Origin of the sequence: Vibrio bathopelagicus (genome assembly GCF_014879975.1) — a bacterium.
Lineage (GTDB): Bacteria > Pseudomonadota > Gammaproteobacteria > Enterobacterales > Vibrionaceae > Vibrio > Vibrio bathopelagicus.
Map to the genome: position 1 here is coordinate 749731 of NZ_CP062500.1, position 57671 is coordinate 807401.

The 57671-nt window shown below is 44.7% G+C and carries 46 protein-coding genes, 2 pseudogenes and 1 riboswitch (2 of these 49 only partly in view); of the genes and pseudogenes, 29 read left to right on the plus strand and 19 right to left on the minus strand.

Annotation, left to right across the window (positions count from 1 at the left end):
• Positions 1-971, plus strand: partial view of a molecular chaperone DnaJ gene (gene dnaJ, locus IHV80_RS03350; protein WP_192890050.1) — the 3' portion only. Its footprint begins 178 nt before the window's first position; 971 of the gene's 1149 nt are visible here — the last part of the coding sequence; the start codon falls outside the window, past its left edge; it ends in the stop codon at positions 969-971.
• A gap of 217 nt (positions 972-1188) precedes the next feature.
• Here dnaJ and IHV80_RS03355 read toward each other — a convergent pair whose 3' ends face one another.
• On the minus strand, positions 1189-1620 hold the full coding sequence (locus tag IHV80_RS03355) for a type IV pilin protein (RefSeq protein WP_192890051.1): 432 nt from the start codon (positions 1618-1620) through the stop codon (positions 1189-1191).
• A 102-nt stretch (positions 1621-1722) separates the two neighbouring features.
• Here IHV80_RS03355 and IHV80_RS03360 point away from each other — a divergent pair, with 102 nt between their 5' ends.
• The 7 genes and pseudogenes from IHV80_RS03360 to tadA all read left to right on the plus strand — a co-directional run bounded on the left by IHV80_RS03360 (position 1723) and on the right by tadA (position 8636).
• A complete protein-coding gene (locus IHV80_RS03360) occupies positions 1723-2229 on the plus strand; it encodes a GspH/FimT family pseudopilin (RefSeq protein WP_192890052.1) in 507 nt (168 codons plus the stop codon).
• On the plus strand, positions 2210-2845 hold the full coding sequence (locus IHV80_RS03365) for a PilW family protein (RefSeq protein ID WP_192890053.1): 636 nt from the start codon (positions 2210-2212) through the stop codon (positions 2843-2845). The genes IHV80_RS03360 and IHV80_RS03365 overlap by 20 nt, the downstream gene beginning before the upstream one ends.
• Positions 2842-4182, plus strand: coding sequence for a hypothetical protein (locus tag IHV80_RS03370; RefSeq protein ID WP_192890054.1), 1341 nt, complete (start codon positions 2842-2844; stop codon positions 4180-4182). Before IHV80_RS03365 ends, IHV80_RS03370 begins: the two co-directional genes overlap by 4 nt.
• The gene (locus IHV80_RS03375) at positions 4172-4621 is read left to right on the plus strand and encodes a prepilin-type N-terminal cleavage/methylation domain-containing protein (RefSeq protein WP_192890055.1); all 450 of its coding nucleotides are present in this window, start codon (positions 4172-4174) and stop codon (positions 4619-4621) included. The genes IHV80_RS03370 and IHV80_RS03375 overlap by 11 nt, the downstream gene beginning before the upstream one ends.
• A 297-nt stretch (positions 4622-4918) precedes the next feature.
• Complete coding sequence (locus tag IHV80_RS03380) at positions 4919-6481, plus strand: AbgT family transporter (RefSeq protein ID WP_192890056.1); 1563 nt, start codon at positions 4919-4921, stop codon at positions 6479-6481.
• 191 nt (positions 6482-6672) lie between these two features.
• Positions 6673-7962 carry a hemolysin family protein gene (locus IHV80_RS03385; protein ID WP_192890057.1) on the plus strand — a complete coding sequence of 430 codons (1290 nt, stop codon included), beginning with the start codon at positions 6673-6675 and terminating at the stop codon, positions 7960-7962.
• A gap of 63 nt (positions 7963-8025) precedes the next feature.
• Positions 8026-8636, plus strand: a pseudogene (gene tadA, locus IHV80_RS03390) (tRNA adenosine(34) deaminase TadA).
• 66 nt (positions 8637-8702) lie between these two features.
• Here the strand turns inward: tadA and IHV80_RS25305 are convergent.
• A complete protein-coding gene (locus tag IHV80_RS25305) occupies positions 8703-8837 on the minus strand; it encodes a hypothetical protein (RefSeq protein ID WP_264158403.1) in 135 nt (44 codons plus the stop codon).
• A 285-nt stretch (positions 8838-9122) separates the two neighbouring features.
• Positions 9123-10691: a membrane-bound lytic murein transglycosylase MltF gene (gene mltF, locus IHV80_RS03395; protein WP_192890059.1), complete on the minus strand. Its 1569-nt coding sequence runs from the start codon at positions 10689-10691 to the stop codon at positions 9123-9125.
• Between the two features lie 329 nt (positions 10692-11020).
• On the opposite strand from mltF, the gene purL reads away from it, so the two are divergent.
• The gene (gene purL, locus IHV80_RS03400) at positions 11021-14947 is read left to right on the plus strand and encodes a phosphoribosylformylglycinamidine synthase (RefSeq protein ID WP_192890060.1); all 3927 of its coding nucleotides are present in this window, start codon (positions 11021-11023) and stop codon (positions 14945-14947) included.
• 251 nt (positions 14948-15198) lie between these two features.
• Positions 15199-15732, plus strand: a complete 534-nt coding sequence (locus IHV80_RS03405; protein WP_192890061.1) for a DUF3332 domain-containing protein — start codon at positions 15199-15201, stop codon at positions 15730-15732.
• A 97-nt stretch (positions 15733-15829) separates the two neighbouring features.
• Here IHV80_RS03405 and dapD read toward each other — a convergent pair whose 3' ends face one another.
• The gene (gene dapD / locus IHV80_RS03410; RefSeq protein WP_192890062.1) at positions 15830-16861 is read right to left on the minus strand and encodes a 2,3,4,5-tetrahydropyridine-2,6-dicarboxylate N-succinyltransferase; all 1032 of its coding nucleotides are present in this window, start codon (positions 16859-16861) and stop codon (positions 15830-15832) included.
• 504 nt (positions 16862-17365) lie between these two features.
• Between dapD and ushA the strand changes: the two genes are divergently transcribed.
• Positions 17366-19066 (plus strand): bifunctional UDP-sugar hydrolase/5'-nucleotidase UshA, encoded by a 1701-nt coding sequence (gene ushA / locus IHV80_RS03415; RefSeq protein WP_192890063.1) that lies wholly within the window; start codon positions 17366-17368, stop codon positions 19064-19066.
• Between the two features lie 84 nt (positions 19067-19150).
• Here ushA and IHV80_RS03420 read toward each other — a convergent pair whose 3' ends face one another.
• From IHV80_RS03420 to IHV80_RS03440, 5 genes are all read right to left on the minus strand, one after another.
• Entirely contained in the window at positions 19151-19792 is a 642-nt protein-coding gene (locus IHV80_RS03420) for a MarC family protein (RefSeq protein WP_192890064.1), read from the minus strand.
• Positions 19793-20021: 229 nt separating this feature from the next.
• A complete protein-coding gene (locus IHV80_RS03425; RefSeq protein WP_192890065.1) occupies positions 20022-21011 on the minus strand; it encodes a GGGtGRT protein in 990 nt (329 codons plus the stop codon).
• A 24-nt stretch (positions 21012-21035) separates the two neighbouring features.
• Positions 21036-21728, minus strand: coding sequence for an iron-sulfur cluster assembly scaffold protein (locus IHV80_RS03430; RefSeq protein ID WP_192890066.1), 693 nt, complete (start codon positions 21726-21728; stop codon positions 21036-21038).
• A gap of 194 nt (positions 21729-21922) precedes the next feature.
• Positions 21923-22007, minus strand: a riboswitch (Fluoride riboswitch).
• Between the two features lie 155 nt (positions 22008-22162).
• Complete coding sequence (locus IHV80_RS03435) at positions 22163-22456, minus strand: YebG family protein (RefSeq protein WP_004735185.1); 294 nt, start codon at positions 22454-22456, stop codon at positions 22163-22165.
• Positions 22457-22544: 88 nt separating this feature from the next.
• On the minus strand, positions 22545-23441 hold the full coding sequence (locus IHV80_RS03440; protein WP_192890067.1) for a LysR family transcriptional regulator: 897 nt from the start codon (positions 23439-23441) through the stop codon (positions 22545-22547).
• Positions 23442-23603: 162 nt separating this feature from the next.
• Here IHV80_RS03440 and IHV80_RS03445 point away from each other — a divergent pair.
• The 4 genes and pseudogenes from IHV80_RS03445 to recD all read left to right on the plus strand — a co-directional run bounded on the left by IHV80_RS03445 (position 23604) and on the right by recD (position 34506).
• Positions 23604-24613: pseudogene (locus IHV80_RS03445) on the plus strand (TDT family transporter).
• Positions 24614-24740: 127 nt separating this feature from the next.
• Positions 24741-28217: an exodeoxyribonuclease V subunit gamma gene (recC, locus tag IHV80_RS03450; protein ID WP_192890068.1), complete on the plus strand. Its 3477-nt coding sequence runs from the start codon at positions 24741-24743 to the stop codon at positions 28215-28217.
• 392 nt (positions 28218-28609) lie between these two features.
• The gene (gene recB, locus IHV80_RS03455; RefSeq protein ID WP_192890069.1) at positions 28610-32299 is read left to right on the plus strand and encodes an exodeoxyribonuclease V subunit beta; all 3690 of its coding nucleotides are present in this window, start codon (positions 28610-28612) and stop codon (positions 32297-32299) included.
• On the plus strand, positions 32299-34506 hold the full coding sequence (gene recD / locus IHV80_RS03460; RefSeq protein WP_192890070.1) for an exodeoxyribonuclease V subunit alpha: 2208 nt from the start codon (positions 32299-32301) through the stop codon (positions 34504-34506). Before recB ends, recD begins: the two co-directional genes overlap by 1 nt.
• 101 nt (positions 34507-34607) lie before the next feature.
• Here the strand turns inward: recD and IHV80_RS03465 are convergent, their stop codons facing one another.
• Both IHV80_RS03465 and argA read right to left on the minus strand, forming a co-directional pair.
• Positions 34608-34799, minus strand: coding sequence for a hypothetical protein (locus tag IHV80_RS03465; protein WP_008223046.1), 192 nt, complete (start codon positions 34797-34799; stop codon positions 34608-34610).
• 282 nt (positions 34800-35081) lie between these two features.
• A complete protein-coding gene (gene argA / locus IHV80_RS03470; RefSeq protein WP_192890071.1) occupies positions 35082-36419 on the minus strand; it encodes an amino-acid N-acetyltransferase in 1338 nt (445 codons plus the stop codon).
• A gap of 162 nt (positions 36420-36581) precedes the next feature.
• Between argA and IHV80_RS03475 the strand changes: the two genes are divergently transcribed.
• From IHV80_RS03475 to csdE, 4 genes are all read left to right on the plus strand, one after another.
• The gene (locus IHV80_RS03475; RefSeq protein ID WP_192890716.1) at positions 36582-37055 is read left to right on the plus strand and encodes a DUF2850 domain-containing protein; all 474 of its coding nucleotides are present in this window, start codon (positions 36582-36584) and stop codon (positions 37053-37055) included.
• 81 nt (positions 37056-37136) lie between these two features.
• Entirely contained in the window at positions 37137-38249 is a 1113-nt protein-coding gene (gene mltA, locus IHV80_RS03480) for a murein transglycosylase A (protein ID WP_192890072.1), read from the plus strand.
• Between the two features lie 113 nt (positions 38250-38362).
• Positions 38363-39172, plus strand: a complete 810-nt coding sequence (gene tcdA / locus IHV80_RS03485; protein WP_086715986.1) for a tRNA cyclic N6-threonylcarbamoyladenosine(37) synthase TcdA — start codon at positions 38363-38365, stop codon at positions 39170-39172.
• A 60-nt stretch (positions 39173-39232) separates the two neighbouring features.
• Entirely contained in the window at positions 39233-39661 is a 429-nt protein-coding gene (gene csdE / locus IHV80_RS03490) for a cysteine desulfurase sulfur acceptor subunit CsdE (protein WP_192890073.1), read from the plus strand.
• Between the two features lie 78 nt (positions 39662-39739).
• Here csdE and csdA read toward each other — a convergent pair whose 3' ends face one another.
• From csdA to IHV80_RS03525, 7 genes are all read right to left on the minus strand, one after another.
• Entirely contained in the window at positions 39740-40951 is a 1212-nt protein-coding gene (csdA, locus tag IHV80_RS03495) for a cysteine desulfurase CsdA (protein ID WP_192890074.1), read from the minus strand.
• An 87-nt stretch (positions 40952-41038) separates the two neighbouring features.
• Positions 41039-41932, minus strand: coding sequence for a 2-dehydropantoate 2-reductase (panE, locus tag IHV80_RS03500; RefSeq protein WP_192890075.1), 894 nt, complete (start codon positions 41930-41932; stop codon positions 41039-41041).
• A 110-nt stretch (positions 41933-42042) separates the two neighbouring features.
• The gene (locus tag IHV80_RS03505) at positions 42043-42864 is read right to left on the minus strand and encodes a nucleoside-specific channel-forming Tsx family protein (protein ID WP_102437455.1); all 822 of its coding nucleotides are present in this window, start codon (positions 42862-42864) and stop codon (positions 42043-42045) included.
• Between the two features lie 761 nt (positions 42865-43625).
• A complete protein-coding gene (locus tag IHV80_RS03510) occupies positions 43626-44984 on the minus strand; it encodes an AmpG family muropeptide MFS transporter (protein WP_192890076.1) in 1359 nt (452 codons plus the stop codon).
• Between the two features lie 54 nt (positions 44985-45038).
• The gene (locus IHV80_RS03515) at positions 45039-45587 is read right to left on the minus strand and encodes a peptidylprolyl isomerase (protein ID WP_192890077.1); all 549 of its coding nucleotides are present in this window, start codon (positions 45585-45587) and stop codon (positions 45039-45041) included.
• Positions 45587-46156, minus strand: a complete 570-nt coding sequence (locus IHV80_RS03520) for a YajG family lipoprotein (RefSeq protein WP_192890078.1) — start codon at positions 46154-46156, stop codon at positions 45587-45589. The genes IHV80_RS03515 and IHV80_RS03520 overlap by 1 nt, the downstream gene beginning before the upstream one ends.
• Before the next feature lie 67 nt (positions 46157-46223).
• The gene (locus IHV80_RS03525) at positions 46224-47375 is read right to left on the minus strand and encodes a methyltransferase (protein ID WP_192890079.1); all 1152 of its coding nucleotides are present in this window, start codon (positions 47373-47375) and stop codon (positions 46224-46226) included.
• 175 nt (positions 47376-47550) lie between these two features.
• Between IHV80_RS03525 and bolA the strand changes: the two genes are divergently transcribed.
• The 9 genes from bolA (at position 47551) to nqrM (ending at position 55669) form a co-directional block, all read left to right on the plus strand.
• Positions 47551-47859 (plus strand): transcriptional regulator BolA, encoded by a 309-nt coding sequence (bolA, locus tag IHV80_RS03530; RefSeq protein WP_017064186.1) that lies wholly within the window; start codon positions 47551-47553, stop codon positions 47857-47859.
• A 521-nt stretch (positions 47860-48380) separates the two neighbouring features.
• A complete protein-coding gene (locus tag IHV80_RS03535; RefSeq protein ID WP_102267172.1) occupies positions 48381-49721 on the plus strand; it encodes a Na(+)-translocating NADH-quinone reductase subunit A in 1341 nt (446 codons plus the stop codon).
• Between the two features lie 5 nt (positions 49722-49726).
• On the plus strand, positions 49727-50971 hold the full coding sequence (locus IHV80_RS03540) for an NADH:ubiquinone reductase (Na(+)-transporting) subunit B (RefSeq protein WP_192890080.1): 1245 nt from the start codon (positions 49727-49729) through the stop codon (positions 50969-50971).
• Positions 50961-51728, plus strand: a complete 768-nt coding sequence (locus IHV80_RS03545) for a Na(+)-translocating NADH-quinone reductase subunit C (protein WP_192890081.1) — start codon at positions 50961-50963, stop codon at positions 51726-51728. The genes IHV80_RS03540 and IHV80_RS03545 overlap by 11 nt, the downstream gene beginning before the upstream one ends.
• Positions 51728-52360 carry an NADH:ubiquinone reductase (Na(+)-transporting) subunit D gene (locus IHV80_RS03550; RefSeq protein WP_004735210.1) on the plus strand — a complete coding sequence of 211 codons (633 nt, stop codon included), beginning with the start codon at positions 51728-51730 and terminating at the stop codon, positions 52358-52360. Before IHV80_RS03545 ends, IHV80_RS03550 begins: the two co-directional genes overlap by 1 nt.
• Positions 52361-52367: 7 nt before the next feature.
• The gene (gene nqrE, locus IHV80_RS03555) at positions 52368-52964 is read left to right on the plus strand and encodes an NADH:ubiquinone reductase (Na(+)-transporting) subunit E (protein WP_004735211.1); all 597 of its coding nucleotides are present in this window, start codon (positions 52368-52370) and stop codon (positions 52962-52964) included.
• A gap of 29 nt (positions 52965-52993) precedes the next feature.
• Positions 52994-54220 (plus strand): NADH:ubiquinone reductase (Na(+)-transporting) subunit F, encoded by a 1227-nt coding sequence (gene nqrF / locus IHV80_RS03560; protein WP_004735212.1) that lies wholly within the window; start codon positions 52994-52996, stop codon positions 54218-54220.
• 173 nt (positions 54221-54393) lie between these two features.
• Positions 54394-55398 (plus strand): FAD:protein FMN transferase, encoded by a 1005-nt coding sequence (locus tag IHV80_RS03565; RefSeq protein ID WP_192890082.1) that lies wholly within the window; start codon positions 54394-54396, stop codon positions 55396-55398.
• A 16-nt stretch (positions 55399-55414) separates the two neighbouring features.
• A complete protein-coding gene (gene nqrM / locus IHV80_RS03570; RefSeq protein WP_017104444.1) occupies positions 55415-55669 on the plus strand; it encodes a (Na+)-NQR maturation NqrM in 255 nt (84 codons plus the stop codon).
• 191 nt (positions 55670-55860) lie between these two features.
• Here nqrM and IHV80_RS03575 read toward each other — a convergent pair whose 3' ends face one another.
• Entirely contained in the window at positions 55861-57090 is a 1230-nt protein-coding gene (locus IHV80_RS03575) for a GGDEF domain-containing response regulator (protein WP_192890083.1), read from the minus strand.
• A 162-nt stretch (positions 57091-57252) separates the two neighbouring features.
• Here IHV80_RS03575 and dinB point away from each other — a divergent pair, with 162 nt between their 5' ends.
• Positions 57253-57671, plus strand: the 5' end (the start) of a protein-coding gene (gene dinB / locus IHV80_RS03580) for a DNA polymerase IV (RefSeq protein ID WP_192890084.1). 661 nt of this gene lie beyond the right edge of the window; 419 of the gene's 1080 nt are visible here — the first part of the coding sequence; its start codon is at positions 57253-57255; its stop codon lies beyond the right edge, outside the window.

A 57671-nucleotide genomic window follows, 5' to 3' on the forward strand; every position in this document is an offset into this window, starting at 1 on the left:
CTCAAAAGAAAGCAGCTTACGACCAATACGGCCACGCAGCTTTTGAACAAGGTGGCATGGGTGGCGGCGGCGGTTACGGCGGCGGTGGCCAAGGTGACTTCGGCGATATCTTCGGTGATGTGTTTGGCGATATCTTTGGCGGCGGTCGTCGTGGCGGCGGTCAAGCGCGTGCACAACGTGGTTCTGATCTACGTTACAACATGGAGCTTTCTCTAGAAGAAGCTGTTCGTGGTGTTTCTAAAGAAATCGAAGTACCGACTCTTGTTGAGTGTGATACGTGTGACGGTAGCGGCGCTAAATCGGGTTCTTCTGCACAAACGTGTGGCACTTGTCATGGCCACGGCCAAGTACAAATGCGTCAAGGCTTCTTTGCAGTTCAACAAACTTGTCCTACTTGTAATGGTAAAGGCAAGATTATCAAAGACCCATGTAACTCATGTCATGGTCAAGGCCGTAAGCAGAAGACTAAGACGCTTAACGTTAAGATCCCTGCTGGTGTGGATACTGGTGATCGCATTCGTCTATCTGGCGAAGGTGAAGCGGGAGAGCAAGGCGCTCCGGCTGGTGACCTTTACGTACAAGTTCACGTAAAAGAGCACAACATCTTTGAGCGTGACGGCAACAACCTTTACTGCGAAGTGCCAGTTAGCTTCACAATGGCAGCGCTAGGCGGTGAAGTTGAAGTTCCTACACTGGATGGTCGTGTAAACCTTAAAGTACCTGAAGAGACACAAACGGGCCGTATGTTCCGTATGCGTGGCAAAGGCGTGAAAGGTGTTCGTGGCGGCGGTGTTGGTGACCTAATCGTTAAGCTAGTAGTTGAAACTCCTGTTAAGCTAAGCTCTCGTCAAAAACAACTTCTTCGTGATTTCGAAGAGACATGTTGTGGCGAAGCGGCGAGCAAGCATAAGCCAAAGTCTGAAGGTTTCTTCAGCGGCGTTAAAAACTTCTTCGATGACCTAACTAAGTAATCAGTGAACTGATTATCTAACTAGCTAATTAGGTTATTGATAGCTTAAGTTATTGATACTTTAATTTATTGATAACAGTAGAAAAGCCTGCTCATGTAGCAGGCTTTTTGTGTTTATAGATCAGAGAAAAAAGAAGACCTAAGAAGGAAGAAGATTAAAGAAGAAAGACCTAAGGTTTCGGGAGATAAGCTTTAGCGTTCTTTGGTACTTTATCTTGTCACTTCCAACACGCTTCGGGCTCCGAAACACCCGAATGGTGCAATTCCAACTTATCGGTAGTCGAGCCTAAACATTCATCATTTACCTGCTGCGAAAGCGGTTCAGCTTGAATTGAATAGGTGGTGCTACTGGCTGAAATCGCTAACGTGTATCGGCTGGTGTCGGTATCGCAAAACAAACATGTCCCTCCAGAAATAATACTATCAGCGGCCGACGCGTAGTTTCCCGTATACAGGGTCTCCATCTCTAATTGAATCTTGGTCATGTCGGCCATTGCAGTGACTCGATGCGCTTTAATTACATGGCTCGTATAACTTGGGTACGCAATTGCACCGAGTATCCCCACAACGGCAACAGCGAGCAATAATTCGATCAATGTCATCCCTCTAATACTTAAGTTGTTGTTGTTGCATATATTTCTTCGAATCATCGCGAGTAGTTTCCTTTCATATCTCTGCCTATTTTTCTCCGGTGGTAGCATCGGCGCAAGATTAAATACGGTTACGAACGGTATTACATAGGAAATTGGGAAATGACTCGCGGGTTTACTTTATTAGAGCTGTTAATCACGGTATCGGTGTTATCGATACTGATAGCCACGGCTGCCCCGAGTTTTAGTTCAGTAACGCAAACTGTGAAGATGCAGAGATTGGCTAGCGAGTTAAATGGTTTTCTTATTCAGGCTAAGTCAGAGTCAGTAAAAAGGAATCAAGATCTTTGGGTTCATTTCTCGATGGAAAAGAATGAAGTGCAATCAACTGGAGATTGGACTATTTGGTTAAAACCGACCGAAGACTTGTCAGGCGAAACCTTACTGCAGTTGTCGGGCGAACCCTTTCGTGACCTTTCTTTTTCTCATAACTACACCGGAGACCGAATCACTTTTGAGAGCGTTCGTGGAAGACCCTCTCGAGGGACTCTTTATCTAGCGCCTAATACGGTTTCAACCGATCGACTTTTGATCAAATTATCCAGCCCTCCAGGGCGAGTTAAGGTGTGCGGCGAGTCAAGTGCGCAGTATGGCTATGATGTGTGTTAAACCAATAGTGGCAGCGCCTCACAAGCAACTAGGTACATCACTGATTGAATTGATGGTGGCCTCTGTGATTGGCGTGTTCGCTATTTCGATTATTGGCAGTGTGTTTATTACGGGGCAGAGAATCGCAAAAGATAAAGGCATCGAGCTATTACTGCTACAAAATTTAACCAGCACCATGCAGGTGATGAAAGAGGATATCCAACGAGCAGGCTACGATAGCTCAAACGGCTACTCAATCAAGTTATCTGGCGCGAGTAACACCATCCAAGTGAGTGGCGGTGTGGCGGTGGGTTTTGTTTATTTCAGAGATGATCTAGCGACGGAAAAATACCGAAATATTGTTTATATCAAAGATGGTGCAGAGCTCAATATATGTGATGCAGGCAAAGATCTAGTCGAAGAGCTCATGACCTTTAATGAGGTAACCGACCAACGATGTTACTCGCTTTTTGACGAAAACATTATTGATGTTGATGAGTTCAACATTACGTCTCAGGTATTAGAGCAGAATTCGATTAAGAGCACGCTCACTAATATCAGCATTACAGCGTCAATTCCAACCGCAGGTGTTTCCAAATCGGTTTCGGTTTCCATTAAACAAAGGAACTGGCAATGATGATGTTTAGAAAGCAGCGTGGTGTGGTGACTTTATTGATTACGTCGGTGCTTTTAATTGGTACTTTAGTGGTGACGTTAGGCACGTACCGTAGTGTATTCCATCAAATTAAAGTAGCTCAAAATGAAGTGCAAGGAAGGCAAAACCACTGGCGTTCGGAAGGTGGTTTAGAGTGTACTTATTCCTATCTACGTGAGCTAGATAAAACCGTTTTAGATATCAAAGATGCGAGTGCTCGGCCTGCTGACTTTTCCGATTGGTGTTCTCCATATGACAGTGAACCCCAAATTGAGGTTTCAGACAGTGCGAGTTCCATTGCTTATATTATTGCATCTACAACTGATACACAGCTGCTGTCTAAAACCATTCGTGAGAGCTCTCAGTTAGGAAGTGGGGCGATTCAATCAACAGGGCCGATTGAGTTCATCGGTACATTGAGCCTAAAGCCTACAGTAAAAGAAGAACCGATCAGCGGTAATGAATATGAATGCGTTAGTGTTACTTTTGCCGACCTTTTTACCTACCAATACGATTCAACACATGGTGATTCAGGACAAACGCTAGGCTTAGAAGTGCTCGACCCAAGTGCCGACGGTCCGTTCTCTGGTTTTGATGGCGTGTGTGATAGCGAATATAAAACGGAGATCCCCAAAGGCAATTCAGGAAGTCGCTATTCAATCTATGCGCCAGATTCCTCTCAAGGAATGAATCCGCCTCCATTCAAAAAAGACTTTAACCCTGACCCTGAGATGAATCCGTTTTATACCTTTTTTGGTATCGCGAAAACGGATCAAAATATTGTCGACTTATCACAAGACACAGACCTTTTTAAGCACGTACAGATATTGAATGCGGCAGAGTGCGGTTCTGAAATCATGGACCATTTCACTCTAGGGCAAACCAAGGGATTGTGGGTTGAGGGAAATTGCCATATCAATTCAGCGGTTGCTGCCGCTAACAATCAATCTCAACTTCTGGTGATTCAAGATGGTGTGCTCGCGTTAAATGGTGCCATGACTTACAACGGTGTGATTTATCATTTGGTCGATTATCAAAAGAGCCATGTTAAAACTCGTATAGATGACTTCTGGGGAGCGCTTGTTACTCCCAATGTATTTGCACCTTTTATCAAAGACATCGATGACACTAGCGTCCTGAAAAAAAGTGTCGGGATTCAATTTGCTTCTGGTTTGCCTTCAGGTGGCCTTATCTTTGATTCACCACTTGGTGTGACGACGATTGTGGGGGATATGGACTTAGATTTCCGTTCAGAGTCGAATCCGAGTGATCCGCTTTCGATTTATCAATGGAAGCGAGGCTCATGGAATGACTTCTAAACAACAAGGCTTTAGTTTGATAGAGGTGCTTATCTCTTTTCTGCTCATTGGTGTTGCCTCGTTAGGGTTGGTTAAGCTGCAGGTCTACGCGGAACAAAAATCGGACTTTGCTCTCCACAGTGTGGAGGCTCTGCATTTCGCTGAAAGGCAGATGGAGTATTATCGGACTCGTGTCTCGGATGTGAGTGGGGCGGTCGGGCTAATTCCTTTTTCGGAACTTAACCAGGCGAACCATTGTCTCAACACAGCAAGCTCAGACCCCTTATCTGGTTTGTCAGGCTCTGCGTATGTGATGACTTGTGAGGTGTCCAATGCCAATGGTGCTTTGTCTGGCGCCTTAAAAAACATTACGGTCACAATTGCATGGCAAGATCGTATGAACCGAGCGCAAAACATTTACCTAGAGACAATGCTCTCCAAATACAGTGAGTTTGACTGATCCCTAAGCAAACGTTTACTGCATGCCAAGGCTCCTGCTACTCCTTTTACTGATAATTTTCACTCCTCGGACATTGTTTGCGTATAGGTTAAGTGGCTGTATATGGAATGGTGTTTTTTGTGTTTTTATATTGTTGCTGTTGTATGGTATTTTTGCAAAATATGTCTCCATTTATGGAAAATAAGGTGGAACCTTGTGCTTTTTAATGGCGACTTTAATAGAATATGTGCTGCACCAATAGGCCATGGTCCAAACTTATATTAGGCCTAAACAAACAACATCACATATGGAGTTACCATGAGTAACCAAGCCGTAAAAAAAGCACCATCGACTGAGAAGATCAGTGGGATGGACCGCTTTCTAAACTTCATTGAACGCGCCGGCAACAAAATTCCAGACCCAGCAATTCTGTTCTTCTGGGCTCTAGTTATCGTATGGGTAGCATCTGCACTTTTGTCGAATCTTTCATTCGACCTAATCAACCCTCAAACGGGTGCTGCTCTAGAAGTTAACAACCTACTTACTGGTGAAGCGCTTGCTAGCTTCCTAGCGAATATGGTAACAACATTCACAGGCTTCGCACCGTTAGGCATCGTACTTGTTGCTATGCTAGGTGTTGGCGTTGCTGACTCTTCAGGCTTCATTACGACTGGCCTTAAGAAGATGCTTAACTTCACGCCAGCTAAGCTACTAACGCCAATGCTGATCTTGGTTGCTATCGTGTCTCACACAGCAGCGGATGCAGGTTACGTTCTAGTAATTCCTCTTGGCGGTATCATCTTCCACGCTGCGGGCCGTCACCCTCTAGCAGGTATTGCAGCAGCGTTTGCTGGTGTATCAGGTGGTTTCTCAGCGAACTTCATTCCTTCAGGTATTGATCCGCTACTAGCAGGTTTCACTCAAACAGCGGCAAACGTTCTTGACCCTGCATACGTGGTTAACCCTCTAGCGAACATCTTCTTTACTGGCCTATCTTCAGTTCTAATCGTTGCTATCGGTTGGTACGTAACAGAGAAGGTTATCGAGCCTCGTCTTGTTAACACTCCTGTTGATGAAGATGCAGAACAAGCACCTGATCTAGGTACCTTCACAGCGATTGAATCTAAAGCATTCAAATTTGCTGGTTGGGCAATGGTTGCAGGTATTGGTCTGCTTATCGCAGCTTTGGTTCCTGAAAACTCAGCACTTCGTTCGCCTGAAGGTGAACTAACGGCGTTCTCAGCACCAGTAATGAAGTCTATCGTTCCTTTGATCTTCATCCTGTTTATTATTCCGGGTATCGTCTACGGCCGTGTAGCGGGTACTTTCAAGAATAGTAATGATGTTATCAAAGCAATGTCTGAGACGATGGCAACGATGGGCGCATACATTGTAATGTCGTTCTTCTGTGCTCAGTTCCTATCTGCATTCGCTCAATCAAACATCGGTACTATGCTGGCACTTTACGGTGCTGAAGGCCTGAAAGCGATGGACCTTCCTGGTGAAGCAACGGTTGTTGGTATGATTCTACTAACGGCAGCAGTTAACCTTCTTGTAGGTTCAGCTTCAGCTAAGTGGGCACTGATTGGTCCTATCCTAGTTCCTATGCTAATGGTTGTGGGTATCTCTCCAGAGCTATCTCAAGCGGCTTACCGTGTAGGCGATTCTGTGTCTAATATCATCTCTCCACTGATGGTGTTCTTCCCACTGGTTGTTGTTTACTGTCAACGTTACGTTAAGTCGACAGGTATCGGTACTCTAGCTTCTCTAATGATGCCATTCTCGATTGCTATGCTAATCGGTTGGTCAATCTTCTTGCTAGCTTACTGGGCTCTTGGTATCCCACTAGGTATCCAAGCTCCTTACACTTACACAATGTAAGATAAGTAATAAAAGCAAAAGTCAGTAAGATAAAATCATCAAAGCTCGCACCGAAATGTGCGGGCTTTTTTTTGCTATCTTTTTCTACTTTTTTTTTATCCAAAACTTTTTATATTCAAAATAAAGGCACTCAGCTTATACTCCGGATTACGGCTAATTGTTGGCCGGTAAAATTAGGAAATCCAATCCACATGAAAATTCTGCTTTTAGTAGGGTTAATTGTTTTAAATGGTCTGTTTGCCATGTCAGAGATTGCACTGGTAGCAGCAAAGAATAGTCGGCTGAAACGCTTAGCCGAAAAACATCGCTCCGCTCAGGTTGCACTTGAGCTCAAAGAAAATCCAACCCGCTTCCTTTCAACCATTCAAATCGGTATTACGGTAATCGGCCTACTCAGCGGTATTGTGGGCGAGGCGACGCTATCTGCGCCACTGGCCATTCAACTTGAGCTTTGGGGATTCGACCCAACACAAGCGAATATCTTGTCTACTGCGGTAGTCGTTGTCGGTATTACTTACTTCGCGATTGTTGTGGGAGAGTTGGTGCCAAAACGCTTTGCTCAATCCCAAGCTGAAAACATCGCCGTGTTAGTCGCGCTGCCTATCTTCTGGTTATCTAAAATCGCGACGCCGTTTGTGTTTGCGTTGTCTGCTTCAACCGAAGGTATTCTCAAGTTAATGGGACGTGGTGGCGAAGAAGACAGTGTGACTGAAGATGATATTCATGCTCTCGTGAAAGAGGGCTCTGAATCTGGTGTGATAGAGCGTGGTGAGCAAGAGATGATTCGCAATATCTTGCAGCTTGATGATCGCCTTGTGAGCTCGTTGATGACGCCACGTCGAGACGTCGATTTTCTGGATATTGACCAACCCGTTGAGCACATATTCAAAAAATTACGATCGTCAAAGCACAGTGTGTTTCCATTGTGCCAAGATCACCTCAATAAAGTGGTTGGTACGGTGTCGGCCAAAGCCTTGCTGAATCAGGCGGGCAATTTAAGTATTCAAGTGATCATGGGGCTGTCTAAGTCTCCGATATATGTTCCTGAGTCTATGAAGGCGCTGCGTTTACTTAGCTACTTTAAAGAATCGGGTACAGAAATGGCATTCATTGTCGATGAATATGGCGATGTGCAAGGGCTGGTGACTCATTACGATATTCTTGAAGCGATTGCAGGTGAGCTATCTAATAACCCGAATGACCTATGGACAGAGCAAATTGAAGACGGGTTGCTGGTGGATGGTTTAATCCCTATCAGTGAGCTCAAGAACCGCTTAGAGCTGTCAGAGTTAGAAGGGGAAAGCGAAGGCTTCCAAACATTGAATGGCCTTGTCACTTGGCTAATTGGGCGTTTACCCGATACAGGGGAAGTCGTTCAATGTCAGCAATGGCAGTTTGAAATCACCTCGGTCGAGAACAACCGTATCGTGAGTGTTAAAGCGACAAAAATAGTCAATGAGCTAGGCGATGCTGTTAGTTAGATAAGCCGCTAGATATTTAACAAACAAGATCACGGTTATTGTTCATTATCACTAAGATTAGGTATGCTTCTCCGCATACCTTTTTTTGTTCTATCCTTTGTTTTCTGGAGTTCCCTTTGTCAGACCATCAATTCAGCCCTCAAGATGAAATCTTCATGCGACGCGCCATCGAGGTTGCTAAGCAAGCAGAGAAAGAGGGAGAGGTTCCCGTTGGTGCTGTGTTGGTAAAAGAGGGTGAGATTATTTCTGAAGGTTGGAACCGTTCGATTGGTAGCCACGATGCTACGGCACACGCAGAAATCGAAACCTTGCGTAAAGCTGGCCAAGCTTTGGAAAATTATCGCTTACTCGATACCACCTTATACGTCACGCTTGAACCGTGCCCTATGTGCGCAGGAGCCCTGTTACACAGCCGTGTAAAGCGCATTGTCTTTGGTGCCCCAGATCTAAAAGCAGGTGCGGCAGGGACGGTACTTAACTTGTTTGAAAGTCAGGCTTCTTATCATTACGCGGATGTTGAACATGGCTTATTAGAGCAAGAGTGTCGTGAACAATTGCAGGCGTTTTTCAAGCGTCGTCGAAAAGAGATCAAAGAGAAAAGAAAACAAGAGCGTTTACAAGAAGAGTTACGCTTAGCTGAAGAGCAGCAAGAAAACCGCACTCGGTCTAGATAGAGCGGTTATTTTTCCATAAGGTCGTATGTAGTAAGCACTCTTTTGTCCAAGAGTGCTATCGCAAGCTTATTCAACAATCATCTGCATGAAAGCTCGATTACGCCAAATGATCTTTTTCTTATTATTTGAAAGCATACGCTTGCGACGGTTAGCTGCAACGGTCTTATCTAGGCGTTTTGATTTCAATTTCTTGTTCATCATCTTCATTGAATTCCTATTGTCGTCTGGCTTTGTAATTATGACTTCAGTTTTAATTATAGTGGTTATTTGATTTATGAGCTCTGTCGCGAACTTTCCTGAACAGTCATCGCAATGACCAGAGTCTGAATACAACAGGTCATAATGTTGTTTATGGTGTGTCGTTATAAAGTTCGATTGTTACTGCAATATGACATTTCAAACTTAACGGTCACTTTGTGTATCAATGTTAACCAGCAGCAGCTAGCTAAAAAAAGAGCAATGCTAAGTGGCATTGCTCTTTTTTGTTTATTTGGACGGCTCAGAGTCGTTCATTGTGGATTCTGCCGCACTGATTGTTGATTCAGCGCCTGAAACCTCTAAAGGTGGGATAACAACCAAACCTTCAAGATTGGCTTCTTCCTCTTTGTTACGCTTATTAACGTGGCCAATAATGCTTTGGTAATAACGGCGAATATTCTCAACGTAATTTCTTGCTTCATCACCACGCGCATAGCCGTATCGAGTTTGGCTGTAGTACTTCTTCTGTCTCAACAGAGGAAGTCGATCTTTTACATCACCCCAAGCGTCAGGGTTGCCGCCTTGTGCTTTGGTTAAGCGGCGAGCATCCATCATGTGACCGTAACCTACGTTATATGACGCGAGGGCAAACCAGATCTTTTCATGTTGAGTAATAGAGTCTGGAACTCGGTTAACGATACGGCGCAGGTACTCGACACCGCCTTGTACTGACTGTTTAGGGTCAAGGCGATTGGTAACACCTACGCTCTTCGCGGTTGGCAGCGTCAACATCATCATGCCTCGAACACCAGTAGGAGAACGCGCGACTGGGTTCCAGTGTGACTCTTGGTATGCCAAAGCAGCAATCAAGCGCCAATCAAATTCTTGCGAGTATTGCTGAAACAGTGGTGACCATTTAGGTAGCTTGCTATCCAATGCGCGGATAAAGGCACGAGTATCAACGTAGTCAAAGGTACCAATGTGGCCGATGTATTTCTCTTCCAGTGAAGCCAGTTCACCAGACTGTTTAAGGTTACCGAAGAACTCAATCAGCAGCGCATACAGGCTTTCATCTTCTGAACGCTCTAAGTACCAAGAGATAGGTTGGTCTTCGGTGAGTTCGAAAGCAAGAGCTACATCAGGGTATAAACGTTGCGCCAATGAGAGCTCAATGGAGTCTGCAACGGTAAATAGTCGCTCTCCGGTTGATACTTCTTTTAGCAGGTCATTGATGTCCGCATTACCGACCGCATCGTAGATAAAGTCATCGTGTATGTTCTGAAGCTGTTTTAGTGTTGGTTCAAAGTGTGAGTCTTTCACCACAACTAAAGATGGCGTCAGTGTTTCATTTGGTGCCGTTTCTTCTGATTCAGATTGTTCTTTTACAAACTCGGCCTGACGCTCGTTCTCAAACTTGATCAGTTGATCGAGGTTTCTTGGTCGCCATTGACCTTTCTTGTACACGACTTGTTGGCTTACATAGTAATAAGCAGGTGCAGCGCGATACGCACGTGTCAGGTTACTGTTTTGTGTTAATCCGGTCGCGATAAGATCGATTTCGCCTTTCTTCAAAGCTGGGAATAGGCCGGATAAGCGGTATGCTGGTTTAACCTCAAGCTTTACACCGAGCTCTTCAGCAAACTCACGAGCCAGTTCGTAATCTAAGCCTGCAGGGCCATCGGGACCAATGTAATAAGAGAGTTGGTTATTCAGTGTGCCGACACGCAGAACGCCGCGATCTCGTATCTGTTCAAGAACACTTTTAGGTTCAGACTCAATCTGACATCCAGTTATCCCGAACAGAGCGATAGCGAGCAAAAGGAATTTAGACGAAAAGATCAGCGTAATTTTATGCATCAAAATGAAATCTCGAAAAGTGGAAGCCCCTTTATACCAAACACCGCAAGGCTGGCAAAGCAGGTTTATTTAAACAGTTGTAAAAGTGCTGATAAATGCAGCAAAACTGTTATTTATATCGTTAGATGAAAAAAATAACGCAAACGGTTGCTTTTGGTGTTACGTCACAAAAAGAAATGCTTTATAATGCGCTCGCATTGAAGAGGTGGAATCGGCATAGGTTTGTTAACCTTCGGGAATAGCTTCGAAGAAAACAGTTAGGTTGTTCCTATAACCCACTGAATTTATTCCAATATCACCTTAATCAACTGCATAAGAGACCTAAGCACATGAGAATTTTGCGTGGCTCCCCAGCTCTATCTGAGTTTCGTGTTAACAAGCTTTTAGAGCTTTGTCGTGAATTAAGCTTACCTGTAACAGGTATTTACGCTGAGTTTGCCCACTTTGCTGATTTAACGGCAGACCTAGATGCGTCTGAAGTTGAGAAGCTAGAAAAGCTACTGACTTACGGTCCAACGATTGAAGAGCATGAACCAGAAGGTTTATTGCTGCTTGCAACGCCACGTCCAGGCACTATCTCGCCTTGGTCTTCAAAATCTACTGATATCGCACATAACTGTGGACTGGCTAAAGTGTCACGTCTAGAGCGCGGTACAGCTTTCTATATTGAAACTTCTTCTGAACTTTCTGAGCTTCAACTTGTTGAGGTGAAAGCAATCCTGCACGACCGAATGATGGAAGTGGTTTTCACTGACTTCGAATCAGCGGTGGCACTATTCACGGTTGCTGAGCCTGCTCCTTATGCGGAAGTCGACCTATTAACTGGTGGACGTAAAGCGCTTGAAAAAGCAAACGTTACCTTAGGTCTTGCACTTGCAGAAGATGAGATCGATTACCTTCTTGAAAGCTTCACTGAGAAGCTAGGTCGTAACCCGACTGACATCGAGCTAATGATGTTCGCACAAGCGAACTCAGAGCACTGTCGTCACAAGATCTTTAACGCTGATTGGACTATCGATGGCGTTAAGCAAGAAAAATCATTGTTCAAGATGATTAAGAACACTTTTGAAACGACACCAGAACACGTTCTGTCTGCTTATAAAGATAACGCAGCAGTAATGACAGGTTCTGAAGTCGGTCGTTTCTTCCCAGATCCAGAAACTCGCCAGTACAACTATCACCAAGAGAAAACACACATCTTGATGAAAGTTGAAACGCACAACCATCCAACGGCAATCTCTCCATGGCCGGGCGCATCAACAGGTTCAGGCGGTGAAATCCGTGATGAAGGCGCAACAGGTATCGGTGGTAAGCCAAAAGCTGGTCTTGTAGCGTTCTCTGTATCTAACCTTAAGATCCCGAACTTCGTTCAACCTTGGGAAACTGACTTTGGTAAGCCAAGCCGTATCGTTACTGCATTGGATATCATGCTTGAAGGTCCTCTTGGTGGCGCGGCATTCAACAACGAATTTGGTCGTCCAAACCTACTAGGTTACTTCCGCACTTACGAAGAGAAAGTAAATTCTCACGCAGGTGAAGAAGTACGTGGTTACCACAAGCCAATCATGCTGGCTGGTGGTCTAGGTAACATTCGTGATGATCATGTTCAGAAGAAAGAGATCCCAGTAGGTGCAAGCCTAATCGTTCTAGGTGGTCCTGCGATGAACATCGGCCTTGGTGGCGGTGCAGCATCTTCAATGGATTCTGGTTCTTCTTCAGAAGATCTAGATTTCGCTTCTGTACAACGTGAAAACCCAGAAATGGAGCGTCGTTGTCAGGAAGTGATCGACCGTTGTTGGCAGCTAGGTGATGCGAACCCAATCGCATTCATCCACGATGTGGGCGCGGGCGGTATCTCGAATGCACTTCCTGAGCTAGTAGACGATGGTGAACGTGGTGGTATCTTCAACCTACGTGACGTGCCAAACGATGAGCCGGGCATGAGCCCACTTGAGATCTGGTGTAACGAATCTCAAGAGCGCTACGTAATGGCGGTTGCTGATAAAGACATGGCAACATTCGACGCGATTTGTAAACGTGAACGCGCACCTTACGCAGTGGTTGGTAAAGCAACAGAAGAACGTGATCTTAAATTAGAAGATTCTCACTTCGACAACACGCCAATCGACATGCCAATGGACATCCTATTAGGTAAAACACCTAAGATGCACCGTGACGCTAAGACGCTAAAAGCAAACAATCCTGCGATTGACCGTTCTGGTATCGAACTAAACGAAGCGGTTGACCGTATTCTTCGCCTACCAACAGTGGCAGAGAAAACATTCCTTATTACTATCGGTGACCGCTCGGTAACAGGCCTTGTAGCTCGTGACCAAATGGTTGGCCCATGGCAGGTTCCTGTAGCTAACTGCGCAGTAACAGCAGCAAGTTACGACTCTTACCACGGTGAGGCGATGTCTCTTGGTGAGCGCACGCCAGTAGCACTACTAGACTTTGGCGCGTCAGCTCGTCTAGCGGTTGGTGAAGCAATCACTAACATCGCAGCGACGAACATCGGCGATATCAAACACATTAAATTGTCGGCTAACTGGATGTCTCCAGCAGGTCACCCTGGTGAAGATGCAGGTCTTTACGAAGCGGTTAAAGCAGTCGGTGAAGAACTATGTCCGGCACTGGGTCTTACTATCCCGGTAGGTAAAGACTCAATGTCGATGAAGACCAAGTGGGAAGAGAACGGCGAACAGAAAGAAGTCACTTCTCCGCTATCTCTTGTTATCACTGCGTTTGCACGTGTTGAAGACGTTCGTAAGACGATTACGCCGCAGCTTCGTACTGACAAAGGTAATACTTCACTAGTTCTTATCGACCTAGGTAACGGTAAAAACCGTCTAGGTGCAACGGCACTAGCGCAAGTTTACAAGCAGCTTGGTGATAAGCCAGCAGACGTAGACAACGCAGCACAGCTAAAAGGTTTCTACGAAGGCGTTCAAGCTCTTGTTGCTAACGACCAAGTTGTGGCTTACCACGATAAAGGCGACGGTGGTTTATTCGTAACACTGGCTGAAATGGCGTTCGCAGGTCACTGTGGTGTTAATGCTGATATTGCAGCGCTTTTATCTGCATCAGAGAACAGCGAAGATACGCTAGCAGCACTCTTCAACGAAGAGCTAGGTGCGGTAATCCAAATTCGTAACGACGACCTAGATGCAGTACTTTCTACTCTTGCAGCCAATGGCCTAGAAGCGTGTTCACACGTAATCGGCAGCGTTGTTGGTGAAGGGGAAGCATCAGATGAAGTCGTGATTAAGTCAGGTGCAGATGTTGTAATTCAACGTAACCGTACTGAACTGCGTACTATCTGGGCTGAAACCACGCACAAGATGCAAGGCTTACGTGATAACCCAATCTGTGCAGATCAAGAACACGAAGCGAAGAAAGACAACTCAGACCCAGGTCTGAACGTGAAACTAAGCTTTGACGTAAACGAAGACATTGCTGCTCCTTACATCAACACGGGCGCTAAGCCTAAGATGGCAATTCTACGTGAGCAGGGTGTTAACTCTCACGTTGAAATGGCAGCAGCATTCGACCGTGCAGGCTTCGAAGCGACTGATATTCACATGAGCGACATCCTAACGGGTCAAGCGGTACTAGAAGAGTACAACGGCCTTGTGGCTTGTGGTGGTTTCTCTTACGGTGATGTACTGGGCGCTGGTGAAGGTTGGGCTAAATCAGTTCTGTTTAACGATTCTACTCGTGACCAATTTGAAAACTTCTTCAAGCGTGAGGATACTTTCTCTCTAGGTGTATGTAACGGTTGTCAGATGTTGTCTAACCTGCGTGAGCTCATTCCGGGTGCAGAGTACTGGCCACGTTTCGTTCGTAACGAATCAGAGCGTTTTGAAGCTCGTTTCAGCCTAGTTGAAGTTCAGAAGTCTGATTCTGTGTTCTTCAACGGTATGGAAGGTTCTCGTATGCCAATCGCAGTTTCTCACGGTGAAGGCCGCGTAGAAGTGCGTGACAACGACCACCTAAACGCGATTGAAAACTCAGGTACGGTTGCTCTACGTTACGTTGATAACAACGGTAACCAAACGCAGCAATACCCGAACAACCCGAATGGTTCTCCAAACGCTATCACTGGCCTAACAACGACCGATGGCCGTGTGACTATCATGATGCCTCACCCAGAGCGTGTATTCCGCACGGTTGCAAACTCATGGTCTCCAGAAGGTTGGGGCGAGAATGGTGCTTGGATGCGTATGTTCCAAAACGCACGTAAGAACGTGGGTTAATCTGGTTCTTTAAACAGGCATTTTTAGCAAAATGATAAAAGCGCAGATCGAAAGGTTTGCGCTTTTTTATTTCCAAAAATGTATGAATTAGAGCGAAAAATTGAGGTTTGCAGTTTGCTGTTCTAAAAATCTCCACTACGCTAAATGTTATGGAATCAATTTGTTAGGCCGCTATTTCTTGTATTCATACAGGGAAAATTTAATTTGGCCGTTCAAAAACTGAATCAATCATCGTGGCATAAGAGGGAACTATGAAAACAACAATCACAAAAGCAGTTGCAGTGGCAGCGATTGTCATGTCGTTAGCAGGGTGTGTCGGTAGTAACGCTGTTACTGGTAAATTAATGAAGTTCAACGTTGAGGTTGTAGACAACCGTTACGCTCGTGCAGGGGTCAACTTCTTGCTTGCTCCGGTATACGCGCTAACAATGGCTGCCGATTACATTGTATTTAACTCAATCGAATTCTGGGCGGGTAAAAACCCACTCACTGGCGCACCTCACATTTTTGATAGCAAAGTCGATACCATGATTGATGTGAACGACAGCCTCGATGACTCACTGAAAGATGCGCCACTTGGCTTCAATAATCGTCAGATTGAATGGGGTGAAATGCAGCAGATCGATGAGAACACGATTCGTATGGATATCACATACAATGATGGTCAAAAAGCGGTACTGATGGGTGTTCGTGATGGTGATAAAGTCAGTTACTACATGGATGGAACATTAGTTTCAGAGACATCTATTCAAGCTCTTGAACAGCTAGCAGCAGAAAAAGCATAACCCCCTCAGATTTACCTTTATAAAAGAAAAGCCGTTGGATTTAACCCCAACGGCTTCGTATTTTCTAACATCTAACATCTAACATCTAGCGTGTAGATTAGTTGTTGCTGTGTAGTTCGCTGTTCAGTTCAACAGCTGATTTGTTAGCAAGGCATTCAATTTGACCTGTCACTGAGTTGCGACGGAATAGAAGATCAGATACGCCAGCTAGGTCGCGAGCTTTAATGATTTCTACTTCGTTGCCTTCTTTATCTAGCATGCGAACTTTAGTACCCGCAGTCACGTAAAGACCAGACTCAACTGTACAACGATCGCCCATTGGGAAGCCAAGACCTGCATTTGCGCCTAGTAGGCAGTTCTCGCCAATAGAAATGACCATAGTACCGCCACCAGACAGAGTACCCATGATAGAAGCGCCGCCGCCGATATCAGAACCGTTACCTACAACAACACCTGCAGAGATACGACCTTCAACCATGCTCACGCCAGTCGTACCTGCATTGAAGTTTATGAAGCCTTCGTGCATTACTGTTGTGCCTTCGCCCACATGTGCGCCAAGACGAACGCGAGATGTGTCAGCAATACGAATACCTGTTGGTACCACGTAATCCACCATTTTAGGGAACTTGTCTACGCAATCTACAGATAGAGCACGACCAGCAAGGCGAGCTTCGATTTGACGCTCAGCCAGCTCAGGAAGATCGATAGGGCCTTCGTTTGTCCATGCGATGTTGTGCAGTAGACCGAAGATACCGTCCAGTACAGTACCGTGCGGTTGTACTAGGCGGTTAGAGATAAGTTGTAGCTTTAGGAAGCCTTCAGCAACTGATGCTGGCTTCTCGTCAGCCGCAAGAACAACAAGAACAAGTGGCTGTTCAGACGCTGCTGCTTTTTCTGCGAAAGATGCGTTAGCTGCATCGTCATTTGCTGCGAATGCTTTCGCCAGTTCTGCGCTTTGTGCTGCAGAGATTTCGATAGCTTGGTTGCCTTCAGTGTAACCTGATACTTCAGCCAAAGCCGCTACAAGAGCGTCGCTTGGGTTTAGAAGTGGGTTAGGGAAGAACGCTTCAATGATTTTATTGTCGCGATTTTTGGTTGCCGTACCGAAGGCTAGTGAAAAGTAAGCCATGTTGAATCTCCATGTGTTGAGTCTTGATTTTGCTATTCAATAACAACGGCTCGAATAACAAGCGCTGCCGTTAGCAAAGTTAATTTAATTGCGTTCATCATAAAGAGAGCGCCCTCGTTATGAAAGGGCGTATCAGGATAAAGTCTGTAAAATGATATTGCTTGTCTTTTTAGCGATAGTTTTCATTATCCGGATATTACTCTTAGCGCTTAATGTTTCGCTGATTGGTTGAGTTGCGCCGCGTAACCTCATTTTCATCTTCGATGCTCATCTACGACTAACACTCTTGTTCTCCGTATCAATAGAGTCAGTCACATTTCCTTTATAAATCTATGTTTATTATCACAATTAATCGAGTTCTGTTGATTTATCGTTTGTGCTTACAGTCCGAGTAAATACTCAAGTTTTCAGCTGTGTAATTAAGATAATGATCACTAAAACCCTTCAATATATAAGTATATTTCCAGCCATAACGACATTAAAACGATTAATAAAGGATCTTCTATGAATTTTACTAAGTCTTTACTGGTGCTCTCTATCGGTGTAGCGATGGTTGGCTGTGGCTCGGACAATGACGACATCACAGTGACATGCGACACTGCGGCTTCTTGTACCAAGTTTACTGTGTTACATACCAACGATAATCACGGTCGTTTTTGGGAGAACAGTAAGGGTGAGTACGGAATGGCGGCTCGCAAGACTTTGATCGATAGCATTCGTGCAGAAGTAACCCAAAACGGTGGTGAAACCATTCTATTGTCTGGTGGTGATATTAACACTGGTGTGCCTGAGTCTGACATGCAGGATGCGGTTCCCGATTTTGTTGGTATGAACCTTCTTGGTTACGACGCGATGGCATTAGGCAACCATGAATTCGACAACACCTTGGATGTGCTTGAGATGCAATCTGAACTAGCTGACTTCCCGATGCTAGCGGCGAATATTTATATCAAAGATGGAGACACAGTTACTGATGAACGCCTTTTCTCTCCATATAAAGTATTCACCATCAATGGCTTAAAAGTTGCTGTTATTGGCCTGACAACCAAAGATACGGCGAAATTAGTTAACCCTGACAACGTCGCGACGATTCACTTTGCCGACCCACAAGTCGAAATCAAAAAAGCCATAAAAGAGATCGAGGCGAATGAAACGGTTGATCTGATTTTTGCTACCACGCATATGGGGCATTACGCTAATGGTCAACACGGCAGTGAAGCGCCTGGTGATGTGCTGCTTGCTCGCTCTTTGGAAGAAGGGCAGCTAGATGCAATTATTGGCGGGCACTCTCAAAACCCTGTCTGTATGGAAGGCAATGAATACGCTGATTTCAATCCGGGAGATGATTGTAAGCCTGATCAGCAAAACGGTACCTATATCATGCAAGCTCATGAATGGGGCAAGTATGTAGGTAGAGCTGATTTTGAGTTTTATGACGGAAAGCTGCATTTAGCGAAGTACGATCTGATTCCTGTTAACTTAAAAGAGAAAGATGAAAATGGTGATTACCAATTTATCCAATCTGAAATTGAACCTAATTCAACAGTAATTGCTACTCTTTCCGCCTATCAGCAACAAGGTCAAGAGTTGTTGGATGTCATCATATCGAAAACCGATGCGAAGCTTGAAGGTGACCGTGATGTTGTACGCGCAGAGCAAACTAACCTTGGTCATTTATTAGGTCACGCTTATCGTACTTACGATTTAGTGGACGCTGACTTCGGTGTGATGAATTCCGGTGGTGTTCGTGACTCAATTGCGGCGGGTGACATTGCTTATCGTGATGTACTGACGGTTCAACCTTTCGGGAATTTCGTAACCAAAGCAACAATGACAGGCGCAGAAGTAAAAGCGTATTTAGACGTTGTTGCGACTAAAACTGCAGGGTCTGGCGCTTACGCCCAACTGGATAATATTAGCTTAACGGTTGATTGTGATTTGAGTGATGTGGCTATTCGAGACATCAATGGCAAAGGCTTTGATTTAGCAGATACTTACACTTTCTCCGTGATCAGTTTCAGTGCGGCTGGTGGTGATGACTACCCAGTGATAGATGTTGAGTCGACGCAGTTGACGGATGCCGCTGTGCTGCGCGAGTTCTTTGTTAAGAACCCAGATGTTACTGCTGCGAATTATGCACCAGTGGATGGTAAGCTAATCTACATGAGCAACGGTATGGAAGTAAAAGGCTGCCCTGCGAACTAATTTATAACTCATAAACAAAAACGACAAAGAAAATAGCCAGCGAATCGCTGGCTATTTTTATATAAAACTAAGTGAAGTTAGAGGCTAGATAAATAGCGCCTTATAAGCCTGCTCAATTCCTTCAATCAACATCTGCATACCGATTACCGCGAGTATCAAACCCATCATTCGGGTAATCACGTTCAGTGCACTTGGTCCGACTGCTTTAACGAAGCGCTCGCCGAATACAAATAAAACATAGGTTAGGGTGCAGAGGAGGCCAAATGCCACAATGGTAATGATGGTCTCGTAAATCCCCTCTGTGCTGGCAAAGTTCATCGCAGTGGCAATGGTGCCGGGGCCAGCTAGTATTGGCATGGCTAAAGGTGATACGGCGATACTTAGAGCAGCGTCTCGCTGGGCGTCTGAGTTCACTTTTTCTTTTGCTTTTGAGTGTGTTGAATCACCTTGCAGCATGTGGAAGCCAATCAAAAAGACCAGAATGCCGCCTGTGATGCGCAGTGCGTACAGCGTGATACCAAAGAGGTCAAAGATCAGCTTGCCAGAGATCGCAAAAGTGCTGACGATAACGAATGCGATAAACACTGAACGGAAGGCGATGGATTTGACCGTTTCCCTATCGTTATCACCGGTTAATCCAAGAAAAATTGGCGTATTAGCGATAGGATTCATAATGGCAAAAAAGCCCATGAACACGGTAATGGTATGAATGATGAGCTCTTTCATATTATTCCTTTGAAAAGATGCAGTTAAATACTAATGGTTTGTGTATTTAATCTCAGATACAAATAATTATTAGAAATAGATAGTAGAGCAAGTGTGAATAAAAAACAGCCAGCATAAGGCTGGCTGTTTGGTTTTAGTGATAGGCGTAGAGTTTTGGTCGTTCGTTATTGCTTGTTTCTCAGTTTACGGACTCCACTCTATGGATAGATTGTGGTGCTCAACGTTGTCGTTATACGTTTTGAGATTCGCTCACTGCTACAGCCAATGCAACCGTCGCACCGACCATTGGGTTGTTACCCATACCGATGAAGCCCATCATTGCCACGTGAGCAGGGACAGAAGAGCTGCCTGCGAACTGAGCGTCAGCGTGCATTCTACCCATGGTATCAGTCATGCCGTAAGACGCTGGGCCTGCTGCCACGTTATCTGGGTGCAATGTTCGACCTGTACCGCCACCTGAAGCGACTGAGAAGTAAGGTAAACCTTGGCGAGTACGTTCTGCTTTGTAGATACCAGCAACAGGGTGTTGGAAGCGTGTTGGGTTGGTTGAGTTACCCGTGATACTCACATCCACTTCTTCTCTGTGCATAATCGCTACGCCTTCACGTACATCATCAGCGCCATAACACAAGATCTCTCCGCGAGGACCTTGTGAGAAGCGGCGACGTTCTGTTTCAACAAGCTCACCCGTTTGGTAATCGTATTGAGTACGCACGTAAGTGAAGCCGTTGATGCGAGAGATAAGATACGCCGCATCTTTACCTAGGCCATTTAAGATCACTTTCAATGAGTTTTGACGTGATTTGTTGACGTTTAGTGCAATTTTAATCGCACCTTCTGCAGCGGCAAAAGACTCGTGACCGGCAAGGAAGGCAAAGCAGTGGCTCTCTTCATTTAGAAGACGAGCGGCTAGTGCACCGTGGCCAATACCGACTTGGCGTTGTTCAGCAACACTGCCGGGTTTGGTAAATGCTTGAAGGCCTTCACCAATGATATTGGCCGCTTGTTCTGCACTGGTGGCTTTACGAAATAGTGCCAGTGCTGAGCCAAGGATATAAGCATCGGCAGCACTTTCAAAAGCGATAGGTTGAGTGTCCATCACCAAGGCTTTTGGATCAACGTTGTGGGCTTTACAGTATTGGTTCGCTTGCTCTAAAGAGTCGAAGTTCATTTCTGCCAATACGCGAGTTACTGATTCATTAAATTGAGTGTTCATCATATCTTTCCTCTAATTTGGCAAAAATTACTGTTGGCGTGGGTTAATGGTGGTAACGGCTTCATCGAAGCGACCATAAGTCCCCATCGCAAGGTCAGCAGCTTCATTGGCTGGCACGCCTTGATTGAGCGCCTTCATCATTTTGCCGAGGTTGAGATACTCGTAGCCAATCACTTCGCTGTGGTCATCAAGTGCAAGCTTGGTCACGTAACCTTCTGCAAGCTCTAGGTAACGTACGCCTTTTGCAGCGGTTGAGTAACTGGTACCCACTTGGCTGCGCTGTGTTTGACCGAGGTCTTCTAATGCAGCGCCAATTTCTAGACCGCCTTCAGAGAATGCAGACTGAGTTCGACCGTAAACAAATTGCAGAAAAATTTCGCGCATGGCTACGTTAATCGCGTCACACACCAAGTCAGTATTCAGAGCTTCAAGAATGGTTCTTCCAGTGAGGATTTCGGCTGCCATTGCAGCTGATTGAGTCATGCCTGAACAACCAATCGTTTCGATTAACGCTTCTTCGATGATGCCGTTTTTTACGTTTAGCGTCAGTTTGGCTGCACCTTGTTGTGGTGCACAAGTGCCTACGCCATGGCTTAAGCCAGAAATAGCGATGACATCTTTTGGGCTAACCATAGCGCCTTCAACTGGAATTGGAGCTGAAGTGTGAAGATCACCCCTTTGAATTGGGCACATTGATTGAATTTCTGAAGAGTAGTGCATAATGTTTTCTCACTTGTAGAGTCATTTAAGACCTAGGGCGTTGAGAAAACAGGACGTGTTGGAAGAGGTGCGGCTAATTCACTACAGATCTTGAGTATCGATAATCCAAAGGTGTCATGAAGCTTGGTCTTAATAGACTAAGTCCATTTCAAAATGGAGGAATAGCGATACATCCAACAGTATTACCTGTTTTCGATTCTGTAGGAGTCATTAGCACTGTTCGAAAAGAACGGGCGGTTGAAGCAAAAGCTTAGGTGGAACCCCATCACCTGATGGCTATAGATTAGATCTTTATCACACTTTTGTGCAAGCGAATGTTTAGAGCGATTTCGACTATAAACAAGCTTCATTATATTTCAATAAGTATAAAAAAACGCCAATAACGGACTCTAATTAGAGGCGTCATTGACGTTTTCTAGAAAAATATCAGCTAGTTATGCAGCATCTTCTTCTGCGTCTTCAACAGCTTCAAGTTTCTTTTCTTTTTTCGGAGCTGGTTTGCGCTTAGCACCTAATGCATAAAGAACTTCTTCTTTATTCTTCGCTAGGTACATTGCAAGTTCTTCTTGCTTGCCTTCATCTTCAACTAAATCGCTTTTGCTTAACAGTTCAAAAAGCTCATCAGCCATATCCAGCATTTTGTCGTATGCGTCAGCTTCGGCTTTAGAGGTAAAAGTCATTTTCTCTTCTCCGTTGCGTTCGACCACGTACTTGACGATAACAGCCATGGTTAATCCTCTAAGTTTGATAAATTTTACTGGCTTTTTATACAGTTTCTGATGTTAAAAGTCCAGTTGGAGCCCTAACAATGCGGCCTCAATCTTGATGTGTAGCCCAGTCTTCACAATAACTCATGAAAGATTTCAGCAGCGGGCTCTGGTATTTGTCTTTGTGTACCAGCATCCAGAAACGTCGTTTCATGTCGAGTGGCACATCAAGCGCTTTTACTCGGCCTGAATCAATCGCTCGTTGCGCCGCCAGTCGTGATAAACACGCGAATCCAAGATTGGCAGAAACCGAATTGATGATCGCCTCAGTAGTATTGAGCTCAAAAGATTCATACCAGTGTTCGATACGCGGTGCGACGGCACGAAGGAAAAACTCGCGAGTACCTGAGCCTGATTCACGTAGAATCCAGTTACTATCTTCTAAATCGCTTAAAGTCACTTTTTCTTTTGCAACGAGAGGATGTTGATTACTAACAATAATACACATTTCATCACTGCTAAACTGACTCGAAATGAGCTCAGGGTGTAATGTTTTTCCTTCAATTAGCGCGATATCAAGTTCATAATCCACCAACTTTTGGCAGATCAGCGCACTGTTTGAAATGAATAAGCTTTGATCCTGATGTTGAGTTCGTTCACGAAAGCCAGACAGAATAAACGGTGCGACCTGATTACCAATCGTGTCACTTGCGCCGACCTTTAGATTGCCACTTAAAGGTTGGTCATCACGGAACAAAACATCAATACCAGCAGCACGATGTAATATCTCATCCGCCAAAGGAAGAAGCTTTTGTCCCTCTTGATTGAGAATTAATCGGTTGTTGACCCGGTCAAATAGAGAGTGGCCTAATTGTTTTTCCATTTCGCCCAGCGCCATGCTGACTGCAGCTTTAGAGAGAAACAGCGCCTCAGAGGCAGCGGTCAATGTTGAGTGCTGAGTAATAGTAACGAACACTTTAAGTTGTTTAATTGAAATATTAGCCATCAGATTCCTAGTTTTACTCTGCTGGTGAAATGGATTTCGTTCAGTATTGGTGAACGCTTGTTACATATAATTGGATATTATTTAACGAAGCGCAAGCATATTATGGCTTCAACAAGCGAATGAGTTCACAAGTTTAGTGAATCAAGTTTAAGAGAGGCTGACATGATTCAACGTATTAAATATAGATTAACAGGAGCTCCAACACCCATGGCAGGGTTGGCACTAGCAATAGCAAGCTTAGGCTGGTGCTGGGATGGTGTATTGGTATCACAAGATATCTTACATACACCGGGTTTAGTTCAATGGATAAGCGCAGCGATTGCTGGGTGCTTACTTCTTGTTTTGGCTGTGAAGTTTTTGATTCACGGGCATCTATTGCGTGCAGATCTTGCTCACCCTGTAGTGGGAAGCGTTGTTCCAACATTTGCGATGGGTTGTATGGTTGTTTCTGCTTCTTTGGCTCCAATTTCGACCTTCCTCAGCGAAAGTGTTTGGCTAGCATCTGTTGCATTACATGTTGTGTTCTTGGTGAGCTTTTTATACCACAGAGCAAAACAGTTTGAGATTCACCATATGGTTCCTAGCTGGTTTGTACCACCAATCGGTATCGTTGTTGCGGATGTTTCTTTCTCTGGTAATCCAACTCTAGAGCCTGTTGCAAATGCTGTTTTGGTCTTTGGTTTGTTGATCTATGCGGTAATGTTGCCTGTGATGGTTTACCGTTTGATCTTCTCTCATGAAGTGCCAGATGCGGCGAAACCAACCATTGCGATTATGGCGGCACCAGCAAGCCTATCTTTGGCGGGTTACCTAACGGTTACGGCAAATCCTTCTCCAGTGATTATTGGATTACTATTTGGTATTGCGGTGTTGATGACGTTCATTATCTACGCAGCGTTCTTCAAACTACTTCGTTTACCGTTTACCGTTTACCGTTTAGCCCAGGCTATGCCGCGTTTACTTTCCCAATTGTGATTGGTGCAACGGCACTGTTTAAATTGGCAGCGTGGATGCAAGTACAAGGTATTGAAACGCATTACATCAGCCAAGTGTTCAATCTTGCGTATTTAGAACTTGTTGTTGCGACGCTAGTCGTGAGCTATGTAGCGATTCGTTACTACATGAACTACAAGCCTCATCGTGTTCTAAGCGCGGTAGGTAGTAGATTGTAAGAAGCAATAGTTCAAAAGATAAACGGACCTTAAGTTTTCAGTATTTCATAAGCTTATATTCCTAATCCAAACTCGGCACTTATGCTAATCTGGCTTTATATTGTGGCAAGATTAGCGTGAGTGCACTTTGTTTACTGTTTACCATTCCAATAAAGTTGATACTTTAAAAATTCTTCTCGTTCACTTAATCAAAAGTGACCCTTTAGCCAATCCCTTCGAAAAAGAGCAGATCTTGGTTCAGAGCCCAGGTATGTCTCAGTGGCTTAAGATGGAACTCGCCAAAGAGTTTGGCGTAGCAGCAAATATCGATTTCCCACTCCCAGCAACCTTCATTTGGGATATGTTTACCCAAGTGCTTCCTGATGTTCCTAAACGCAGTGCTTTTAACAAAGAAGCGATGACGTGGAAGCTGATGAGTTTGCTACCCGCGAAACTTGACCACCCTGATTTCTTACCCTTACAACGCTATCTTGAAAACGATGAAGATGATTCGAAGCTGTATCAATTAGCTGAGAAAATTGCCGATATATTCGATGGCTACTTGGTTTATCGTCCTGAGTGGATGGCGATGTGGGAAGCGGGAGAACCCGTTACAGAATTGGTAGATAGTGAAGGACAACAAGAGCACCCTTGGCAGCCAATTTTGTGGAAGGCACTCTACGAGCAAACCCTGTCTCAAGGCCAATCAAAATATCACCGTGGTAACTTGTATCACGACTTCATTGAAGCGTTAGCTAACCAACAAGGACAGCTACAACACTTGCCGAAACGTCTGTTTGTGTTTGGTATCTCGTCTCTGCCTCCTCGCTACATGGATGCCTTGAAAGCGCTGGGTGAGCAGATTGATGTTCATCTGATGTTTACCAACCCTTGCCAACATTACTGGGGCGATATTCGTGACCGTAAATACTTGGCTAGAGTGGAAGCGCAACGTCGTAAGCAGTTTGCTCTGGTTGATGGCTTGCCTCAGCTAGAAGGTGAAGTCTCACCATTGAAAGACGGTATTGAAGCCAACGTTGAAGATGAACTGCATACTAGCCAAGCGGTAGGTAATAGCTTACTCGCGTCTATGGGTAAGCTGGGTAGAGATAACCTGTTCTTACTGTCTCAATCAGACAGCGAAGAGCACGAGTTCTTTATTGATGTTGAGAGAGATAGTCTGCTGCATCAACTGCAAGCCGATATTCTCCAGTTAGAAGAGCACCAAGACGATCACATCTTAGACTCCAGCAACCATAAACAGGTAGTTGAACTTGGCGATCGCTCGTTGACCGTACACGCTTGTCACAGCCCAATGCGTGAGGTTGAAGTTCTTCACGATCAGCTGTTGGCGATGTTTGATGCCGATCCAACATTGAAGCCACGCGATATCATCGTGATGGTGGCAGACATCAATGCTTATAGCCCAGCGATTCAGGCGGTATTTGGTAATGCTCCGGGTGAGCGTTATATCCCTTACTCGATCTCTGATAGAACAGCAGATCAAGAAAGCCCAATTCTGACCGCCTTCATGCAGCTGGTCGCGCTACCGAAAACACGTTGCTTAGCCTCTGAGTTGCTAGAGCTATTAGAAATCCCTGCGATGATGGCACGCTTTGGTATTGACGAGTTTCAATTCGAGCAAGCCAAGCAATGGGTTGAAGAAGCGGGTATCCGTTGGGGTGTCGATGCTTCAACTGCGACAGAATTTGATCTACCTGCCACTGAGCAAAATACTTGGCTCTTTGGTATCCAGCGTATGTTGTTGGGCTATGCGATGTCGGACTCGGCAGGCTTGTTCGAAACTGAACACGCTCCAATTGCGGCTTATAACGAAGTTCAGGGTATTAACGCCGAACTTGCGGGTAAGTTAGCGCACTTTATTGACCGTATCACCCATTACCGTCAACGCTTAACTGAAACACAATCTATCGATATGTGGCGTGAAACCTTACTGCAAATGATTGATGATTTCTTTGCGGTTGAGCTGGAAGGTGAGGTGGTGCTTAAGTCGATTCGCGATGCACTTTCTCAACTAAATGAACAACTTGATGATGCCTTGTACGAACAAGAGTTATCGCCAAGCATCATCTATCAGTATTTGAACAATAAACTGTCGGGCGCGCGTATAAGTCAGCGTTTCTTAGCGGGACAAGTTAACTTTTGTACCTTGATGCCGATGCGTTCTATTCCGTTCAAAACCGTTTGTTTGTTAGGCATGAATGATGGTGTTTACCCGCGGTCAATGCCGCCAGAAGGTTTTGATTTGATGAATGGACGTACCCGTCCTGGTGATCGTTCTCGTCGTGATGATGACCGCTACCTATTCTTAGAGGCGATGTTATCGGCGCAAGAATGTTTGTATATCAGCTATGTCGGCCGTTCGATTCAAGACAACACTGAGCGAGTGCCGTCTGTACTGGTGTCAGAGTTGATTGAGTACTGCCAGCAGAACTATTGCTTAAGTGAAGACCAATCACTACCCAGCGATGATTCAGGCATCAAACTGACTCAAGCGATCAGCTTTGAACACACCATGACGCCGTTCAGCCCTGCAGCCTTTACACAAGGTGATGCAAGCTATGTGTTGAGCTACGCCAAAGAATGGCTTCCTGCCGCTAACCGTTCTGGTGAACGCAGTGGTGAATTCAATCGTGCTTTGGATGACTATTTGTTGGGTGCAACGTATCCATTGGAGCTAGATCTGGTTGAGCTACAGCGTTTCTGGCGCTTGCCGGTGCAATACTTCTTTAATCGCCGCCTAAAAGTGGTGTTTGAGCCACCGCTTCCGGTAATGGAAGACGATGAGCCGTTCGTGCTTAATGGCTTAGAAAGCTTCCAACTTAAGGATGCCTTACTGCAAGTGTTGCTAGACCACCCTGAAGGCGCAGATGAAGCGGTTCGCTTGTTTGTCACTGAGCAAAAAGCACAGGGTCGTTTACCGGTCGGAGCCTTTGGTGACATCGAATTTGAAACCAACCGTGTTCAAGCGGAAGACTTAGCTAAAGAGATTCGATTTGTGAGCGGATCACCGCAACAAGATCTCGAAGTTAATATCGAATTTGATGTGTTAGGCGAAGGCAAACCGGTTCGCTTGATGGGTTGGTTAACTCAAAACTATCAATCAGGTCTAGTGCGTTTCCGTAGCGGTAAAATACGCTCTCAAGATTATTTGGCAGCGTGGATTGATCATCTATGTTGCGCAGTGATGGGACATGGAAAAACGACCCATATTATTGGTTATGACAGAAAAGAGGGTGTTGTTCATCAAACGCTACAGCCTATCGGTGATGCGAAACAGGCGAAGAGCTTGTTGGCTGAGTTAGTACGATTGTTTTATCAAGGCATGACAGCACCACTGCCTTACTTCCCGAAAACCGCATTGGCTGGCGTTGAAGCGGGCTTTAGCCGTGGTAAGTGGGTCGATGATGAAGAGAAGTCGCTCAAGAAAATGGCCGATACCTTTAATGACAGCTTCGCTTTCACGGGCGAGGGGAGAGATACCTACATCTCACGTATTTGGCCTAAGTGGGACGATGAATTGGCTGCTGATTCGCGTATGTATTCAACGCTTGTGTTGCAGGCGGCAAGGTTGGCTGCAGCCGATCTGGAAGATCAGGAGTAAGTGGCTGTGATCGACAAGAACAATCGCGTGTGCGCTGAATTAATGAAAGACGAAAGAGAGTCGCTGGTAAGCATTTGGATGCTTGCTTTTAAGGTGAAGAGAAGCAAGGTACAGGAAATAAAGTGGCCGCCAGTAAATCATTATTAGTGTAGGGCGTTCGCTGTACGGCCACAGGTCAGAGGGACCATTATTCTGTGGTTCAAAGTAACGCATGAGTATAAAACTCGAATCGCGCCCCTGAACTCGTGGGCGCATAGTAGCGAGGCGATCCGAATTGATCCGTGAGAGAGATCGCACTAAGTATTAACAAATCAGCGTAGGACGTAAATTGAATGACGTTTTCCACGCTAGGTCACATTTGTAACAACATATTTATCAGAAGGCAGTAAGGCATGACGACCACAAGCAGTGTTCAGGTAATTGCTCCACAGACACTCAATACCATGACGTTTCCACTTCATGGCGCGCGTTTAATTGAAGCATCAGCGGGTACGGGTAAAACATTTACCATCGCTGGCTTGTATTTACGCTTACTGCTTGGGCACGGCATGGCTGCGCCGCAAGGTGAACTCGCGGAAGCTACCCGACACCATGAACCGTTGACCGTAGACCAAATTCTGGTAGTGACCTTTACCGAAGCGGCAACCGCAGAGCTCAAAGACCGCATAAGGAAAAAAATACGCGCTGCATATATATCATTTCGTAGAGGCGTTTGCGTTGACTCTAAAGATCAATTTATCAAGGACTTACTTGAAGAATACGATGATGCCAAGAGAGCATCCGCAGCCATAACATTGCTTAATGCCGAAAGGCAAATGGACGAAGCGGCGGTGTACACCATTCACGGCTTCTGTCAGCGTATGTTGACTCAAAATGCCTTTGAGTCTGGCAGCCGATTTGATAATGAGTTTGTGACCGATGAAAGCCACCTTAAAGCGCAAGTGGTAGCCGACTACTGGCGTAAGCAGTTTTACCCGCTGCCAATTCAACTCGCGGGCGAAGTGCGAAATATTTGGGGTTCTCCCGCTTCATTATTGGCTGACGTCAATCGCTACCTGACAGGATCTCCGCTAAAGCTAACCGTGGAAGCAATGTCGGGTGACTTACAAACACTGCACAACAAAAATCTAGATAAAGTGAAGCAACTTAAGGCGTTGTGGTGTGAATCTGAAGCGGACTTTTTAGCTTTGATCTCTGGTTCGGATGTGAACAAACGCAGCTATACCAAGAAGTCTCTACCGATATGGCTAGAAGCGGTGACGGCATGGGCTCAGAGCGACACTCATGATTACCAATATCCAGATAAACTAGAGAAGTTCTCACAAGCCACATTAATTGAGAAAACACCAAAAGGTACTGCTCCTCAACACGCGGTGTTTGAGGCTATTGAGAACTTCTTAAATTCTCCTGCAGACCTGAAAGCCCCATTGTTGGCACATGCGATTACCCACTGTCGAACTATGCTAGCCAAGGCTAAACAGCAAAAGCAGTGGCTATCGTTTGATGACTTGTTGACTCAGTTATCTGCGTCGATTGACGTTGATGAACAGTCATTGCTGGTGGAAAGAATTCGCACGCTCTACCCGGTGGCGATGATCGATGAATTCCAAGATACCGATCCGCTGCAATACAGCATTTTTAGTCGAATCTATCTCGATAATCCGCAGTGCGGCTTGTTTATGATCGGTGACCCAAAGCAGGCTATTTACGGATTCCGTGGCGCAGATATCTTTACCTATATTAAGGCGAGAAACCAAGTTAGTGCTCACTACACCTTAGGCACTAACTGGCGTTCAAGTGCTGATATGGTCAGTGCAGTAAACCAAGTGTTTATGAATTCGGATAGCCCGTTTATCTACGACCAAGACATTCCATTCTTGCCCGTTGCCGCCAGTCCATCGGCTGATAAGCGCCAATGGGTGATGAACGGTGAAACTCAACATGCTCTGACCTTTTGGCTACAAGATGCTGAAGACAAGCCTTTACCGAAAGGCGAGTATCACAAGGCAATGGCTGAGGCGACCGCGAGTCAAATTCAAACTATTCTGACCGCTTCTCAAAACCAGCAAGCCTATTTTGATAATGGCAAAAACCAACATGCCGTGAATGCGGGTGATATTGCTGTCTTGGTTAGAACCGGTAGTGAAGGTCGCCTGATCAAGAACGCGCTGTCTGAGCAAGGCATTGCGAGCGTGTACTTATCTAACCGAGACAGTGTATTCACTAGCTTGGTCGCGCAAGATATTCAACGCCTACTGCAAGCGGTTCTTACACCTGAAAACGACCGTGCATTGCGCGCGAGTTTAGCGTCGGAGCTGTTTGCTCTGGATGCTGCATCATTGGATGAACTCAACAACGATGAAGTGGTGTGGGAAAACGTCGTTAATGAATTTCGAGAATATCGTAAGTTGTGGCTACAGCGTGGCGTGCTACCAATGCTACGCAGCGTGATCAGCAAGCGACATCTCGCGGAACGCTTACTGGAAGAAGAAAATGGTGAGCGCTCACTCACTGATTTGATGCACATTGGCGAATTGTTGCAACAAGCAAGACAAGAGCTCGATAGTGATTATGGTTTGTTGCGTTGGCTAGCAGAAGCGATCTCAGATGCTCAAAATGGTCTAGGCGGGAGTGACGACGACATTCAACGTCTTGAATCAGAGAGAAACTTGGTTCAAATCGTTACTATTCACAAGTCGAAAGGTTTGGAATATGACTTGGTATTTCTGCCATTTGTTGCGAGTTACCGAGAAGCGAGCGAAGGCAAATTCTACGACCATGATTCAGATACCACGGTACTGGATATCACAGGTAGTGACAGTGCCTTAGCACAAGCCGATAAAGAGCGATTGGCAGAAGATCTACGTTTGATTTACGTAGCCCTCACTCGTGCCGTTTACGGTTGTTTCATTGGCATGGCTCCGCTACGTAAAGGGCGCTCAACCAAAGAGCCGACAGGCGTTCATTTGAGTGCCATGGGCTACTTGGTTCAAAACGGTCAAGAACAAGGTATTGCCGAGTTGTATCAGGCTCTTATAGCTATTGAGGGCAAAAACTCAAGTGTATTGCTTTCCGATACACCAACCGCTCATGAGCAAGTGTTTGTACAAGCAGAGCAAGTGAGTGAAGACTTACATGCCAACGAACTTAAGGCTTCAATCGACCGGGCTTGGCGAATTACCAGTTACTCGGGGCTTGTAAAACAAGGCAGCCACGGTGCGAGCCATGACGCGACCATTGAGGTGTCTGGCTTCGATATTGATTCGGCTGATGAACATGATGAGTCGGAACTGATTGAACCTGAACGTTCTATATTCACCTTCCCTCGTGGCGCTCGTCCAGGTACCTTCTTACACACCTTGTTTGAGGATGTTGAATTTACCGAACCTGCAACCAGCGAACATAACACGCAAGTAATCACTCACTTATTAGAGTCAGAACAATACGAACTAGAGTGGTTACCTGTGCTTCAACAACTGGTCGATACGGTGCTTAACACCGCATTAGATGGCAAAAGCCTAAAGCTGAGTGAGAAAGACTCGACTCAACGCTTAGTCGAGATGGAGTTCTTATTGCCGATCGAAGTGTTGGCTGCATCTGAGCTCAATCAAACCATTCAGTATCATGATCCGTTGTCAGCAAAAGCGGGTGACCTAGGTTTTCAAACTGTACAAGGCATGCTGAAAGGCTTCATCGATTTGGTGTTTGAGCATCAAGGTAAATACTATGTACTCGACTGGAAATCGAACCATCTAGGTGATGACGTTGCCGTCTACCATGGTGAAGCATTGAAATCGGCGATGGCCGACCACCGCTACGATCTGCAATATCAAATCTATGCGTTGGCATTGCATCGCTTCTTACGCAGCCGCGTTGCGGATTATAGTTATGAACAACATTTCGGTGGGGTTTATTACTTGTTCTTAAGAGGAATGGACGGTCAATCTCAACAAGGTATTTTCTCGGCGAAACCAACACTGGCTTTGCTCGATGAAATGGATCAATTGATTGACGGTAAAGTGATAGACAGACGTTCAGCACAATTGAATGACAATGAAACTGGACAGATGGGGCTTTTATAATGACAACGACGACCACTAATACCAGCATAGAAACAGCGAACATAGCAAAGCCAGTTTCACTTATCCCTGAGCAGTTAATGGATGTACTCAAGTTTCTTGCAGAAAAGGGTTCGATTCGTCAGTTGGATTATCAATTTGCCCGTTTTATTGCGCAGCAAGCCACGAGTCACTCTCAAGAGATCGGTTTTCTCGCTGGGGTGGTGAGCCATGAATTAGGCAAAGGGCATATTTGTACTAAGCTCATACAGCAGCATCCGGCAGATCTAGCTCAGTTACTTGGGTTATACGGTGAAACTGCACTGCAATTGAACCAAAAGTTGTTAGGCATTGATTGGGTGGCGGTACTTCAGTCGTCAAACCTAGTTGGAACAACCAATGACTGCGTTAAACCGCTGATGTTTGATGGGCAGCGTGTCTACTTACAGCGTTACTGGAACTATGAGGTTGTGCTGGCAGAAACGTTAAACCGTTTAAGTAAACCAGTGGAGTTCAATATTGAACAGAAAAAGGCGCTGACGGAAACACTCAATCAGCTCTTCGCACGTAGCTATCACTTTCTGTTTAACGCCTTAGCCAAGGCTGAAGCAAACCAACAAACGTCTCAGGTACTGCGTCAACAACTGGTGTGTGATCATCTTGATATCGTCGATGAGCAATCTCTGAATTGGGGCGCAATCGACCAAGTGATTGTAAAGGCCAAGCAAGTGACGGACTTAGATGTTCTAGACAGCTTGGTACCGTTATCGGCATGTTTGAACTGGCAAAAAGTAGCGGCAGCGGTGGCGTTAAGTCGTCGTTTCGCGGTGATTTCTGGTGGGCCGGGTACCGGTAAAACGACCACGGTAACTAAGTTGCTTTCGGCTATGGTTGAGCAATCACTAAGCCAAGGTAAAACACCGACGATCAAGTTAGTGGCACCGACAGGTAAAGCGGCAGCACGTTTAACCGAGTCGATTGGTAAAGCGATTGAGCAATTGCCTTTAGCGCCTGAAGTGAAGGCCAACATACCGACGGAATCGAGTACCTTGCACAGGTTGCTCGGCGCTATTCCTAATCGAGCGGAGTTTAGACACAACCGACGTAATCCACTTCATCTTGATATCTTGGTGGTGGATGAAGCATCGATGGTCGACTTATCCATGATGTATAAGCTGGTGGATGCACTCCCTGAACACGCAAGGCTGATTCTGCTTGGGGATAAAGATCAGCTTGCTTCAGTAGAGGCTGGTGCCGTGTTGGGTGATATCTGCTCGTTTAATTCAACAGGCTACAGCACAGCGCAAGGCAGTTTGATTGCAGAAATGACAGGCTTTGGCGCGATAGCTAATACAAGGCAGGTCAAAGCTGGATCGGTTAACCCTCCTGCGATTGCAGATAGCTTGTGTATGCTGCAGAAGAGTTACCGTTTCGATGCGCGCTCAGGTATCGGGCAGTTAGCAAAAGCGATCAATAATGGATCGGCTAATCAGATCGACCAAGTGTTTGCTAAAGGGTTTGAAGATATCGAAAATCATCCCCTGTCGAGCGACAGTTATAACTTGATGCTGCGTACGCTAGTCAATGAGTATGGTGCGTATCTGAACCGAATGAATGTGCCGTTAGAAGAATTAGAAACCCAAGAAGCGAGAGCGAAATCAGTGCTCGATTTGTTCAGCCAGTGCCGATTGCTGTGCTCTATTCGTGAAGGTGACTTTGGTGTTAAAGGCCTCAACCACAGAATTGAAAGGGCACTTGCCGCAAGACGCTTAGTGAATCCGCATAACGATGAATTGTGGTATCACGGGCGACCAGTAATGGTAACGCGCAATGATCATGGCTTGGGCTTATACAATGGTGATATAGGTATCTGTATGCTTGAAGCTGATGCAAGTCGCTCTTCTTCAACTGAAGATAACTCCGCACCTCGATTGAAAGTATATTTTGAATTGCCCGATGGCAGTGTAAAAGCCGTACTACCAAGCCGAGTGCCCGATCATGAAACGGCTTATGCGATGACGATACACAAATCTCAGGGTAGTGAATTTGATCTGACTTTGATGATCTTACCACCAGATTTCAGCCCGATTCTAACGCGAGAACTTATCTACACGGGGATTACGCGAGCTAAGAAACGATTGATGATGTTCAGTGATACTAACGTATTGAAGCGTGGTATTAAGGTGAAAACAGAGCGAGTCAGTGGTTTAGGAAGTCGCTTAACCAGCTAACAGTCAGTGGTTTTAGCGAAGGTGTTTCTGGAAGCAAAACTACGAAATAGCAGGGTAGAGTGTATACACAAAGCAACCATCCCTGGTTGCTTTGAACGTTATTAGGAATCCGTGCCTAAAAACGCTCGGGTAAACGATATATGGTTTATCTTGTACTTTGCTTGGCAATTCAAAATAAACTCTTTGAGGTTCTCGCTCACAGGGAACACGCAGTGCACGTCTAGCCCTTCTAAGAATTGGTTATCAGCCATATCCCAAAAACTTTGCAGCGAGTTACAAACAATGGTTCTCATATCAATGTTGCTCTTTTTGCTGTTTATATTAACGGCAGAGCTACTGCTAGCGTGCTGACCGTTAACGGGTATAGCAATCCGTGCAGTTACCATCTCAATGAGTTCGATATGACTATCGAGATGGCAATTCCTATAAAAACATTTGTAAATATTATTAAAGCGCTTAAATTCTATACAATTATTCGTGTGAGTGAAAGTGCATATTTGATAAAACTCATATAGTAAACGATTACATTTGCAATTAATTTGCGATCAAATTGAGATTTTGATCCAAAACTTTATTTACACGTTCAACGCTAAGATCTTTGAGTTTCTCTGATAGTTGTATAGACCCTGTTTTTCCATCGGTAATTCATCAACGCCTATCTCGTAAAAACCCTGTTCACGGAACCAATGAAGGCTATGTGTGGTAAGAACAAAGATTTGGTCGATGTCACGCGACTTGGATTGATGACGCATGTAATCCAGCAGTAATTGCCCACGGTTTCCATCGCGGTAGTCAGGGTGGATAGCAACACATGCCATCTCTGCCATGTGATCTTCGGGGTAAGCATATAATGCAGCACAGCCAATAATCAGACCGTCTTTTTCGATAATGGTAAAGCGATGGACTTCTTGTTCTAACTGCTCTCTTGAGCGACGGACGAGAATACCTTGTTCTTCAAGCGGGCGAATGAGGTCAAAGATACCACCGATGTCATCAATCTGAGCTTGTCTGACTTGCTCGGCACTCGCCATGACCACTTGGGTTCCAATACCGTCGAAAGAGAACAGTTCTTGGATTAATGCGCCATCCACTTTGTAGCTAATTAAGTGACAACGAGGCACACCAGCACGACAAGCCGAGATAGCACCTTTCAGGAATCGTAATGTTCCTGTGCTCATGTCTTCGGCAGGGTTTTGAGATTGAGTTAACCGTTCTAGAATTAGCTTGGCGTCTTTAGGGAAAAGTTCGGCGAGTACATTACCATTTTGATCCGTTACCCCTTGCTCCGAGCAAAAGCCAATCAACTTATCAGCCTTTAAACGAATAGCCACTTGAGTTGCGACTTCTTCAGAAAGTAGGTTAAAGCTTTCACCCGTTACGGAGCTGGCAATCGGACCAAGTAGGACGATGGAGCCTTGGTCGAGTGTGCGATTAATCCCTTCAATATCGATTCGACGAATACGCCCGCTGTGACAGTAATCCGTACCATCATCGACACCTAGCGGCTGAGCGGTAATAAAATTGCCACTCATGACGTTCAGTTGAGTGCCCGCCATAGGGGTATTGTTCAGGCTCATTGAAAGACGAGCTGTGATGGCGAGTTGTAATTGGCCTGCTGCCTGCATCGCAACACCCAGAGAATACTCGTCGGTGACTCTAATATTCTTGTGATAAGGCGTATGGCAATCTTGCTTTGCTAACAGTTGGTTGATCTGCGGTCTTGCCCCATGAACAAGAACAATCTTGACTCCAAGGCTGTGGAGTAAGGCAATATCACTAATAATGTTACCAAAGTTTCTATCGGCAACGGCTTCGCCTCCCAGCATAATTACCATGGTTTTACCACGGTGGGCATTTACGTAAGGGGTTGATTGTCTGAAACCTTTTACTAGCGCTGTACTTCTTAATTTCACAGAACAAGTCCATTTGTGTTTATTTATTCGTTAATTTAGCATTTAAATTCAAATTTAAACAACACATTTTTGGAATAAAGCGCAAACTATTCTCATCTAGGGTTCATTATATAAACTGTCTCAGTGTAGAATGCGCATAGCATCTTTATGAGTAGTTACCGAATGCAACAAGCTCCAGCAAGAAAGAACAAGATCGATGAGATAACCAAAGGCCTGTACAGTGAAGCTGAGCAGCGCAACCAATCTAAATTGAAGCGTAAGATCATTGAACGCAGCCTAATGGCATTAGCTATGGTCGGTACGTTTGCGGTGGTGTCTCTTTTTGGTGATGTTATTAATAGAGTACAAGATGCAGCAACACCCGATCACTTGCTTTATGGCACTTGGGTTGAACAAGATGTTGCTCATTATGCGACAGATGAATTTGTGCTTAATGCCAATGGTGTCTCAGTCGGTGGTTCAGTTATTTCGACTAACTTTGAGTTTGATGGTAATTACTTTGAATACAAGGCGGGGGATAAAACGTATCGCTTCCGCATGACCAAATCTGATCATACGGAAATGGTGCTCGATTCGGATGGGCACTACAACCCAGTCTTTCGCCTCAAAGGCTATATCGATAATTCCGTTCGATAGGTTATCTTACTGTAAACTCTTACAATCTAAGATTGTGTTATCTGACCGTTTTTGTCATCCTCGATGCATAGAATTTTTAGGATGACTCTTGTGATTAAAAAATGGCTTCCCCTTGTTGCCGCCTCTTTACTATTTGGCTGTGCTCAACCTACCGACCTTGCTCAACAACATCTTGATGATGAATTTCCCCGTACCTTAAATAAGGTTGATCAGGTCGAATCTAATAAGCCAAGAGACTACACCGCATTTTCAGAACAAGCTGAGATGGTCGTTTCAAAATCCCCTTCAATGGCTAAAATCTACGAACCGCTTTATCAGCAACTTAATGAGTGGGCGATGCAAAGTGGAGATCCTAGCGAGTTAGCTAACTTCGGCGTTCAAACCGCTCAGCTTGGTGGCGGCGATAAGCAAGGTAATGTCTTATTCACGGGCTATTTTTCTCCGGTGATGGAACTGCGCCATGAAGCGAGTGAGGAATACCGATTCCCTGTTTATGGACTTCCTGACTGTGACAAAGATTGCCCAACACGGGAGGAGATCTACAACGGTGCATTAGAAGGCCAAGGTCTTGAGCTCGGCTACTCTGCAAATCGTATCGACCCGTTCATGATGGAAGTACAAGGCAGTGGTTTTGTGCATTTTGGTGATGACGATACGTTGCAGTATTTTGCTTACGCGGGGAAAAACAACAAAGCTTACGTGAGTATTGGTCGTGTGTTGATCGAGCGAGACTTGGTTCCACGCGAAAAGATGTCGTTGAAAGCGATTAAAGAGTGGGTGCTGGCGAATGACCCAGAAGTGGTCAAAGAGCTGTTAGAGCAAAACCCGTCTTTCGTTTTCTTTGAAGCGAGAGACGACCTATCAGTAATGGGCAGCGCGGGTATTCCCTTATTACCAATGGCTGCAGTAGCAGGCGATCGCTCTATCTTACCAATGGGTACTCCGATTCTTGCTGAGGTTCCGTTACTGAATTCTGATGGTACTTGGAGTGGTGCGCACCAATTAAGATTGCTATTGGTTTTAGATACCGGTGGTGCCGTTAAGCAAAACCACTTGGATCTCTACCACGGTATGGGGCCAAGAGCGGGTACTGAAGCGGGTCATTACAAGCATTTTGGTCGTGTGTGGAAGCTTGGTTTAGATGGCAGCGCAACCGAAGCGCCTTGGGCTTTACCTCCTGAGAAGGTTGAGTAAACGACAATAAAATAGGGCATTGAAAGCGAATCGCTAATCCCCTAGACTTTTTATTCAAGAGTGCGTATAAAACGCACTCTTTTCTTTTTCTCAGAAATAAATTGGCGGCAACAATGCGTGAATTGACCACTCCAGCTTCAGAAAACTATGACCAACGATTTGGTGGCACTCGTCGCCTATATGGCAATAGTGAAGTCGACATACTTAGAGCTGCACACGTGTGTGTGATCGGTATTGGTGGCGTAGGTTCATGGGCTGTTGAAGCGCTTGCTCGTACTGGTTTAGGTGAGCTGACGTTGATCGATATGGATGACGTGTGCGTGACTAACATTAACCGTCAAATCCACGCTATGTCGGGTACGATTGGCAAGAGCAAAATCGAAGTGATGGCAGAGCGTGTTAAGTTGATTAACCCTGAGTGTAAAGTGAACCTGATTGATGACTTTATTGGCCCTGACAATCAGGCTGAGTATTTGTCGAAAGAGTTCGATTTTGTTCTAGACGCGATTGATAGCATGAAAGCTAAGGCTTCACTGCTGGCTTATTGTCGTAGTAACAAAATCAAAGTGATCACCACGGGTGGTGCTGGTGGACAAATCGATCCGACTCAAATCAAAGTGGCTGATCTGACTAAGACGATTCAAGACCCGTTAGCCAAGAAATTGAAAGACACCTTACGTCGTCATCATAATTTCCCTAAGAACCCTGCGCGTAAGTTTGGTATCGATTGTGTGTTCTCTACTGAGCAACTTAAATACCCTCAAGCTGATGGTAGTGTATGTGCAGCGAAGGCGACCGCAGAAGGTCCAAAGCGTATGGATTGCGCGACGGGTTTTGGTGCGGCAACAGTGGTAACGGCTACGTTTGGTTTTGTGGCGGTTTCACGTATCGTAGAAAAGATCGTTCAAAAGCATTCTAAATAAATAATTATTAGAGACTAGACAGCAAGCTTTTGTGTACCTAACAATCTACTGGATATTAAAATGATGTCATTCCCAAGCTCTCCATTCGGCAAAGAAATCAACAGCAATGATATTGTCGCAAAAATGCAGACTTTCAGCGGTTGGGAAGACCGTTATCGTCAAGTGATTCAATGGGGCAAGAAGCTGCCAATGATGCCTGATGAACTGAAAAGTGAACAGGTTGTGGTATCTGGTTGTGAAAGCCAAGTGTGGTTAGTTTCTCAGAACATAGAAGGTGTTTGGTACTTTTGCGCCGATTCTGATGCGCGTATTGTCCGCGGTCTAATCGCATTAGTGATGGCGGCATATGATGGAAAAACATCAGAGCAGGTACAAGCATTCGACATTGATGGCTACTTTGAACAAATCGGTCTAATTACCCATCTAAGCCCATCTCGCGGTAATGGGTTAAAAGCGATTGTTGCTCAAATCCAAGAACTAAGTGCATAACATCTCTTAGAAGTACAGATACAAAAAGGGTTGACGCTAAGCGCCAACCCAAGTCCGTTACTCGTTATTCTTTGTTATCTATAGCATATCAACGGCTTTCTCTATTGCCGCGATCAGCTTTTCGACATCATCCATATTGTTATAAATACCAAATGAGATCCGTACAGTCCCTTTTACATTGAGTGCATCCATTAATGGGTGCGCACAGTGGTGGCCAGCACGAACGGCAATACCTTGTTGATCTAATAGAGTTGCAATATCTTGATGGTGAACACCGTCCATCACAAAAGTAATCACACTTGAATTGGGTCTATAGCCAACAACCAGGATATCATCCAATTGGTTGAGTGCTTGGTAGGTTTTCTGTTGTAGCTGGTGGATGTGAGTTTCTACGTCGTGCTGCTCAAACTGATGTAACCACTCTATCGCTGTACTTAATGCTATGGCTCCCGCCACGTTTGGCGTGCCAGCTTCAAATTTCCCCGGCAGTTCAGAAAATGTGGTGCCAGAGAAAGATACGCGCTCGACCATTTTGCCACCACCATGCCAAGGTGGCATCGCTTCTAACAATTCAAGCTTACCGTAAAGCACGCCAATGCCTGCAGGGGCATAGAGTTTATGCCCTGAGAAAACGTAGAAATCAGCGCCTAAATCCGAAACATCAACCGGTTCGTGAACGATACCTTGCGCACCATCAACCACCACGATGGCATCCAACTTATGGGCTTTTTCGATCACTTGCTCAATCGGTTGGCGAGAACCAGTGACATTTGTTATCTGAGCCAGAGCTACAATCTTGGTTCGTTCAGTTAATAGAGCATCAAATGCCTCGAGATCAAACTCACAGTCAGATGTCATCGGTACTTTGATGACCTTTGCACCAGTTTGTTCAGCTACGATTTGCCAAGGGACGATGTTGGCGTGATGCTCCATTTCGCTAATTAAGATCTCATCGTCAGGTTGAAGTGTACTTCTGGCGTAGGTTTGAGCGATCAGGTTAAGTGCTTCGGTTGCACCGCGAGTCCAAATAATTTCTTTTGACGATGTCGCGCCGATAAACTGAGCGACTTTGTCTCTTGCTGCTTCAAATTGACTGGTTGCTTGAGCTGTTAAGCTATGACTACCGCGGTGAACATTGGCATTTTGCTTGGAGTAATATTGGCTAATGGCATCAATAACCACCTGAGGTTTTTGTGTCGTTGCCGCGCTGTCTAAGTAAATCAACGGTTGTTGGTTGATGGTTTGTGATAGCGCAGGAAACTGCTCTCGGATGTGATTGATATCAAGCATCTATTCTTACCTAAAATCTTAGAAATTGGTGCTAGCGTTATGCGTAGCGGTATCGTTATTTTATCGCGACTTGTTAACCGTTGCTGACTAATCTTGATTATTCCAGCTATTTTCTCGTTCTTTAACCTGAGCGAAGAGCTTTTTGTTAACTGGAACCTTTATCTGATGCTTAAGCGCTGTTTTTATTAGGTGTCCAGTAATGAAGTCGATCTCTGTCTTTCGTTGGTAGAACATGTCTTGCTTCATTGAGGAGTTGTTTTGTGCTGTCGCTTGAATAACCTTGATGACGCTTTTCTCTAATTCGTCGAAGGAACAAGTAATACCCTCAGCCAGCATCACTTGTGTGAGTTCTTTAATTATAGAACTCAGAACTTCGCTAAATCTTTGCTCAGCAAGCTCCCCGTTTTTGATTTGTTCCAGCCCTGTCAGTGGGTTGATGGCACAATTGATGGCGAGCTTAGTCCACAGCGCTGTTTTTAACTCAGGATTCCAACTCACGGCAGGTAAGGCATGTTCCAACACATCAACTAAAAAAGTGCACTGTTGACCCTTGAGGTTAAAAGCACCCAATTGAGTTTGGCCTATTCCTGTGTGGGATACATTGTTGCGATTGGGTTTGAATGCCGCTTGAGTGGTGGTCGCCAATATTACGGGGTGAGCATCAATTTGAGTCGCTATGTTATCGACCGCGCCCATTCCGTTGTGCATGAACATGAGAATGGTGTCGGGATCGAGATGTTGAAGCAGTGGAATGGTTGCTTCTTCTACTTGCCAAACTTTGACCGTGAAGATCACTAGATCACTTTCTGATAGCTTTTCGATATTGTGATTATTGAAGGAAAGAGAAACTTGCTCATCCAATGATAGTTTCATTGAGTTGTCTGCGGAGCGGCCCCACAAAGATACATTATGACCCGCTTGAAGTAGTTTTATCGCCCACAAAGAGCCAATAGCCCCTGGCCCAACAATCGTGATGTTCACAGCAATACCGAGATAAGAAAGTGATGCAGCAAGGATAGCGAGGCATTAAATGAAAGCAATAAAAAATGGCACCCGAGGGTGCCATTTAGGAAACTTTCTTAGAAGTTCGATTAGAACTTGTAAGTTACTGCTAGGTAGTGACCTACACCTGAAGAGTCAACAGTTTGAGTCCATGGTAGTGCTTCACCATCTGAAAAACCGTAGATGTCTTTGTATAGTTTCAAGCCGTAACCAACAGCGAATTGGTCTGAGTGCCAGTAGATACCGTTAAACATAGCACCGCCGTTTGACGTGTTAGTGTTGAACTTGTTACCAGCCTTGTCTTCCATACCGAATTGGTAATCGATGTAACCTTGGTAAGAGATGAATGAACCGTTCTCGAAGAAGTAGAATGGTTTGAACCAGTTAGTCGAGATTTGGAAACCATTCCAGTCTTTGTCGTTACCGTAGTAAGAACCATATAGGTTTAGGCCAACTTTACCGAACCATGGAACCATGATGTCAGAGCCAAGACCGATCTTCTGGTTGTTTACACCAGAGTTACCACCCCATTCCATAAGAGATGCAACGTAAAGCTCTTGAACTGGACCGAAAGAAAGGTCTTTACCTGTTAGTCCGTCTAGAGACATACGAGGTGCGAACTTCATAAATATTTTTTCTGCACCAGCTTTGTCGCTGCCTGGATCTGAAGTTAGGTTGAATACATCAACGTAACCGTAAAGATCGAAGATTCCCGAGCGGCCGCCAAATTCCATTTCTAGGTAATCGTGAGTTGACTCTGGGCCTGCGCCTTTCTCATCGATTGCAGCCATAAGGTTGAACTGCATCCACTTGTAATCATTTTTGTGGATGTCGCCGTCAGAATAATCAGCCGCCATTACTGGAGCAGAAGCTGCTGCAAGTAGGCCAAGAGTTAAAAGTGATTTACGCATAATGGAACTCTCTATGTTTGAAATAAGTAACCCGCTAATCCGTGCGTGTTTATATGTCCGAATGCCGAGCATAATAGCGATTTTGTTCTCAAATAAAAGTGAGACGGAGTGAAAACTATAATTATTATGGTGAAGTTGATCACACTAATGATCTAAATGATGGAACTTTAAGGTGGTAATGCATCTTGATGCACCACTAATTCTATTGATTTTGTGAAATTAGATTATTTTATGGATAAATTGGTGAATTACTGCCCTAAGCAAACGATTCTACTGAATAGAGTGACATGCATATCAAAATCAACAGTATTCCTTTCTAAGCGTTTTCTTGCTGGAAATGACTAATTCGACCAACGTATTAACCCCGTGTTTAATCCATTCTTAATCGAGTTCGTACTGATGTTGAAATCAATTGGTGAACACTCATGTGATGAGTCGTCTGAAATTTGAACGTGGCTGCTTTTTTCTGTCACAGAACTCTTGAGACAGTTATTTGCACGAAACTCAAAGATTGCGTGAACGGGGTTTTATCACAGCGGGAACTTGTTTTGTGACATTCTTATTGTTGGGTAATCATCTATTGTCGAGGTCGATTCTATAGCGACAACATTAGCTAATGGAGTGTTGTATCAAGTAGTGGTGATTGATGATTCGATGGACGTCGGTTTTAACTTAATCGTGGGTGATACGACGGACTAATTGTGTTCCGAGAGTGACTGACAGTAAAAAAGAGAGGGTAGCGCGATGCTACCCTCTTTCCATTACTCTTGATTGTTTTTGGCTTTTTCTAATAAGTCCGTGAAAAAGTGGCGTAACGAGTAGAGCATGATCAAACTCGGTATCACCATTAATGATGTCAGTATAAAGAAGGTGGACCAATCATTGAGATAATCGACCAACTCACCACTGAAAGAAGCCAACGTTGTTCGACCGAAGTTACCCAAGGAAGCTAGTAGAGCGTATTGAGTCGCAGAGAAAGCTTGTCCTGTCAGTAAGGTCAAGAAAGACACAAATGCGACAGTAGAGAAGGCGGTAGTAAAGTTATCGACAATAATTGTTGCCAAGAACAGAGTTTCACTTGGGCCTGCTTTAGCTATCCACGCAAACATGAGGTTACTGGCTGCCATTGCTATGCCGCCAATCATCAACCCGCGTACAATACCGAATTTCACATTGAAGATACTGCCTAGCAAGGTGAAGAGTATCGTCGCGCCCCAACCAATCAATTTAGAGTAGTGGCCGATCTGTTCGTTGCTAAAGCCAATCTCTTTATAGAAGGTGATCGACATTCTACCTAAGAAGGCTTCACCAATCTTAAATAGGAATACGAAGAGCAACAGGGTAATAGCAACTTGTACACCGTTACGCTTAAAGAAATCGTAGAACGGTTCTAGTACAGTTACGCTAAACCAGGCGACGACTTTAGAGCCCACAACCTTATTGTGTCGTTGCTGCGCCTCTTTTTGTAGCGCTTCACGTTGTGTTGTTGGCTCACCGACAAATAAGGTGAATAGCATCAGAATGATGACGACACCAGCCATACCGAAGTACACGCCATTCCAACCGATCGTGTCGGCATTGATAAAGGCGAGATAACCCGGAAGAGAATAGCCCGTCCACCATCCCATCACGGCCATTGCGGATGCTTGTGGTAACTTTGACGATTCTGATTTTGGAAATGAATCAATACGGAAGGCATCAATTGCGACATCTTGGGTTGCAGAGGCCGTCGCGATGCCGAGAGCGAGCATAGAGGTGAACATCAAATCATTGGCTGGGTTGACTCCGGCAATGAAGAGCGTGCAGATCAATACAAAGCTTTGGCATAGGAATATCCAACTGCGTCGTTGGCCCAACATTGCATGTAGGATTGGCAGTTTGACTCGGTCTACCAGTGGTGCCCAAAGAAAGTTAATGGCATAGACGGCGAACACACTACCGAAATAACCAATCGCAGCACGAGTTAAGCCTGCGTCTTTAAGCCAGCCAGACATGTTGGATCCAATAAGAACCCATGGGAAGCCGCTTGAGCAGCCGAGCATGAACACCCACAGTAAGCGCTTATCGAGATAGCTTCGGAAGGTCTGCATCCAAGAAAGAGAGGGAGTGCCAGATGACATGGGGCGTCCTTGTATAGAAAAACGCCCTTAAGAGGTTAAGGGCGCTGTATGAGATTACTTAAGAAGCGTTACTTTATTGATGATGATAGGGTCTGATGGGATATCTGACATGCGACCGATTCGCTTAGTAGGAATGGTTGCCATCTTTTGTACGACATCGAAACCTTCAGTCACAGTGCCGAAAACAGCGTAACCAGGGTTGCCACCTTTTGCATTCAAGAAGTCGTTATCCGAAAAGTTGATAAAGAACTGACGAGTCGCAGAATCTGGCGCGTTAGTGCGAGCCATTGAGATCGTTGCTGTATCATTTTTTAGACCGTTACTGCCTTCATTTTTGATCGGAGCATAAGTCGCTTGTTGATTCATGTCTTGATCAAAACCGCCACCTTGCGCCATAAAGCCAGGGATAACACGGTGGAAGATAGTGCCTTCGTAGCTGCCATCCTCAACGTATTTTAGGAAGTTATCCACACTAATTGGTGCTTGCTCTTGGTTTAGCTCAATAGTGAATTCGCCTAATGTCGTCTCTACGTTCACTTTAGGGCCAGCCCAAACGCTTACGCTAACCAGCATTAATGCGATAGAAGTTAGAATACGGCTCATTAGAAACGTTCCTTCATGTAGTTTTGTAGCTCAGGGTCGTTCGCGATTTCAGTAAGAACTAAGTTGATCACATCGTTTAGAACCATTGAGATGTCGTCGTTTGAAGCGCTTAATGCACCAGTACGAGTTGCAGTACCGTTGAATGTTTTAACGAGCTTACCTTCAGGTGTTTCAGCCGTTACTTCAAGTGTGACTTTACCGTCCATTTGGTTTTCCATAATGGTGTGTTCTACGGTAACAAGTGCTTCTTGAATCTCTAAAACAATTGAGTTTTCACTGTTTACGCTTGCACGGAAACCTTGAGAGTCCAGTTGTTTTGCTAATGCGTCCTCTAGAGAAATACGCATGTTCTGTTTGGCATGAATCGGCTGGATATTTGAACGGCCACTATCGACCAATGCTACATACTGAGCGGCACGAACATCTTTGCTCGTTAGTGTGTATGTTTTGCCTTGAACGAGATTGCTTGAGCTTAGTGAAGCTTCTGGCATTACGTTGATCTGTTCTTGCTGAGGGGCTGAACAGGCAGTCAGAGCCATGATAGAAGCAGCCAAAATCAGTTTTTTCATTCCTTTATCCTTTCTAAATTCACACCAGAAGCTCGGTATCTTAAATTCTTATGAAGCAGTCTACTGCCTATTTATTAAAATTAGCAGGCTCTCTTGTTGCCTGTAATATCTCAAATTTTTGGTTCAATTCAAGCGTTTCGACGTTAGCTTCACCAAATAATCTTGCTAGTTTGACATCGTATCCGAGGTGTCGGTTACCAATAACAATTAATTTACCTCCGTTACTAAGAACATGCTTTGCATCACAGAACATTTGCCACGCAATGTGATCAGTAATCGCTTGTTGTTGATGGAACGGAGGATTACACATAACTAAGTAGGTGCTGTTTTTCTTAAAGCCATCTAAACAGTTGTTTGCGATGAACTGGAAGTTACCTTCTTCGCCAAGATTGTCTTTTACATTTTGGCGCGCAGATTCCACAGCCATGAAGCTTTCGTCTACACAGGTAATACGAGCTTGTGGGTTTAACTGACCTGCTTTCACACTCAGTACACCATTACCACAACCCAAATCAATTATGTGACGTAATTCTGGATCTTGTGGAATGTGTTCCAACATATAACGAGCGCCTTGATCGAGTGCCTCGCCTGAGTAAACATTTGGTAAATTTTTCAAGCGAATATCTTCACCGTCCACATCCCATTCAACATAAGGCTCTACCGTTTGAATCGGTTGGCAGTTTGGAGACGAGAACACAAGGCGATGCTTTTTCTTAGCCAGAGAGGTTTTGGTTTCACCCAGATATTTTTCAAACAGGTTAAGTGTTGAAGTGTGGATCTCTTTTACTTTATTCACACCAATCACTTGGCAGCCTTCAGGTAATGCTTGGCGCAATTGGCTCAACTGCCATACTAGGTGGCGGTTGGTTTTTGGTAATTGCATGATCACAAGGTCGATACCGTGTGGGATATCATCCATGGTGTTCAGAAAGTTCACACGGTTGCTCTGATTGCGCTGTAAGTTTTTTAGCGTTCCGCGATGAGAGATAAACGAGTCGCTCATCATGGTCACGTCATGATCTTTTGAGAACCAAGCGGATAGGGCGCCAAAACTGTCGTTCATGATCAGTATGTGTTTACCAGATTCAAGATTCATCTCTTCAACATGGCTAATCAGGTATTCGTCGCCGGCATCCCAAGCTTGAAGGGGTTCATTTGAACGGTTGGGGAAACGATTTAGGGTTAAAGTTCTATCGTGAAGGGTAAGTTCAGTTTTCATTGCTTGAGATACTTATGTAAGAAATAACAAAGATATTGTCTCAAATGCAGCCTGAACAAGATATAAAAAACTCGACTAAACCCCTCGAGTCAGCGATGAAATACTCAGACAGTCGGTTAGTTAGGGTTTATACTGGAGCGACAGATAAGGCCAATACGCTATTTAAGGAATCACAATGATCCAAGAAGTTATCGAAACAAAATTGCACAATGAGTTTTCACCAAGTCATTTAAACGTGGTGAATGAGAGCTATATGCACAATGTTCCGGCTGGTTCTGAGAGTCATTTTAAAGTGATTGTTGTCAGCGATGTGTTTGAAGGTTTGCGCCTTATTGCTCGTCACCGAGCGGTAAATAAAGCACTTTCAGAAGAACTGGCGAATAATATTCACGCGCTATCTATTCATACCTATACAAAAGATGAATGGATGAAGCAGCTAGATAACGTGCCAGACAGCCCTATGTGTATGGGTGGTGGCAAGTAATAGATTCAATACATATAAATAGAGGTGGTTATGCCGCCTCTTTTGTCATCAAAACTATGTGTTTTTAGGTTTTATATCACTCAGATTGATGTCAAATTGAGCTGTCAAAAATACCCACAATGAGTAATGTTTTTATTAACAGTGTTTCAACATAACTCGTAAAATATTAGTTTGTGACAGAGTATTAATCTCTTGTTTAAAACACGATTCAAAAGCCATTTTATCTGTGCGGCTCGTCAAATTTATACATATTTGAGAGTCCATATGCTTCAAATCTCACCAAATAAAGGCCGTATTCAAGTTATTGGTCATGGCATCAAGTTGTCAAAAAATGCTAGTATACGGCACCTGATAAATCTCACATAATTAGTGTGATGAATTTATTAAGATAATGTTGCGATTTTGGTATCTCAAATCTACCGAAACCGGACACTGTAATGTCGTGTCTAAGGGCGGAATAAAACGTCCTGAATTTACGCAATTTAAAGAATCTTTTTCCCGATAAAGTAGTGCAAGTGCGTATGATTACAATAAAGAAGGGTTTGGATCTTCCTATCGCAGGAACTCCATCCCAGGTGATTAATGATGGTAAGTCCATCACTAAAGTCGCCTTGCTTGGCGAAGAGTACGTTGGTATGCGTCCTACGATGCATGCTCGCGTTGGTGATGAAGTAAAGAAAGGCCAAGTTCTTTTTGCAGATAAAAAGAACCCAGGTGTTGTATTTACTTCTCCAGCAAGCGGTAAAGTTATTGAAGTGAACCGTGGTGCTAAGCGTGTTCTTCAATCAGTAGTGATTGAAGTAGCAGGCAATGAGCAAATCACGTTCAATAGCTATGAAGCTAACCAACTAGTAGGCCTTGACCGTGAAACGGTTAAAGCTCAGTTAGTTGAGTCTGGCGCATGGACCGCTTTGCGAACTCGTCCGTTCAGCAAGGTTCCAGCCATTGATTCTGAAACTCAGGCTATTTTCGTAACTGCTATGGATACTAATCCGCTAGCAGCTGAGCCAGAATTAATCATTAACGAGCAGTCTGATGCTTTCGTTGCTGGTTTAGATCTTCTTTCAATTCTGACTAACGGTAAAGTGTACGTTTGTAAAAAAGGTACTAGCTTACCTCGTTCAGCTCAGTCTAACGTTGAAGAACATGTTTTTGATGGCCCACACCCTGCAGGCCTTGCAGGCACGCATATGCATTACCTATACCCGGTAAATGCACAAAATGTAGCGTGGAGCATTAACTACCAAGATGTTATCGCATTCGGTAAGCTTTTCCTTACTGGTGAGATTTACTCTGAGCGTGTTGTTTCTCTGGCTGGTCCAGTGGTGAACAACCCACGTCTAGTTCGTACTCAACTTGGTGCTAGCCTTGAAGAGTTGACTGACAGCGAGTTAATGCCAGGTGAAGTTCGTGTGATTTCTGGTTCTGTACTTACGGGTACTGAAGCAACAGGCTCACATGCTTACCTTGGTCGTTACCATCAGCAAGTTTCTGTTCTACGTGAAGGTCGTGATAAAGAGCTATTCGGCTGGGCTATGCCTGGTAAGAACAAGTTCTCTGTTACTCGTTCATTCCTTGGTCACATGTTTAAAGGTCAGTTGTTCAACATGACAACGACAACAAACGGTAGTGACCGCTCAATGGTTCCAATTGGTAACTACGAGCGCGTAATGCCTCTAGATATGGAACCAACATTGCTGCTTCGTGATCTATGTGCAGGCGACATTGATAGTGCTCAAGCACTTGGTGCGCTAGAACTAGACGAAGAAGATGTAGCATTGTGTACCTTTGTATGTCCAGGTAAATACGAGTACGGTCAACTACTTCGTGAATGCCTAGATACGATTGAGAAGGAAGGGTAATTTTCATGGGCCTTAAAAAGTTTCTTGAAGACATCGAGCATCATTTTGAGCCAGGTGGTAAACACGAGAAGTGGTTTGCGCTTTACGAAGCAGCAGCGACAGTGTTCTACACGCCAGGTCTTATCACAAAGAAAAGCTCACACGTTCGTGATAGCGTTGATTTAAAACGTATCATGATCATGGTTTGGTTCGCGGTATTCCCAGCAATGTTCTGGGGTATGTACAACGCGGGTGGCCAAGCTATCGCTGCACTTAACCATATGTACGCAGGCGCTGAATTAGTTTCTGTTATCGATGGTAATTGGCACTACTGGCTAACCGAAATGCTTGGAGCCTCCTTAGGACCCGATGCAGGTGTTGGCAGTAAGATGCTACTTGGTGCGACATACTTCCTACCTATCTATGCAACGGTATTTATCGTTGGTGGTTTCTGGGAAGTTCTGTTCTGTATGGTGCGTAAGCACGAAGTAAACGAAGGTTTCTTTGTTACTTCCATCTTATTTGCGCTTATCGTTCCGCCAACTCTTCCTCTATGGCAAGCAGCACTAGGTATTACCTTCGGTGTTGTTGTAGCGAAAGAGATCTTCGGTGGTACGGGTCGTAACTTCCTGAACCCTGCACTTGCTGGCCGTGCGTTCCTATTCTTTGCATACCCTGCACAGATTTCAGGTGACGTAGTTTGGACGGCTGCAGATGGTTTCTCTGGTGCAACTGCTCTTAGCCAATGGGCTCAAGGCGGCGGTAGCGCACTAATGAACGTAACATCTGGTGAAGCAATCACTTGGATGGACGCATTCATTGGTAACATCCCAGGTTCTATCGGTGAAGTATCGACTCTTGCACTTATGATTGGTGCAGCGATGATCGTTTACATGCGTATCGCTTCATGGCGCATCATTGCGGGTGTAATGATCGGTATGATTGCTGTGTCTACGCTGTTCAACGTGATCGGTTCTGAGACTAATGCAATGTTCAGCATGCCTTGGCACTGGCACCTAGTTCTAGGTGGCTTCGCATTCGGTATGTTCTTCATGGCGACAGACCCAGTATCAGCTTCATTTACCAATAAAGGTAAGTGGTGGTACGGCATCCTAATCGGCGCAATGTGTGTAATGATTCGTGTAGTTAACCCTGCATATCCAGAAGGCATGATGCTTGCGATTCTATTCGCAAACCTATTTGCTCCTCTGTTTGACCACGTTGTAATCGAGAAGAACATTAAGCGGAGACTAGCGCGCTATGGCAAGTAATAACGATAGCATTAAAAAGACGCTGTTTGTTGTTATCGCATTGAGCCTAGTGTGCTCAATCATCGTTTCAACAGCTGCAGTTGTTCTTAAACCTAAGCAGCAAGCTAACGCAGTTCTGGATCAGCAAACTAAGATCCTTGAAGTTGCGGGTATTGAGCTTGCAGGTGATATCCCAGCACTGTACGCAGAGAACATCGAACCTCGTCTAGTTGATTTCGCTACTGGCGATTTCGTTGACGGCGATGCTGCTGCATACGACCAACGTAAAGCGGCAAAAGATCCAGCTCAGTCAATCAAGCTTTCAGCTGAAGATGACATCGCTAAGATCATTCGTCGTGCTAACACGGGTACTGTATACCTTGTGAAAGATGGCGCTGAAACTTCTAAAGTTATCATCCCTGTTCACGGTAACGGCCTATGGTCAATGATGTACGCATTCGTTGCGGTAGAAACTGATGGCAACACAGTTTCTGGTATCACTTACTACGAGCAAGGTGAAACTCCTGGACTTGGTGGTGAAGTTGAGAACCCAAGTTGGCGTGCACAATTCGTTGGTAAGAAATTATTCGACGAAAACCACAAGCCAGCTATCAAGGTAGTTAAAGGTGGTGCTCCTGAAGGTACTGAGCACGGTGTTGATGGTCTTTCTGGTGCAACACTAACCAGCGTTGGCGTTCAACATACATTTGACTTCTGGTTAGGTGATATGGGCTTTGGTCCGTTCCTAGCAAAAGTTCGTGACGGAGGTCTGAACTAATGTCTAGTGCAAAAGAAATTAAAAAGAGCATCTTAGCGCCGGTGTTGGATAACAACCCTATCGCGCTACAGGTTCTTGGTGTGTGTTCTGCTCTTGCGGTAACCACTAAGCTAGAAACAGCATTTGTTATGACTATCGCGGTAATGTTTGTTACTGCTCTGTCTAACTTCTTCGTTTCTTTAATCCGTAATCACATTCCTAACAGTGTGCGTATCATCGTTCAGATGGCAATTATCGCATCATTAGTAATCGTGGTAGACCAAGTGCTTAAAGCATACCTATACGATATCTCTAAGCAGCTATCTGTATTCGTTGGCCTAATCATTACTAACTGTATTGTAATGGGTCGTGCTGAAGCATTCGCAATGAAGTCTGCTCCAATCCCATCGTTCATCGATGGTCTTGGTAACGGTCTTGGTTACGGTTTCGTTCTTATCACTGTTGGTTTCTTCCGTGAGCTTCTAGGCTCTGGAAAACTATTTGGTATGGAAGTACTACCTCTAGTGAGCAACGGTGGTTGGTATCAGCCTAACGGCTTGATGCTTCTAGCACCTTCTGCATTCTTCCTAATTGGTTTCTTGATTTGGGCAATTCGTGTGTTCAAACCAGAACAAGTAGAAGCGAAGGGGTAAGGTAGTCATGGAACATTATATTAGTCTGCTAGTTAAATCGATTTTCATCGAAAACATGGCGCTTTCTTTCTTCCTAGGTATGTGTACATTCCTAGCGGTTTCTAAGAAAGTTAAAACTTCTTTTGGTCTTGGTGTTGCGGTAGTTGTAGTACTTACAATCGCTGTTCCTGTAAACAACCTTGTTTACACACACATCCTAAAAGAAAATGCACTTGTTGCCGGTGTCGATTTAAGTTTCCTTAACTTCATCGCATTCATCGGTGTTATCGCTGCACTTGTACAAATCCTAGAGATGGTTCTAGACCGTTTCTTCCCACCTTTGTACAACGCACTAGGTATCTTCCTTCCTCTGATCACAGTTAACTGTGCAATCTTTGGTGGTGTATCTTTCATGGTAACTCGTGACTACAACTTTGCTGAATCTGTTGTTTACGGCTTCGGTTCTGGTGTGGGTTGGATGTTAGCTATCGTTGCTCTTGCGGGTATCCGTGAGAAGATGAAGTACTCTGACGTACCTCCAGGTCTACGTGGCCTTGGTATCACGTTCATTACTGTTGGTTTGATGGCGTTAGGCTTTATGTCTTTCTCTGGTGTTCAACTGTAGGGTAAGCACCCAGTAATAAGGAATAACAAATGCAAAGCATTATTCTTGGCGTAGCGATGTTTACCATTATTGTATTGGCTCTAGTATTAGTGATTCTTTTCGCTAAATCTAAGCTAGTACCATCAGGTGACATCACTATTGCTGTAAACGGCGACCCTGAGAAGGCGATCGTTACTCAACCTGGTAGTAAGCTACTTGGTGCTCTTGCTGGTGCAGGCATCTTCGTATCTTCTGCTTGTGGTGGCGGTGGCTCTTGTGGTCAGTGTCGTGTAAAAGTTAAGTCTGGTGGTGGCGATATTCTACCAACAGAACTTGATCACATTACAAAAGGCGAAGCTCGTGAAGGCGAACGTCTTGCATGTCAAGTTGCTATGAAAACTGACATGGAGATTGAGCTAGACGAAGACATCTTTGGTGTGAAGAAGTGGGAATGTACCGTTATCTCTAACGATAACGAAGCTACTTTCATCAAAGAGTTAGCACTTGCTATCCCTGAAGGCGAAGAAGTACCTTTCCGTGCTGGTGGTTACATTCAGATTGAAGCTGAACCACATCACGTGAAATACGCAGATTACGATATTCCTGACGAATACCGTGGTGACTGGGATAAGTTCAACTTGTTCCGTTACGAGTCTATCGTTAAAGAGCATTCGATCCGTGCTTACTCTATGGCTTCATACCCAGAAGAGAAAGGCATCATCAAGCTTAACGTGCGTATTGCAACTCCGCCGCCAAACAACCCTGACGTAGCTCCTGGTGTGATGTCTTCATACATCTGGTCTCTTAAAGAAGGTGACAAATGTACTATTTCTGGTCCATTTGGTGAGTTCTTTGCTAAAGACACAGACAATGAAATGGTATTCATCGGTGGTGGTGCAGGTATGGCGCCAATGCGTTCACATATCTTCGACCAACTTAAGCGTCTTAACTCTACTCGTAAGATGTCTTACTGGTACGGTGCACGTTCTAAGCGTGAGATGTTCTACATTGAAGACTTCGACGGCCTAGCGGCTGCAAACGAAAACTTCGTGTGGCATTGTGCTCTGTCTGATCCTCAACCTGAGGACAACTGGGACGGTTACACTGGTTTCATCCACAACGTATTGTACGAAAACTACCTGAAGGACCACGAAGCTCCTGAAGACTGTGAGTACTACATGTGTGGTCCACCAATGATGAACGCGGCTGTTATCGGCATGCTGAAAGATCTTGGTGTAGAAGATGAAAACATCCTACTAGATGACTTCGGTGGTTAATCCATTTAAGTGATTGATATTATGGCTGACTCCTACGAGTCAGCCATTTGTTTTTCTAAAGCTCGTTTTGACAACATACTGGCTTATATAAGAAAGAGTAAGGTATTTTTAAGACCTATGTTTACTCTTATTTTTCCTTATATAAATCCTCAACATTAGACAGGAGTAAGCAAGTGAGAATTTGGCTTGTTGCATTAACTTCTTTAATTTTTCTTGCTGGCTGTGAAAAGCCGATTGAGCAAGTGCATTTAAGTGGCCCAACGATGGGTACTAGCTACAATATTAAATACATCAATGGTGATGAGTTCCCTGAGTCTAAAGATATTCACACCGAGATTGATCGTTTACTTGAAGAAGTAAACGATCAGATGTCGACTTACCGTGAAGACTCAGAGTTAAGCCGTTTTAATCAGCACAAAGGTGCAGACGCATTTGAAGTTTCTGAGCAAACTGCAATTGTGGTGAAAGAAGCGATTCGTTTGAACGGTCTTACTGAAGGTGCGTTGGATGTTACCGTTGGTCCTTTAGTTAACTTGTGGGGGTTTGGCCCCGAAGCACGCCCAGAAGTTGTTCCTACAGACGAAGAGCTTGCTGCTCGTAAGGCGAAGGTGGGTATCCATCACCTGAGCATTGAAGGCAACAAACTCACCAAGGACCTACCGAACCTTTATGTCGATCTTTCGACAATTGCAAAAGGTTGGGGTGTTGACGTTGTAGCTGACTACCTTGATTCAATTGGCATTCACAACTACATGGTTGAAATTGGCGGTGAAATTCGCTTGAAAGGTCTAAACCGTGACAATGTGGGTTGGCGCATAGCGATTGAAAAACCAAGTGTAGAAGAGCGTACTATTCAAGAGATCATCGAACCGGGTGATATGGCGATTGCAACCTCTGGTGACTATCGTAACTATTTCGAGCGTGATGGTGTTCGTTACTCACACATCATCAACCCAGAAACAGGTAAACCTCTTCATCACAAAGTGGTTTCAGTGACTGTTTTAAACCCGTCTTCAATGACTGCAGACGGCTTATCTACTGGCCTTATGGTCTTAGGTGAAGTCAGAGGAATGGAAATCGCTAACCAGCATAACATCCCAGCGTTTATGGTGGTTAAAACAGCAGATGGCTTTAAAGAAATTGCTTCAGAAGCATTTAAGCCATACTTAGGTAAATAAGGTAAGCGAGAGAATTATGAATACATTTCTGATTACATTTGGTGTTTTTCTTGCCGTGATCACAGCAATGTCGATTGGCTATATTGTCCAAAAGAAAGTTGTGAAAGGTAGTTGTGGTGGTTTAGGTGCTGTCGGTATCGACAAAGTCTGTAATTGCCCAGAACCTTGTGATGCGCGTAAAAAGCGCGAAGCACGCGAAGCTTACCGAGTTGAGAAACTGGCTGAGCGTCAAGAAAAAGAAGCGGCTTGGAGTAAAGATCGTATCGCTTAATCGGTGATAACGGTTGATGCTAGTTTTCCTTAATTAGTCTTTAACTAATGGATCATCTAGCTCTCTAAACGCAAAGAGCTCAAGGCATTGTCTTGAGCTCTTTTTGTTTCAAATGCTTAAAATGAAAAGCCTACAAGCCTGCCTATAAAGGATTTGGCTGTTATATCTGTCTATCTATATAGCCTAACTACCTATGAACTCTTATTTCGAGCGCATACAAGCTGGTTTCTGCCTTGTTCTTTGGCCGTATAAAGCAGTTCGTCGGCTGCTTTTATTTGTTCATCTAGTTTGCCGTTTAAATCAGTGACACCAATGCTGATACTGACTTTAATGCTTTGGGATTCATGAATCACTTCATGAGCTTCTATTGCCACTCTCATTGATTCTAGGTTATCAACGAAGCTTTCAAACGACCCACACGACTGAATACAAAACTCTTCGCCACCGAAACGAACGGCTACATCATCGTTGAAGTGATCCTTGATGATGCCGCCCACAGCAACTAGTACCGCATCGCCACCATCATGGCCGAAGGTATCGTTCACTTTCTTGAAAAAGTCGATATCCATCATCGCGATATTACGTTCTTCACAGCCTTTACACGATTGATTAAACAAGTAGCGACGGTTCCATAGCCCCGTGAGAGCATCCTCATTGGCATGACGAAACAGTTCATTGGTCGCTTCCTTCATGTCGAGCAGTTGGTGGATGCGGCAGAAGAATTCTTCTTGGTTAAATGGTTTATAGAGGAAGTCGTTGGCGCCCGCTTTAAGGAAGCGCGCGGTCATGGTGCGATCGTCACTGCCTGATAGTCCAAGAATGGCGAGTTGATTTCGGTCGTGGTTAACTCGAATGTCACGGGTCATCGAAATGCCATCTTTTTTCGGCATGTCATGATCGGTAACGACAAAAGTGATATCTGGGTCGTTGCGGAGAAGCTCTAGCGCTTGCTCGCCATCTTCCGCTTGAATCGTTTGAATATATTGATGTTCGAGGAGTTGGACGACATATCTGCGAACCACAGCTGAATCATCAACGACCAACGCTTTATGGTATCGGTTATTTGAGATTCTATTGACCAGAGGAAGTAAGTAACTTACCGAAGACATGCTGTCTTTGAGGATGTAATCGAGCACACCTTTCGCAAGCACCTGCTCTCGAAGTGTGTTGTTGAACATGCCTGTTAGCACAATGATCTTTTGTTGGTAACTGAGTACCAAGTCGATGATCTCGCCATCTTGACCGTCGGGTAAGCAGTAATCTAGTACCGCACACAAGAAATCCGTCTCTTGTTCCAAGATAGCTTTAGCTTCTGCCACAGATTCTGCTAGCGCAACCTCGTAGCCGTCGTTCTTAAATTGCTGGTACAGGTAGTTTCTGAATGCGCGACTATCTTCTACTACTAGTATTTTTTCACTCAAAAGCTATCCCTACTTATAGACTAAATACTCGTTAACAATACTATCAGAATAGTAGGGCGCTATTGAAGTGAAACCTGTGGAGCTGGACTCCAGATCATTTTAAATCTGATAATAATTGATTATACTGTTTATAGATACAGTTGTTGGGTGGGTTGTTGTTAGATGTGTAGTGCAGAACAAAATAAAATAAGAAAAATAATCCATGTTGATATGGATTGTTTTTACGCAGCTGTAGAAATGCGGGATAACCCAGCTTACCGAAATCGACCACTTGCGGTTGGTGGGCATGAAAAACAACGAGGTGTCTTGAGTACCTGTAACTATGAAGCTCGCAAGTTTGGTATTCGTTCTGCTATGCCAACGGGGAAAGCGCTACAGCTTTGTCCTAACTTATTGGTGGTTCCGGGAAGAATGCAGGTTTATGTTGAGATATCTAAAAAAATCCGCGAAATTTTTTCTCGATACACATCATTGATTGAACCTCTTTCTCTGGATGAAGCGTTTCTTGACGTGACTGAATCAAAGTTGTGTCACGGTTCTGCGACACTGATTGCCGAGTCAATTCGCCGCGATATTTGGAA

Excerpts from the sequence above, each read along its gene's own strand:
- IHV80_RS03355 (WP_192890051.1), bottom strand. The coding sequence starts at position 1,620 with ATGATTCGAAGAAATATATGCAACAACAACAACTTAAGTATTAGAGGG.
- IHV80_RS03360 (WP_192890052.1), top strand. The coding sequence starts at position 1,723 with ATGACTCGCGGGTTTACTTTATTAGAGCTGTTAATCACGGTATCGGTG.
- IHV80_RS03365 (WP_192890053.1), top strand. The coding sequence starts at position 2,210 with ATGGCTATGATGTGTGTTAAACCAATAGTGGCAGCGCCTCACAAGCAA.
- IHV80_RS03370 (WP_192890054.1), top strand. The coding sequence starts at position 2,842 with ATGATGATGTTTAGAAAGCAGCGTGGTGTGGTGACTTTATTGATTACG.
- IHV80_RS03375 (WP_192890055.1), top strand. The coding sequence starts at position 4,172 with ATGACTTCTAAACAACAAGGCTTTAGTTTGATAGAGGTGCTTATCTCT.
- IHV80_RS03380 (WP_192890056.1), top strand. The coding sequence starts at position 4,919 with ATGAGTAACCAAGCCGTAAAAAAAGCACCATCGACTGAGAAGATCAGT.
- IHV80_RS03385 (WP_192890057.1), top strand. The coding sequence starts at position 6,673 with ATGAAAATTCTGCTTTTAGTAGGGTTAATTGTTTTAAATGGTCTGTTT.
- IHV80_RS25305 (WP_264158403.1), bottom strand. The coding sequence starts at position 8,837 with ATGATGAACAAGAAATTGAAATCAAAACGCCTAGATAAGACCGTTGCA.
- mltF (WP_192890059.1), bottom strand. The coding sequence starts at position 10,691 with ATGCATAAAATTACGCTGATCTTTTCGTCTAAATTCCTTTTGCTCGCT.
- purL (WP_192890060.1), top strand. The coding sequence starts at position 11,021 with ATGAGAATTTTGCGTGGCTCCCCAGCTCTATCTGAGTTTCGTGTTAAC.
- IHV80_RS03405 (WP_192890061.1), top strand. The coding sequence starts at position 15,199 with ATGAAAACAACAATCACAAAAGCAGTTGCAGTGGCAGCGATTGTCATG.
- dapD (WP_192890062.1), bottom strand. The coding sequence starts at position 16,861 with ATGGCTTACTTTTCACTAGCCTTCGGTACGGCAACCAAAAATCGCGAC.
- ushA (WP_192890063.1), top strand. The coding sequence starts at position 17,366 with ATGAATTTTACTAAGTCTTTACTGGTGCTCTCTATCGGTGTAGCGATG.
- IHV80_RS03420 (WP_192890064.1), bottom strand. The coding sequence starts at position 19,792 with ATGAAAGAGCTCATCATTCATACCATTACCGTGTTCATGGGCTTTTTT.
- IHV80_RS03425 (WP_192890065.1), bottom strand. The coding sequence starts at position 21,011 with ATGATGAACACTCAATTTAATGAATCAGTAACTCGCGTATTGGCAGAA.
- IHV80_RS03430 (WP_192890066.1), bottom strand. The coding sequence starts at position 21,728 with ATGCACTACTCTTCAGAAATTCAATCAATGTGCCCAATTCAAAGGGGT.
- IHV80_RS03435 (WP_004735185.1), bottom strand. The coding sequence starts at position 22,456 with ATGGCTGTTATCGTCAAGTACGTGGTCGAACGCAACGGAGAAGAGAAA.
- IHV80_RS03440 (WP_192890067.1), bottom strand. The coding sequence starts at position 23,441 with ATGGCTAATATTTCAATTAAACAACTTAAAGTGTTCGTTACTATTACT.
- recB (WP_192890069.1), top strand. The coding sequence starts at position 28,610 with ATGACGACCACAAGCAGTGTTCAGGTAATTGCTCCACAGACACTCAAT.
- recD (WP_192890070.1), top strand. The coding sequence starts at position 32,299 with ATGACAACGACGACCACTAATACCAGCATAGAAACAGCGAACATAGCA.
- IHV80_RS03465 (WP_008223046.1), bottom strand. The coding sequence starts at position 34,799 with ATGAGAACCATTGTTTGTAACTCGCTGCAAAGTTTTTGGGATATGGCT.
- IHV80_RS03475 (WP_192890716.1), top strand. The coding sequence starts at position 36,582 with ATGCAACAAGCTCCAGCAAGAAAGAACAAGATCGATGAGATAACCAAA.
- mltA (WP_192890072.1), top strand. The coding sequence starts at position 37,137 with ATGACTCTTGTGATTAAAAAATGGCTTCCCCTTGTTGCCGCCTCTTTA.
- tcdA (WP_086715986.1), top strand. The coding sequence starts at position 38,363 with ATGCGTGAATTGACCACTCCAGCTTCAGAAAACTATGACCAACGATTT.
- csdE (WP_192890073.1), top strand. The coding sequence starts at position 39,233 with ATGATGTCATTCCCAAGCTCTCCATTCGGCAAAGAAATCAACAGCAAT.
- csdA (WP_192890074.1), bottom strand. The coding sequence starts at position 40,951 with ATGCTTGATATCAATCACATCCGAGAGCAGTTTCCTGCGCTATCACAA.
- IHV80_RS03505 (WP_102437455.1), bottom strand. The coding sequence starts at position 42,864 with ATGCGTAAATCACTTTTAACTCTTGGCCTACTTGCAGCAGCTTCTGCT.
- IHV80_RS03510 (WP_192890076.1), bottom strand. The coding sequence starts at position 44,984 with ATGTCATCTGGCACTCCCTCTCTTTCTTGGATGCAGACCTTCCGAAGC.
- IHV80_RS03515 (WP_192890077.1), bottom strand. The coding sequence starts at position 45,587 with ATGAGCCGTATTCTAACTTCTATCGCATTAATGCTGGTTAGCGTAAGC.
- IHV80_RS03520 (WP_192890078.1), bottom strand. The coding sequence starts at position 46,156 with ATGAAAAAACTGATTTTGGCTGCTTCTATCATGGCTCTGACTGCCTGT.
- IHV80_RS03525 (WP_192890079.1), bottom strand. The coding sequence starts at position 47,375 with ATGAAAACTGAACTTACCCTTCACGATAGAACTTTAACCCTAAATCGT.
- bolA (WP_017064186.1), top strand. The coding sequence starts at position 47,551 with ATGATCCAAGAAGTTATCGAAACAAAATTGCACAATGAGTTTTCACCA.
- IHV80_RS03535 (WP_102267172.1), top strand. The coding sequence starts at position 48,381 with ATGATTACAATAAAGAAGGGTTTGGATCTTCCTATCGCAGGAACTCCA.
- IHV80_RS03540 (WP_192890080.1), top strand. The coding sequence starts at position 49,727 with ATGGGCCTTAAAAAGTTTCTTGAAGACATCGAGCATCATTTTGAGCCA.
- IHV80_RS03545 (WP_192890081.1), top strand. The coding sequence starts at position 50,961 with ATGGCAAGTAATAACGATAGCATTAAAAAGACGCTGTTTGTTGTTATC.
- IHV80_RS03550 (WP_004735210.1), top strand. The coding sequence starts at position 51,728 with ATGTCTAGTGCAAAAGAAATTAAAAAGAGCATCTTAGCGCCGGTGTTG.
- nqrE (WP_004735211.1), top strand. The coding sequence starts at position 52,368 with ATGGAACATTATATTAGTCTGCTAGTTAAATCGATTTTCATCGAAAAC.
- nqrF (WP_004735212.1), top strand. The coding sequence starts at position 52,994 with ATGCAAAGCATTATTCTTGGCGTAGCGATGTTTACCATTATTGTATTG.
- nqrM (WP_017104444.1), top strand. The coding sequence starts at position 55,415 with ATGAATACATTTCTGATTACATTTGGTGTTTTTCTTGCCGTGATCACA.